This is a genomic window from Pseudoalteromonas sp. 19-MNA-CIBAN-0066 (genome assembly GCF_040308705.1).
GTDB lineage: Bacteria > Pseudomonadota > Gammaproteobacteria > Enterobacterales > Alteromonadaceae > Pseudoalteromonas > Pseudoalteromonas nigrifaciens.
This window is the reverse complement of record NZ_JBEONZ010000010.1, coordinates 1-57,671: the sequence shown is the minus strand read 5'-3', so window position 1 is coordinate 57,671 and position 57,671 is coordinate 1. Positions and strand designations below refer to the sequence as shown.

Genomic DNA, 57,671 nt, shown 5'->3' with positions numbered 1-57,671 from the left:
GGCTTTAAGCTTAATTACTTTATCATTTAGCTCAATCGATGCATCAACTCCCCTAAAGTCAAAGCGAGTTTCTAGTTCACGGTTTGCATTATCAACTGCGTTTTTAGCTTCGTTCATTTCTACTTCAGATACAATATCAAATGAAGGCATTGATTTCTCCTAACTATTTTATCTTAATTTTATACTTAATTTATTAAAGCGATTATAACGCTAAAACTATAAATCTTTACACTTTTATGCATCTTGTTCAGGTGCGATACTAAATTAGTTTGATATACTACGGTTTCTTTTTTAAGCGATTTTAGGATTTGTTGTGACAAGGCGTGTTTATCAAGCAATTTTTTTAATTAGTATTGTGGTGTTTACCTTTTTATTTGCGAAAGAAATAAAAGGGGTTGGCAACCTGTTTCCTCATGTTGATAAAGTAGCCCACTTTGGGATATTTTTCATCCTTGCCATAATAATGGATAAAGCGTTTAAACTCCCTTTATACGCACAAATACTTTTATTAGCCGGTTACGGTGCTGCAATAGAAATAATGCAAGACGCACTTCCATATAGGCAAGCATCAATCGCAGATTTTATTGCAGATTTTGCCGGCGCAGCAAGCTACTTTATAATCAAAGCAATTTTAACCCCACGTAAAAAGAACTCTCATGGCTAAAATTCTTATTATTGGCGACGGCGCAATAGGCTTATTATTAGCCCACTTTTTAAGTGCGCAGCATAGTGTAAGCGTGTTAACCCGAAAAAGTACGAGTAACACTCGCTTTTACAGTAGTGACAACAGTGCTTCACAAAAAATAAATGCCTCTTTTATTTCATTAAATGAGCTTAATAGTTTACCTAAATTTGATGTGTTTTTATTTACGGTAAAAGCCTTTCAAGTGCAAAGCGCATTTGCACAAATAAAACATTTTTTGCCTCAGCATTGCTCTGTTGTGCTTTCGCATAACGGTATGGGTAATGTAGAGCAGTTAAAATGTGAGCTTAATGAGCACCAAGCGCTTTATTTTTTAACAACGAGCATGGCAGGGTTTAAATCAAACCAATATATAGTACAGCACACTGGTAATGGGCAAAGTATAATTGGCGGATGTAACAACTTAGGTGTTAAAAATAGCAAAATTATGGCGGATCAATTAACCGCGATCCCCCTTTTAAATGCGTCTGAGAATATTGAGCAGCTACGTTTTAATAAGTTATTAGTTAACATAGCAATAAATCCGCTAAGTGCGCTACATAACATTAAAAATGGTCAGTTGCGCGAGCCTCAATATTGCTCAATTATAATTAACCTGCTAACCGAAGCATGTAATATTGCTAAGGCAAAAAACCTTGATGTAACGTTAATCAATGCACTGAGCAGTGCGTATGATGTGATGGCACGTACCGCAGAGAACTTCTCATCTATGCAACAAGATGTTGCTCACAATAGAGCAACTGAAATAATGGCAATTTGTGGGTACATTAGCGAGCAAGGCAAGCTTTATAATATAAAAACCCCTTTTAACGATGAACTTTTAGCTAAAATTGCAGCAAAAAAAAGCGCGGTATAAACCACGCTATTTAATATCGTTAACTTTTACGGGCGATATACCTTTACCGTAGTAAAGCCTTGTTCGTGTAGAATAAGCGCTTGTAACTGGCTCATTACACCCCTATCGCAATACAAGTAATAGTCTTGATCTTTTGGTAAATCACCAAACTTAGTTGCTAAGCGAAAAAACGGCAAATGCACCACTTCTATAGAATCAATTTCCAGTGGTGCTGCTTCTTCTTCCTCTGGAGAGCGAATATCAATTACCACTGCACCAGCTGGTAAATCGGCAACCGACTCAGCTTCTTTTAGTTCCTGCTTAGCTTCTACATCAATATCGCGCACATCCATTACTCGTGCGTTTTCTATTACGGTATTAAGAATATCAAAGTCGAACTTCTCTTCTTCTGCTTTTATTACTTCTATTTTAGCTTTAACAGTTGGCTTTTTAGAAATAACACCACAGTATTCTGGCATCGTTTCGGCCATTTCGGCCGTACCAATTTGACGTGCAATATTAATAATTTCTTGTTTATCGTGTTGAATTAACGGGCGCAAAATAAGGGTTTCGGTTACGCGGTCAATAACACTTAAATTTGCTAATGTTTGGCTAGAAACCTGACCAATACTTTCACCGGTTACCAAGGCTTGAATATTTAGTTTTTCGGCCACTTTACTGCCTGCGCGCATCATCATGCGTTTAAGCACCACACCCATTTGGCTGTTTTCAATATTCTCTAATATTTCTGCTACTACAGGTTCAAAATCAACGGTAATAAATTTAACTTTATGAGTTGAACTGTATTTATTCCACAAGTAGTAGCTCGCTTGTTTAACACCAATTTCGTGCGCCGCGCCGCCTAAATTGAAAAACAAAAAGTGCGTACGAGCGCCCTTGCGGATCATTTGATAACTGGCTACACCCGAATCAAAACCGCCAGACATAAGCGATAATACATCTTCTTGTGTTGGCAGCGGGAAGCCTGCCATGCCTAGGTGTGTATGCGATACTATGTAGGCTTTCTCGTCTTTTATTTCAAGGCGTATCGTTACTTCTGGGTGGCTTAGCTTTACGCTTGCACCGGCAACATGCTGATTTAGTCCACCGCCCACATAACGTTCTAACTCCGTTGAAGTAAAGTCATGCTTACCAATACGTTTGGCGCGTACACAAAACGTTTTACCTTCAATGGTGTGACCAACTAATTCAATGGTTTTTTTATAAATATCGTCAAGCGTTTCAAAGCTCGTTTCGGTTACTTCAATAAACTGCACAATACCCGGAATTCGCGCTAGGCTGTCAATAAAAGTGGCACGTGTTTGCTCACCTTCTAGTAGGGTAACTACTGAGATATTGTCCCAGTTATTTCTAACTTGTACTTTTTCGTCAATACGGCGCAGTACAATCTTAATGTTATTTTCTAACACTTTAGTAAAGCGTTTACGAACCGAGCGGCTTTTGATGGCAATTTCAGGATGTAGTTTGACGATAAATTTAAGCATAGTTCACTCTTAGACTGCGGGAATTCGCGCTCCCAGGCATTGGGCGCGCGATTATAGCAAAAAAATTAACGCCTAGGAACTAAGAGCAGCGGGAATACTTGGGGCTGAGTGAGCAAGTTGCGTGTATTTTTCGCGTAACTGGTTCATTTTATCGCTACTTTTATCTGTACTATAGGCTCTAAATAAAGTTAATACTTTTAAAATACCATGATAAATATCTTGCTCGGCAAGTGCACCGCTGAGCCTGCGGGCTTTAATATAAGGGGTCCAAAAACTAACTGTTAATTTAAGCGTGTGTGCAAGTTCGAGCGCATCTTGCTCGTTAATCGCAATCATTTCACTATCGCGTAAACCAAGTATTATTTTACGCACCTGTTCTAAAAGCTCTAGTTGAAAATCAATATAAGCCTGCTTTAGCTGCGTATCTCGCGCCAAAATATCGCCTAAATTGTCGTAAAAAAAGTGGTAGCGCCACATCAGTTCAAATAACGAATCTAGATATACCGTTAACTGACTAAATGCATCATCATTTTTATTTATAGGTTTAAAATGAGTGCTCAAGTGCTCACTATACAGCGCAAAAATATGGCGAATAATGTCTTCTTTATTTTTAAAATGGTAGTAAAGATTACCCGGGCTCATGTTTAAATGCGAGGCTATATGATTAGTTGATATCGCTCGCTCACCATGCTCATTAAACAATGAAATACTGGTGTGTATTATTTTATCCTTGGTATTCATATACTAACACTCTATTTTATTCAACAAGTTACAATTCGTACAATAAGTTGTCTAGTATAAACAAAAACAGCATAATTAAACACTCTGTGTAATAGCTTAGTCGTGACAATTAAAGCCACTTACTAGGCTGATTTGTATAAAAAACACTGTTACACTAATGCTAAAAATAATACATAGCGATACTTTATGAAAATCACTGCAATTTATCCAGGTACTTTTGATCCGCTAACTAACGGACACACAGATCTAATTCAACGTGCCTCAAAAATGTTTGATACTGTTATCCTTGCTATTGCCCACAACCCTAGTAAACAACCTTGTTTTAACCTTGATGAGCGTGTAGCTCTAGCTAATACTCTTTTAAGTCATATAGATAATGTAAAAGTAATAGGGTTTTCAGGATTACTTGCTGATTTGGCACGCGATCACAATGCTAATGTATTAATTAGAGGCATAAGAGCGGTTTCTGATTTTGATTATGAATTTCAGCTAGCGAATATGAATCGACGCCTAAACCCAGATTTAGAAAGTGTATTTTTAACTCCGTCAGAGCGAAATTCGTTTATTTCGTCAACCTTAGTAAAAGAAGTGGCACGCCATAATGGTGATGTAAGCGAATTTGTAGACCCTATTGTAATGGCTGCACTTAATAAAAAGCTAGGTTGCAGCTACAGTAAATAAGCTAACGAGCGCATTACTTAAGTGCGCTATTCAAACTATTAACTCGCATTTTTGTTTTATTATATATCCAGGCTAACCCTAATAAATCTTTATTAATAATCAGCACCAAAGCCATTAGTAAGTCAATCGAGATAGTACCTATAACATATACAGCCCAAAACCACCAATAATCAATATTACCAATAATAACAGTGTCATAATGCATACCTAAAAATAGCATCGCATTAATGCTCATTCCTGTGATTAAATATATAAGTGCCGTAGGGATCGTATACTTTGTTTTAATACCCCAAATTATTACTATTAATATGGTAACAATATCAAACATAAAATAATCTAAATAGGTAACTGTTTTTAAGCTTAGTACTGCACTAGAAAAGTAAGAAACCATCATAATAAGCGATAGCTGTACTCTACTTTTATCAGGTTTATTAATACTCGACGATAAATTAAATAAAAAGGCGATTAGAAATAGCCAAGTTACAAAGGCGCTTATGTTTTCACCTAAATCAACAATAAACCTTAAAAAATCAATCATTCGAGTTTATACCCACACAGCTATTATCATCTTTGCCTATAAACCTCAGAATACATGATTTTAGCTTTATCAGTCCCAAAAAGTCTTTATTTATAAAAAGCACTGTAATCATGAGTAAATCGATAACGTTAACGCCAATTGAATAAACACTCCAAAGCCACCATTCGTCAATGTTATTTAATACATACAAGTCGTAATAAATAGCGATTGTTAGGCAGGCATTAACAAATAATCCAAGAATAATATAATTACTGGCTGTAGAAGTTAATACATAAGAAGTGAATATAGCGGCTATTAATAGTGTAATTGTTAGTAAGTCGTAGAGAATCCAATCTAAGTAGATATTATTTAATATAGGCAGTAAATCACTAAAAATGTAGGAGCACATCATTATAGCGGCTATATAAATTAAAGACTTATCGGCCTTATTAATACCTGACACTAGCGAATATAAAAAGGCCATTAAAAAGCCCCATTGTATAAATGCGCTTACGTAATCAGCTAAAAGTAAGTCAAGTAGATACATTAATTATTGATTGTATTTTAATGTAGGTTTTTTAAAAAGAGATAGTACTTTGCTTTTTAGCTTATGTAAGCCGAGAAAGTCTCGATCAACAATTAACGCGACAATCATTATTAAATCAATTAGGTTAACTGAAAATGTATATATGTCCCAAAACAACCAAGGTTCTTGATTGTTAAATACATACATATCTATGTACATACATATAAAAAATAAAGAATTAATTGTTAAACCTGTAATTAAGTAGAAAAAAGATGAGGTTGTTTTTTTTATAAAAGCATAAGCGATAAGTAGTGCAACAATAGTCCCAAAATCATAGAGAGCCCAATCAAGTAGGAAGCCATTTTGAATAGATAGCCAAGTATAAAAATAGTCTGAAGACGAATATGAGACCATCATAATAAATGAACTGAGTAATAAAGTTGTATTTCTTTTAATATTTAGAGAATAAATAAAGGCATTAAAAAAAAATGCCATTAAAAAGCCCCACATCATATAAGCAGACAACGAAAATAAACCAAAAAACTCAGTTAAAAACATTTATTACCTTAATTACTTAGGTCGAATAGGTGGTACTACTCCACCGCCACGCTGCAGTTCTGCGCCACCAGCGGCCGCTAACGCCTCTTGAGAGAAGCTTACTGTATCAGATTGCAGGGTTTTAGGGCTAGCAGTTTGTTCCATTGCTGGCTTTAATTGTTGCGTTTTATTGTATGCTTGCATTTGTAGTTGGCTGTTAGCTGAAACTTGCATGTGATTATTCCTTGTAAGTGTTTTTGTATTGTTGGCGAAATCTTGTATTACACCTTTTAAAGAGGGTAATTAAATTTACCTTATATTTAGCAGCAACGTTTTTATCTAAGCTGTTACTGCATTTTACACTTATAACAAAAGCAACCACTGTGCCAACTTTTAATTAACACCTTGAAATAATAATAAAACTTTATATTTATAACTTAAATTAGTGTTTTTCACCCATAAAAAAACGCACGAGGGTAACCCGTACGTTTTTTACATCTAGGGAGTTTAAGCCACGAATTTACACGGGATCTCCGCTTTATTACTTAGCTTTAAAATATATTCCATTGCGACTTCATCGCAGTTTTCTTTACGTAAACAAAGCTCACAATCTTTCATTACTTTTTCTGGCAAGCTTTCTTTGGTACAAAAGCTAAAACGCTGTTTTTCAAAAAAATCTGGGACTCGGGTTAGCACTATTACTCTATTTAACGCCAATTTTTTGGCTTTCGCTAATAAATGTTCAACTAACTGCCGCCCTTGTCCTGACACTGCGCTTTGTGGGTCTATACCCAAAGAACGTATTTCCGCCAAACCTGTGTCGTAAATGTACAGTGAGGCACACCCCGATACTTTGCCGTTAATTTCGGTTACAGCAAATTCGTTAATCGAGTGCACCATATCACTTTTAGCCCGTGGTAGGTTTTCGCCTACCGTAGCCCAATGCTGAACTAGCTTAGCAATCGATTCAACATCGTCTAAATTGGCATCACGAACCGTTATTTGCTGTTTTTTTTTCGCAGCTTTAATAGCGCTGGTTACTTGCTCAATTGATGTTCCGCCAAGTGCTTGACGCGCTTTAATGCAGGCGTCAATTTCTAGTACCGGATAAACATCATCTGCAAATACGTCACTTACCGATTTATATTGCTCAAGCGATAAGTCTTCAAGCGTTTTACCTTCACTAATGGCCAATTGTACCAGTACACCCACAATATGGTGCCCTTCTCTAAAAGGTACGCCCTTAGCTACCAAGTAGTCTGCAAGCTCAGTTGCATTTGCATGGCCACCTTTTGCCGCTGCAAGTGTACGTTCGCCTTTTACTTTAATACCTTTAATACACGCTTGTGCCATATGAATACAGGCAAGCCACGTTGGCATAGCGTCAAATATGCCTTCTTTGTCTTCTTGCATATCTTTATTATAAGCAAGTGGCAGTGCTTTTAGGGTCATCATCATGGCGCTAAATGCACCAAAAACGCGTCCGGTTTTACCACGAATTAGTTCCAGTGCATCTGGATTCTTTTTTTGTGGCATCAGCGATGAGCCCGATGTCACATTATCCGCAAGCTCTATAAATCCGGCTTCGCCTGAGTTATAAAAAATAAGATCTTCTGACATACGCGATAAGTGAATCATCGAAATAGACGCACAACTTAATAGCTCTACTACAAAATCACGATCAGATACGCCATCAAGGCTATTTTTAGTCGCTCCTGTAAAGCCTAAACCCTGTGCTAATGCTTGACGATCAATTGGATAAGCCGTACCCGCTAATGCGCCACTGCCCAGTGGGCAAAAGTTCATCCGCGCTTTAGCATCTTGCAGGCGGCTTTCATCACGCTCTAGCATTTCTACGTAAGCCATACACCAGTGACTAAACAATACCGGTTGTGCACGTTGTAAATGCGTATAACCTGGTAAAATAGTCCCAAGCTCACGCTCTGCTAATGCAACAAACTCACCCTTTAACTGGGCAATGGCTTTTAAAATATGATCAGCAGTATCGCGACACCACAATCTAAAATCGGTGGCTACTTGGTCATTACGGCTGCGCCCTGTATGTAATTTTTTAGCTAAATCACCTACTTTTTCGATTAACGCAGCTTCAACATGAGAATGAATATCTTCTGCGCCTGAAGTTGCTACCGCTTGTGGATCTGCTTTTACTTCTTCAAGCAATTGGTACAATGCTGCAACTAACTCTTGGTGCTCGTCACTTGATAACACATTAACTTGCTCAAGTGCACCAGCCCATGCAACAGAGCCTATTATATCTTGCTCTGCTAATTGATAATCGAAAGGAAGAGAGTCGTTAAATTGCTTAAACGCCTCGTCTGGACCCGTAGAAAAACGCCCGCCCCATAATGCCATGAAATCTCTCCAAACCCGATATTGCCCCTTTTAACAAGGGGCGTAAAAATTACTTTTTAGCTAATGCTTTTATTCTGCTTGAAAGCGAGAATAAACGAATAAAGCCCTCTGCGTGTGATTGGTCGTACACATCATCTTCACCAAAGGTAGCAAACGCTTCGCTGTATAAACTGTGTGGCGACTGCTTTTGCACTGCTGTAACTTGGCCTTTATATAGCTTAAGCACAACTTCACCTGTTGCATCTTTAGAAAGTGCTTCAGCACCAGCTAAAATAGAGTCTTTAAGTGGTGTAAACCAACGACCGTCATACACTAAATGTGCAAATTCGCCGCCTAGTACTTCTTTCCACTTACGGCTTGCTTTATCAAGCACCAGTTCGTCAATGGCTTGCAGTGCCGCCATCATTACGGTGCCACCTGGGGTTTCGTAACAACCGCGCGATTTCATACCCACTAATCGGTTTTCTACAATATCAACACGACCAACACCATGAGGCGATGCAATATCGTTTAATTTAACTAAACAATCATAAGGTTTAAGCTGCTCACCATTTACTGCAACAACTTCACCTTCAACTACATTTAGTGTTACTAGTTCAGCTTTATCTGGCGCTTGCTCTGGAGAGTTTGTCCAGGTCCACACTTTTTCACTTGGTTGGCACCATGGATCTTCAAGTTCGCCGCCTTCGTGCGAAATATGCCATGCGTTTGCATCACGGCTATAAATTTTTGTAGCCGATGCCGAGCATGGAATATCGCGCTCAGCTAAGTAATCTAGCAATGACTCACGGCTTGATAAATCCCATTCACGCCATGGCGCAATTACTTGTAAATCAGGCGCAAGCGCTGCAAAACACGATTCAAAACGTACTTGGTCGTTACCTTTACCTGTACAACCATGAGAAAGTGCATCGGCACCCACTTTACGCGCAATTTCTACCTGTGCTTTAGCAATAATTGGGCGCGCCATAGACGTACCTAATAAATAAGTACCTTCGTAAATTGAGCCTGTTTTAAGCGTAGGATAAATGTAATCACTTACCATTTCGTCTTTTAAGTCAACTACATAACACTCAGAAGCACCCGATGCGATAGCTTTAGCTTCTACGCCTTCAAGCTCCTCTGCACCTTGACCAACATCGGCCACAAAGGCAATAACTTCACAGCCGTAATTTTCTTTTAACCATGGCACAATGGCCGACGTATCAAGACCACCTGAATAGGCTAAAACGACTTTTTTAAATGAACTCATAGGTGTTCCTTAACAAAATTTGGATTTAATAATGTAACTAGCAGAGCGTTTTGCGCATGCATACGATTCTCGGCTTGTTGTATAATTTTTGACGCTGGACCGTCCATTACCTCAGAGGTAATTTCGAACTCACGGTGTGCCGGTTGGCAATGTAACACTGTTGTTGCACCGGTTTGCTCTAATAATGCTTTATTTAATTGATAAGGCATGTATTTTTCTTTTACTAACTCAAGTGGTGTGGTGTCGCCCATTGATACCCAAGTGTCGGCGTATACTGCGTTTGCACCAACAGCAGCTTCTACTCTGTCGCTCACCATTACTGATGCACCATTCATTGCTGCTATTTGTTCCGCTTTTTTCAGAACTTGTGAATCTGGAGAACATCCTTTAGGCGTAACGGCAACAAAGTCTGTACCTAATGTTGCAGCAAGCAACATTAATGAATGCGTTACGTTGTTGCCCTCACCTAAATAAGCTAACTTTAATTGACTCACATCGCCATGCACTTCTTGTAGTGTTAAAAAATCAGCAAGTGCTTGGCAAGGATGATATAAATCACACAAGCTATTAACTACTGGCACCGATGAATACTGCGCTAATGTGGTTAATGTACTGTGCTGATTTACGCGCGCTACAATACCATCTGCCCAGGTAGAAATATTAAGAGCAAAATCTTTTACTGACTCACGTGCACCCATCGCGCCATTTTGTTGATCTAAATACACGGCATGGCCGCCTAAGCGATTTATACCAATATCAAACGATAAACGTGTACGTAAGCTTTGTTTTTCAAATAAAGTAACCACTGACTTACCAGCCAATACTTGGCTGTATTTTTTAGGGTTTGCTTTAATATCTTGCGCTAGCTTTAATAAGTTAAGTGCGCCTTGTTGGTCTAATTCTAAACCCGTTAAAAAATTCTCAAACATAATAAACCTATGGTGTAATTTTAGTTCCGACATGCTTGCCTTGCAGCAAAGCTGTTAAGTTTTCTGGCTTTTGCCAGCTGGAAATATACACACCGCGTCGTAAGTGTTGGGCAGCGTGAAGACTGGTCTTAACTTTGACCTCCATCCCGCCCACAATTACTCCTTCATTTATTAAAGTATCAATGTGTTTTGTATCTAGTTGATGTAAAGGCTGCTTATTTGCATCAAGCACTGCTTCAACATCGGTCATAAATATTAGTTCTGCGTTTAAGTTGTTGGCAATTGCAGCGGCGGCTTCGTCAGCATTAACGTTGTACCAAAGCCCTTGCAAGTCAAAACCAATTGAGCTGACAATTGGCATACGGCCAATTTTTAGTAAATCGTTAATAATCGAATCATCGTTACTGGTACATTTACCCACTAAACATAATGCTTTTAGTTTTTGCGTGGCAGTAACACCAGCTTCATACAAACTTAAACCAACTGGTTTATGGCCAGCATTAATTGCCGCACTCATTAATTGTTTATTAGCACAACCTGCAAGCGCTCCCACTATGTACGGCATTTGCTCTTTAGGGCTAATACGTAAACCTTGATGCTTTGCACTGGCAAAACCGGCGTCTTTAAGCCAAGTGTCTACAAGCGCGCCTCCGCCATGCACAATGACAAACTGCGCGTTGTGCTGCTCATTAAGTACTGAAAATAATGCTTTAGCCGCGTTTTCTGTATTAAGTACAGCGCCGCCAAGTTTAATTACCCAGGTTTTTTTACTCATTTAAAACGATCCTTTTAAGCCTGTGGTATGCGCCAATCCCATTGATAAATTAATACACTGCAATGCTTGTCCTGCAGCGCCTTTTAATAAATTATCAATGGCAGCTATAACAATTAACTGTGTGCCTTGTTGCTGCCAGCCAATATCTACATATGGCTGTTTAGCTACGCCTTTAATTGAGGGGATTTTATCGCCCAGTAAACGAATTAACGGCTCATCGGCAAGTACTTGGTACGCTTGTGTTACTTGCTCAATGGTGACATTAGGCTTTAATTGCACATAAATAGTTTCTAAAATACCACGCGGGAAATTACCTAAATGGGGGGTAAATAAAACATTGTGACCAAGGTGTTGCTCTATTTCAGGGCCATGACGATGATTAAATAAACCATAAGGGGCAAGCGACACTTCGCAAAAATGGGTACCAATACTAGCTTTACGCCCTGCGCCGGTTACACCCGATACCGCATTAATTATAATTGTTTGCTCTGTTAATAAATCGGCCTGCTGCAAAGGCTTAAGTGCATTAAGCGCAGCCGTAGGATAACAACCCGCTACGGCTACTAATTGCGCCGCGGCAATAGCATCGCTATTCCACTCAGCTAAACCATAAGCAGCTTGATTTAATAACTCTGGATGTTGGTGCTCAAAGCCATAATAAGTAACGTAGTCGTCATTGCTCGCAAGGCGATACCCACCAGATAAATCAAATACCTTTTTACCCATGGCTAAAAAACGCGGCGCTAAATCTACGCTTACTTTATGATCGGTACATAAACACACGTAATCGGCACTGTTTTCAATATCGCTAAAAGCAGATTCACTAAGAGGCAGTAAAGGCTGATCGAGTAGCCCTAAGTGTTCGGGGTATAAATCACTCAGCAATTTATTTTTATCTAAGCTACCTTGCGATACATAACAGCCAGTTAAAATTAGTTTAGGGTGCTTAGCAACTAAACTTGCTAGTTCTGCGCCGCTATAACCGCTTGCGCCAATAATCACTACATTCATTGTTTACTCGTTATTTAAAATTAGTTACTACTTATCCATGTTGTTCGCTTAAACTAGCTCTGGGCTAATTAAGACTTTAATTAATTAATGAATGTTGATTATCGTCGTATTATTTTCATTGCGCTACTTTTAAAATATTTATGCTTAAAAAGTGAATTGATATTCATCATAAATACTTTTATATTGTTATGCAATTAAATTGATTACTTATTTTGGATTTTTTATGTCTTTGCCTTCATTTATTTCTATGTACCAACAATTAATTGCAGCGCCTTCTATTAGTGCCATTGAAGATAGCCTGTGTATGAGTAATAAAAATGTTATTGAATTACTGGCACAATGGTGTGAAAGCTTAGGCTTTAGCTGTGAAATAATTGAATTAGAAGGCGGCAAAGGTCGCTATAATTTATTAGCTAAACGCGGTAAAGGCGATGGTGGATTAATGCTCGCTGGCCATACCGATACAGTGCCATTTGACGATAGCCGCTGGAATCATAATCCATTTAAATTGACCGAGCACAACAATAAACTATATGGCTTAGGCAGTATTGATATGAAAGGCTTTTTTGCTTTTGTACTGCAAGCTATTAGTGAACTTGATGAAAAGCAGCAAACTCAGCCCATTTTGATCTTAGCCACCGCCGATGAAGAAACAACAATGGCCGGTGCTCAACAAATTTGTAAACATCCAAATTTAAAACCGGATCGCTGTATAATTGGCGAACCCACTGATATGACTCCAGTATTTACACATAAAGGGCATATGAGTACCGCAATTAGAGTAGTCGGACGCTCAGGCCATAGCTCAGATCCCGAACGTGGTGTTAACGCCATCGAAGTAATGCACAAAGTGATTACAAAACTACTGATCTTAAAAGAACAGTTAAAGCATAAATATTCAATAGAACACTTTGAAATACCCTATCCAACCTTAAATTTTGGTAATATTCATGGCGGCGACAACGCGAACAGAATTTGTGGTTGCTGCGAAATGCATATAGATATGCGCCCATTACCGGGCTTAAGCGTGCAAGAGCTGCAAATGTTAGTACTTGATGCAACTCACGAAATAAACCAGCAATACCCTAATGCCGTAAGCGTAATTGATTTACACGAACCAATTCCTGCATTTACTGGTAGCACCGATAGCGCTTTGGTTAAACTAGCCGAAAAAATAGCGGGGCAAAAAGCGGTGGCAGTAAACTACTGTACAGAAGCGCCATTTATTCAACAGCTTGGTTGTGAAACCATAGTAATGGGCCCCGGCTCTATAAACCAAGCGCACCAACCTGATGAATTTTTAGCAATGGAAAAAATTAAGCCTTCACAGCAAATTATCACTAATATAATTAAAGCGAGTTGTTTTAGCTTTTCTTAATTGCGATTATAAAAATAAAAAAGACGCTAAATAGCGTCTTTTTTATTTAAGCTAATATTTTAATTACATATACTTGCTTAAATACTTTTTAAATACCGGATCTGTTTTAGCCAACTCTTTTTGTTCTGCTAAAATTTCTTTTAAAATAACGCCTGATGTAAGTGGGTTAGCAAGTACTACCCTAAATACCACGGTGGGCTGATTATCGTATTGAGTAGGCGTTAAACGCGTACGTGATACAAATGATCGCCCTGATTCACGTTGCCGTTTTTGCATACTTGCAGTAAAGCGATTAAGTGAGGCAAAAATATCAATCCGTGTTTGTGGATCAGCATCTGCAATTGCCTGCTTTATTTGCTTAGGCACATAACGATACGTTAATAAGCACAGCTCTGGCTCTGAGATCAGCTCAAAATCTTCATCTGCTTTAATTAAATTAGCAAAGTAATGGGCTTTTTTAATACTACGATCGATTAGCATTTCGTAGCCTTTACGGCCAATTACACGTAAGCAAGCATGTACTAACATTGCCATACCCGGGCGACTTCCCTCAAGTGTATGGCTACCTAAATCTTTTGAGCCTTTACGTAAAATATACTCTGCATGATGTTCAATTGCATCGGTAGCGGTTGGATCTTTAAACAACACCAGCCCAGCTCCCATAGGAACATACATTTGTTTGTGTGCATCAATGGTAATTGAGTCTGCGCGCTCAACACCTTTGAGTAAATGGCGATGGGTATTAGATAACAAAGTTGCCCCGCCCCATGCAGCGTCAACATGAAAGTGGCAATTAATGTCTTGTGCTAAATCTGCCATCACTTCAAGGGGATCGATATTACCAGTTTCTGTGGTACCCGCTACTCCAATAATGGCCATTACTTTAATACCTTGCGCTTCAAGCTCTAAGGCTTTTTCGCGCATGGCATTAACATCAACTTTATTGTTTTCGCATGTTTTAATACCCACTAAGTTTTCACGACCAATTCCTAATAAATCAGCCGCTTTACCTAACGAATAATGGCCTCGCTCAGAAATTAAAATAGCTAAGCCTTTATAGCCGTAATGCAGCATACCGGCAATTAAGCCTTGTGCGCCTATCCCCCTAAAATCGCCATCAGGTTTTAATAAGCGATTTCGCGCAATCCATAACGCCGTAATATTGGCTACAGTACCGCCTGAGCAAAATGCACCTAATGATGTTTTTGCACTGTGCATCCATTTAGCATAAAACTCGTGTTGTTGCCCGTACGCTAAATGATGCATCATTCCAAGCACTTGGCGCTCAAGTGGGGTAAAAGCTTTAGAGGTTTCTATTTTTACTAGGTTTTGATTTAGCCCTACCATTAGCTTTGACAGTGGTAGTAAAAAATGAGGTAAAGCAGAAGTCATATGGCCAATAAAGCTAGGCGCTGCGGTGTGCACAGAGTGTGCAACCAGCTGCTCCATTATATCTTGCGCATAAGCAGATACAAACGTTGGATCCTCTGGGATCATCGCCGACTGAAAGTCTTTTTCAATTTCGTGTAATGGTTTTTCAATTGCCGCAATGTTTTCGTTTAAAAAACCTGCTAAATTACTCGATATTTCAAGCTCTATTTTGCTTAAAGTTGAGTCTGGCGCTTCAGGTACAGTAAATATACGCTTAAGGCTTTCTTTAGAGGCGACGGCAAAACGCTTTTGATCCATCTTAATACCTAGTGTGTGGCTAAAACGCCTGCTACTCTATTAAACACACTAAATTAAGGTGCTATTTTAGTAACAGGGTTTTTAATAATTGCGCTAACTTTACTGCAATATTAAGAAAATGTCTCGCTTAAAGCCATAAAAACGCTAAATGACATGACAAATAATACTAATTTTGGCTGTTTTTTATCTTTTTAATTCAAAATCAATTAAGTCATTGGGCATTTGTTTTTTTTGCGTATAATTAATTTAACAATAAAAAGGGAATTATATGCTACAAGGAAAACTAAGAATAAATGGATTAATAAGCGCTTTTATGCTGTTTTTAATCAGTTTAATTATCTGTGTTTATTATACTTATAGCACCATTCGCAGTGATGTAATTAACACCCTCGATAATCGCCTTATTAATGCAGCCACCAGCGTTAAATATATTTTGGGCGATGACTATCACAGTAAAATAAATAAAACCCAAACTATTAGCTTTGCAACTTACGAAAGTAAAAGTAAGCAGCTTTCTGAGCTTGCACAAGCACTCGATATTGCTTATGTATATTCTATGGTGCTAATTAATGGCAAGGTTCATTTTAGCGCCTCTAGCTACACCCAAGAGGATCAAAATAGTGGTAAGGTAACCCAGTTTTTAGATTTATACCCAGAGGCAACTAAGGCTAATATTGGTGCCTTTTTATCTACTGAGCCTGTTTTTGAAATATCGAGTGATCAATGGGGCGACTTTAAAACTATTTTTATCCCGCATATTGATAAAAATGGCATTACATATTTAACTGCTGCCGATATAAGCCTTAAAACTATTAATAATAAGTTAGCGCAAAGCGCCTCAACATCGGCTGTTTTAGGCGGCTTTTTTTTAGTTGTTATTATATTGTTGCTAATTATGTATAACTTCGCGACTAAACGCGCCGCCATGAGAGACTCTGGTAGTGGTTTTGCTAATCATATTGCGCTTGAAAAACATTTTTTAAATACCCCTGTTCACCATATGCAAATGGCCATAATTTGGGTGAACGAAATTGAAAATATAAACCGCTTTTACGGTACTAAAGTGGGTGACAAAGTAATGAAAAAATTACTAATACACTTTAAAAAGCACAGCAATGTAAATTATCGTATTTATCGTGTAGCAACCAACAAACTGGTGTTACTAACCCCCAAAGAAACCCCATACGAAGAGCTAAGTAATTTAATCCAATCATATAATTTTAATACGCCATTTTTAACCAATCCCTTTATTTACATTACGTTATGTGCAGGTATTGCCCGAGGAAACAAGTCGTTACTGCTAAAAAATGCCCATATTGCGGCTTTACAGGCAAAACAAGGTAACCTTAGTGTTGTTAATTACTCTGAGGCTATAAATGACTCAAAGTCGCTGTATTTATATAATTTAGAAATAGCAAAAGAAGTACGTGAAGCGTTTGAGCAAAAGCGCGTTGTGCCCTATTTTCAGGCTGTTATTGATATAGAGTCTAAACAAACACTACACTACGAGTGCACGCCACGAATAGTGACTTCACAGGGCGAAATTTTAAAACCCGATGCATTTTCAAATACCGTAATACGCTTGCGTATGGATGGCTTATTAACCCGTACATTATTTTCACAGTGTCTTAGCCGCTTTCGTAAAACACAAATTAGCTGGAGTTTAAATATTACTATTGAAGATATATTAGACCCTAGCATAAATGAATACATTGCTTACGAGTTACAGCGCTATCCGCACCCTGAAAATATCACTTTAGTTTTATTTGAACCACAAGTTATCGCCAATTATTCAAGCGTAAGGGCATTTATAACTATGGTTAAAAGTAAGGGGATCAAGGTGATGATTAACAGTTTTGGCAATGACTTTGCAAATACACTCAATATTTTAAAATTGGAAATTGACGCAATAAAGTTAGATGGCATGCTAATAAAGCAAATAGTTAATGACGAGAACACGGCATTATTTGTTGATTACACAGCCAATTTTGCAAAGCAGCAAAATATTCAACTAATTGCCTCTATGGTAGAGAACAAAGCTATAGCTACGGCACTCAAAAAAGTAAATGTGACGCTAATGCAGGGTAATTTCATTGCCCATCCAGCGCCACATGTTAATCCATTATTTGAGCAGTAAAGTTAATCAACCCTGAGTTAAACTAATAATCAAGCGGTGGCTTTGTTGGCCACTAGCCCAGTACTTACGCTCAAATGGGGTAATTGCTTCATCTGCCCCATAAGCAGAAACCTGACAAACATTACCGGTTAGTTCAAGTGCTCTGGCAAATTCTTTAACGTAAATATCCCAGTTACTGCGTACTTCTAATTTACCGCCTAACTTTACAATAAACGGAAAAATAGCCGCGCCGTGCCAACGCCTACGAATATGTTTAGATTTAGGCCACGGATTGGGGTAAAGCAAATAATGGTGGCTAGGTTGCCAGTTTGCTGCCACGGCTAAACGCCAAAAGTCGTTTAAGTCTGCTTGCACCAAAATATACTGACCACTGTCGGTTTGTTTATACTCTACATCGTGTTTATCTAAGCGGTGCGACGATTTATCGATACCAATTACCAGCGCATCGGGATGGCGCTTAGCTAAATTAGCGGTGCTTTCTCCCACACCACAACACGAATCTAAAATGAGTGGGCCTTTAAACGCCTGTACTTTAGCATTCACCTCGTCAAACGCTTTTTGTGTATGCGCTGCTATTGGCTTTTTAAACTCTGCGTTTAAATGCTTGTTAACTATGTCATCCAGCTTTTCGTGAATACCCGCTTGGTTAGATACAATACTACGCGAATTTGCATCAGTCATTAGTGTCTTAGCCCCACACCTTTTTTAATTAATGTCAGCGCTAAGGTAAATAACGCGATAATAAATACTAAAATAACACCAACTGCCAAGCTTAAATCAACATCCGACACGCCTAAAAACCCATACCTAAACGCGTTAACCATATAAATAATAGGATTTACTTGTGATACGTTTTGCCAAAACTCAGGCAGTAATGTAATTGAATAAAACACCCCACCTAAATAAGTTAGCGGCGTTAAAATAAAGGTAGGAATAATACTAATATCGTCAAAGCTATTAGCATATATAGCATTTATTAAGCCGCCGAGTGCAAATACCGCAGAGGTTAAAATAACGGTAGCCATAATGATAAAAATATTATGAATTTGAATATCAACAAACAATAACGATACGCAGGTAACAATAAAGCCCACCATTATTCCGCGCGTCATGCCACCGCCCATATAGCCAAGCACAATAATGTAGTTTGGCACTGGGGCTACAAGTAGCTCTTCAATACTTTTTTGAAATTTAGTAGAGTAAAAACTTGAGGCTACATTAGAATAGGAGTTAGTAATAACCGACATCATTATCAGCCCAGGTACAATAAACTCCATATAACTAAAGCCACCCATATCACCAATACGTGAGCCTATTAAGTTACCAAAAATAACAAAATATAAACTCATGGTAATTGCTGGAGGCACTAAGGTTTGCACCCAAATACGTAAAAAACGAATACACTCTTTAATCCAAATACTTTTTAAAGCTACGCCATATTTAAACATTTATTTGCCCCGACCTTGTTCTAATAATCCAACAAATAACTCTTCTAATCTATTTGCTTTGTTACGCATACTCAACACGGTATTACCTTGCTCGGTTAGCGCACTAAATACAGCGTTTAAGCCTTGCGATTTAGCCACTTCAACTTCAATAGTATGCTCGTCGTCCATTGTAAATTTATAACCCTCTAGGGTAACTGGCTTAGCCGGTGTTTTTAAATCTAAAATAAAGGTTTCTTTATCAAGCTTAGATAACAGTGCTTTAATAGTGGTGTTTTCAACAATCAGGCCATTGTCTATTATGGCTATGTTTTTACACAATAACTCTGCTTCTTCTAAGTAATGAGTGGTTAAAATAATGGTGACGCCTTGCTCATTAATTTGGCGTAAAAAATCCCACATTGAGCGACGCAGCTCTATATCAACACCCGCTGTTGGCTCATCTAAAATCAGTAATTTAGGCTCATGCATAAGTGCGCGAGCAATCATTAAACGGCGTTTCATGCCACCTGAAAGCGTACGCGCTTGTTTATCTTTTTTATCCAGCAGCCCCAATTGGGTTAAATACTTTTCGGCGCGTTTATGTGCTTCGCCGCGTGGTACACCATAATAACCCGCTTGAGTTACTAATATTTGAGTTAGGGTTTCAAATTGGCTAAAGTTAAACTCTTGCGGCACTAAGCCTAAATGCGTTTTAGCGGCCTCTAGGTCGGTGTCTATGTCGCAACCAAACACCTCAACCTTACCTTTTGTTTTATTTACCAGTGATGAAATAACACCAATTGTGGTCGACTTACCCGCTCCATTAGGGCCAAGTAAGGCAAAAAAATCGCCCTCACGCACTTGTAAATCAATACCCTTTACAGCTTCAACCCCATTAGTATAAACCTTAGTAAGGCCTGCTATATTTAAAGCAATTTGTTGCTTACTCATGACTTGCCCTCACCATAACCCCAACGCTTTGTTAGGTTATGTTCAATGTTTAAATGATCTAAAATTCGCGCCACCATAAAATCAACTAAGTCGGCAATACTTTGCGGCTGATGATAAAAACCCGGCGACGCAGGCATAATAGTGACCCCTAAGCGTGAAAGCTTAAGCATGTTTTCCAGATGAATTTGATTAAACGGTGTTTCGCGTGGCACTAAAATAAGATGGCCACGCTCTTTAATTACCACATCGGCGGCGCGCTCTAGTAAGTTGTCAGATGCGCCAACAGCAATAGCCGAAACCGTGCCCGCGCTACAAGGGCACACTATCATTTTTTTAGGGGCAGCTGATCCTGAGGCTACCGGGCTAAACCAGTTGTCTTTACCATATACTTTTAGCTGTTCTGGCTTGGCGTTATATAGCGCACTTAATTGCTCACTGGCTTTGGTTTCATTACCTGAGAGCTTAATACCAGATTCAATATCAAATACCACTCGCGCTGCACTTGAAATAAGCACATACACCTGAAATTGCTGCTCTATTAATACCTCTAATAATCTCAAGCCATAAGGCGCACCCGACGCGCCACTAAATGCTAAGGTAATTGTGTCTTTAAATTGCAAATTATTCTCCGCTGTATTTATTAGCCAGTGCATCGACTAGTTGCTGATGCAGGCCATTAAAACTACCATTGCTCATTATTAAAATATGTTGATTAGCTGCTATATTATCAAGTACGGTATCAATAATTACCTGGGTACTGGTAAAACACTGCATACCGGCTGTAGCCGCTTGTTCGCTCAGCGACCAGCTTAGGTTTTCTGGCTCAAAAAGCAGTACCTCATCGGCATCACTCAACGAGGCAAGCAATGTATGTTGATGCACGCCCATTTTCATGGTGTTTGATCGCGGCTCTAAAATAGCAATTATTTTATCACTGCCTACTTTAGCGCGCAGCCCTGCTAATGTGGTTTGAATAGCCGTTGGATGATGTGCAAAATCGTCATACACTTTTATATTATTAATATCGGCTTTGAGCTCCATGCGTCGTTTAGGGCTAATAAACTCGCCAAGTGCCGCTATACTATGCTCAACGGCAATGCCCACATGACGCGCAGCTGCGATTGCCATAATAGCATTTTTAACGTTGTGCTCACCCATTGCCTGCCAATTAACGGTGCCTTGTTTTTCATTATTTAAAAACACTTTAAACTCACTGCCATCGGCTTTTATTAGTTCATAATTCCAATCAATACCCAAGGTTTCACTTTCGCTCCATAGTCCTTGAGTTATTACATCACTAAGTGCTTGATCATCCTTTGGCCAAATAACTTTGCCACTTTGTGGTACTGTACGTATTAAATGATGAAATTGTTTTTTAATCGCGTTTAAATCTTCAAAAATATCGGCATGATCAAACTCAAGATTATTTAAAATAAGTGTTCGCGGTAAATAATGCACAAACTTACTGCGCTTATCAAAAAATGCAGTGTCGTATTCGTCTGCTTCAATAACAAAAAAGGGGGTTTCGCCTACTTTGGCCGACACGCCAAAATTTTGTACTATGCCGCCAATTAAAAAGCCCGGTTTTAAACCCGCATACTCTAAAATCCATGCAAGCATACTCGCTGTGGTGGTTTTACCATGTGTACCAGCAACAGCAAGTACCCATGAATTTTGTAATAAGTTATGTTTTAGCCATTCAGGCCCAGATGTATAAGGCAGACCTTTATCAAGTACATATTCAACACATGGATTGCCTCGGCTCATAGCATTGCCAATAACCACCATGTCTGGCGCTGGCTCTAATTGGGTTACCTCGTAGCCTTGGGTTAACTCAATTCCGAGATCTTCAAGCTGCGTGCTCATAGGTGGATAAACGTTTTGATCAGACCCAGTTACTTTATGGCCAAGCGATTTAGCAATCGCAGCTATTCCACCCATAAAGGTGCCACAAATACCTAAAATATGAATATGCATCTACTTTCCTTTAATCGTGTGCTTACTTTGCACAACAGCAAAGTTTAATGGCGCTATAATGCCAAAATTCGTGCTTCGTTACCATTGCGCATGCGCATTTCACTGTTGCCAAAAACGCCTAAGTAACTTAATAATTAAGCCACTAACGTTAAAAGTATCACTGACAAAAAAGCCTTCCACACTAGGAAGGCTTTTAAACGCTTAAATTAAACGAGTTAAAATATTAATTACAGCGTTAAAAATACAATTAACCCGACCCCTAGCAATAATCGGTAAATAACAAATGGCAACATTCCCATGCGTTCTATTACTTTTAAAAACATATAAATACAGGCATAAGCCGATAAGAATGACAACACAACACCTAATAACAAGGTGTTCCAGTCAACTAGATGATCCCCTAGTGCAAGCTCAACGGTATAGTAAAGGCCCATCATAGAAATGATAGGTATTGCCAGTAAAAACGAAAAGCGTGCAGCACTTTGTTTATTCATGCCAAGCATTAAACCCGCAGTCATAGTAATACCTGAACGTGACGTGCCTGGGATCATCGCAACGGCCTGTGCTAGGCCTATAATAAGCGCGGTTTTCCAATTTAGCTGATAAATCGTTTTAGTTTGCTTACCTTTTGCATCCGCATACCAAAGCAATAAACCAAATATAATGGTGGTAACCGCGATCACCCATGCGCTACGCAAATAAAGCTCTATCATATCTTTTAAAAGCAAACCTAAAATAGCGGCTGGAATTGTGCCTAAAATTATCCACCAGCCTAATTTACTGTCATCGGTGCTACCTTGCGCACCAAACGACTTAAACCATGCACTAAGTATGCTGCTTACTTCTTTACGAAAATAAATCACTACTGCAATTAAAGTACCTACATGTACTGCAACATCAAATGCTAACCCTTGATCTTCCCAGCCCAATATTTGCGATGGTAAAATTAAGTGCGCAGAGCTAGAAATAGGCAAAAATTCAGTAAATCCCTGAATAAGAGCTAAAACAATAATTTCAATAATACTCATGGGTTAGAAAACTCCACTTTCCATAGTTTTTGTTGAGGGTTGTTGTACTCGCGCCAAAGCTCGGCAATGGTTTGCTGTGCAACAGGGTGATAAAAATGTGGAGCTACTTCAGCTAGAGGCTGTAATACAAAGGCGTTTTTTGTAATTTCGTCACGTGGTAACTGTGCGGGAGAGTCGCAAATTACATCATCATAAAATAGTAAATCTAAATCGAGGGTCCGCGGGCTAAACTTTTTATCGTTTGCAGTACGACCATTATTGCGCTCAATTTGCTTTAGTAAGCTACATACATTTGCTAATGGCATATCGGTTGTAGCACCAACCACCGAGTTATAAAAGTTATTACCAGCAAATCCAACCGCTTCACTTTCAAATACTGAAGAATGCACTAAGTCGTTAAAGTGCGGCTTAAGCGCTATGAGCGCGCAGCGCATATAATGCGCTTTATTAATATTTGACCCTAAACTAATATAAATTTGCGCCATTTAAATACTTGCCTTAGTACGCGTAATTTCAACACCCACAGTTTGCGCCTGAGCAACGGCTGCAGGTTTACTTACTCGAATAGTAACTTGTGGGGTATTAAACTCAGTCAAAATTATATGCGCTAATTGCTCAACTAAGGTTTCGAGCAGCTCTACCGGCTTTGCCGTACTGTGCTCAATAATCCGCTCACTTACTTTTGCATAATCGAGTGCTAAATTAATATCATCGTTTGCAGCTGCAGGTTTAATATCACTTAACATTTCAACGTCAAAGTAAAGGCTTTGTTTACTTTTTTTTTCAAAGTCGTACACTCCAATAATAGTGTCGACGTGTAATTGCGATATAAATACCTTGTCCATTAATGCTCCTAATGACAGTAACAAGCCACTGAGTTAACTGCATAATGTATCAATTAAATTAATACTGTATATACTTTAAGCAGTGTTTAAATACATATAAATTACTTCTACAATAACAAGGTAGCTATACTAGTTAGTAATTAAAGCAGTTTATAAATTTTGACGTCAATAATAGCCGAAAAAGTACAATTAAAAAATAAGGAAGCACGTGTTAGCCACTTTAATGTTTATTTTAGCCTATTTACTTGGGTCGATTTCGTCGGCCATACTCGTCTCGCGGTTATTTAAACTCCCCGATCCGCGTAGTAATGGCTCTAATAATCCAGGGGCAACTAATGTTTATCGGCTGGGGGGCGCACTACCCGCTTGTTTAGTACTGGTATTTGATATTTTAAAAGGCACTATTCCCGTTTGGGGGGCTTACTTTTTAGATCTTGAGCCGCTTGCGCTTGGTTTAGTCGCTGTGGCTGCCTGTTTAGGGCACATGTTCCCGTTATTTTTTGGTTTTAAAGGAGGTAAAGCGGTAGCCACTGCTTTTGGGTCTTTATTACCTATAGGGCTATCTCTGGCGGGTTTGTTAATTTGTACTTGGTTTATTATGGTAGCAATAACGCGCTATTCTTCTCTTGCTGCCTTAGTTGCGGTTTCGCTTGCACCTTTATACACTTGGTTAATAAAGCCACTTTATACGCTACCCGTTACCTTTATTACGGTACTAATTATTTTTAGGCATCGCTCTAATATCGCACGGTTATTTAGTGGTGACGAGCCAAAAGTGGGCGCTAAAAAAGCACCCACTGATGAAAAAAGCGATATTTAACTGCTATTAAATGGCTTCTAGACTGTCGATTGGCCAGCGTGGTTTAGTTTTCATATCAAGGGTAGCAAATTGCCCTGCTTTTAATCTTTGCATCCCTGCGTACGCAATCATAGCGCCATTGTCGGTACAAAATTCGGTACGCGGATAATACACTTGCCCTTTCATACCTTGCATCACACGCTCTAACTGCAAACGTAACTGCGTATTAGCACTTACACCACCAGCAATTACTAACCGTTTTATACCTGTTTGCTTAAGTGCACGTTTGCATTTTATTACCAAGGTATCGATAACCGCGGTTTGAAATGCATGCGCTATATCGGCTTTAGTTTGCTCGTCATCATTGTTTTCACGAATAGTGATAGACGCTGCTGTTTTTAAACCGCTAAAACTAAAATCTAGACCAGGCTTGTCTGTCATCGGACGTGGAAATATAAATCGCTTAGCCACCCCCTGCTCTGCCATTTTAGCTAAACGTGGGCCACCGGGGTAATCAAGTCCTAGTAATTTTGCTGTTTTATCAAATGCTTCGCCTGCTGCATCATCAACCGACTCACCCAGCACTTCATATTGGCCAATACCGGCTACTTTAACCATCATGGTGTGTCCGCCCGATACTAGCAAAGCAATAAACGGAAACTCAGGAACATTTTCCTCAAGCATCGGCGCTAATAAATGCCCTTCCATATGATGCACTGCTACTGCGGGAATATCCCAACCATAAGCAAGAGAGCGACCAATTGAGGTGCCAACTAGAAGTGCGCCAACTAAACCTGGGCCTGCTGTATACGCAACGCCATCTAAATCTTCAGGGCCGCAACCCGCTTGTGCAAATGCAGCGTCGATAAGGGGCAGTGTTTTACGTACATGATCCCGTGATGCCAGCTCTGGCACTACACCGCCATAATCTGCGTGTACTTTTACTTGGCTATATAATTGATGCGCCAATAAACCTTTTTCGTCATCGTATATAGCAATACCGGTTTCATCGCATGACGATTCAATGCCCAAAATTCGCACTGTTTTTCTCCTGCCACCTATTTAGGTGCTTTTTAAACTAAATTATTTACGTTTTATAATGTTAAACCAATATTGGTTTGCCCATCTGCAAGCACATGTTTTTTAAGTTCTTTAACATTATCAGAGGTCACACGGCCCATGGCTTCTACAAAGTCAATTAGCTCGCCTAATACATCCATTTCGTATTGCATTAGAGGGTGTTCGCGTATTGCTTTGTTATCGGCAACTTCACCTTCAACCGTCATTTGATATTCAATAAAGCGGGCAACCGTTGCTTGCGATATTTTACTTATATTTATGAGCTCTTGCTCATCTTGCGCCATTAAACCATGCATAAGGCTTAATAATGCGGTCGCGGCATCAATTGCCGGATACGTACCAAACATATCAAAGTCAGCTAGCTCAGGCACATTGGGTTCTATTTTTTCGATTTGCTTTTCAAGATCAATCTTACTTTTTGGTAGCAGTATTTTTTCCCAGCACACATTCAAAGCACTGCGTAAAACAGTTTCGTCACCAAACCCTGTTGCTTCACTAAATAGGCCATAGTTAGGTAGCATACGCTCAATTAAGGCACTGGCTAACACTGCTTTTTGTAAGTAGTTTAGCTCTCTAATACGCTGAAAGTTATTTGCTTTTGTCATTTTTTAACGTCTCGCATGACCAACAAAATTCAAATGTTGATCCATTATGCTCATTACAATTAGGACACACCCAATCTGGAGCTGATTGTTTTACTTGCTGGTAGTTTACCAATATTTGTCGCGCATGGCGCTCTTTTATCGCATAAACCTGCACACTGGCTTGAGCCTGATCAAACGGTATTTCTCCCAAAGCTCCTTGCAGCATTTCACCTTTAATTTGACACTCTATGCCATCATTTAAAATTAAGCCTTTAATTATATTCGCTTCTAAACTATTTTCAGCGCGATATATTGTGATCCATGCGAAAGGGTCAACGGTTAAGTTATCACTATTAGTATTTTGCAATTTTCACCTCATTTATTTGTGTTTACAATGCCTTTCATTAATGTGTTAATTCATAAACTAGCCAGCTTGCAGGAATAAATATGACACTTACAACTCCAGGATTACTTTTTCCGGCTATTTCATTGTTACTACTTGCCTATACAAACCGATTTTTAGTAATAGCGCAATTAATTAGAGGATTAAACGCCCGTGAAGGTGAATCAATTCGCCCGGTTGTTGTTGCGCAAATAACCAATTTAAGAAAGCGTATAAAACTTATAAGAACCATGCAGGTATATGGAGTTGTATCTTTTTTACTATGCACACTTTCCATGTTTGCGTTATTTATAGAGCTCAATACTACTGGAATTATTTTATTTGGCGTTAGTCTTACTTGCTTAAGTTTATCGTTATTAACTTCGTTATTTGAAATTCATATTTCTTGCGATGCAATTGAAATAGAACTGCAAAGCATTGAAAATAAACCATTGAGCAACCGGGTTAGTCGTAACTTTGTTGAATAAAAGCTTATAGTTTCAAATAATAATTTTTGCACAGTGGTTTATTAACCCTTAAGGCAAAGCTACTTTATATGTTACTTGCATAATAAAAGCTTAAAACACATAACAAACTATTAGTTATTAACCTAAAGGATAATACTATTTAACAATTTCACTCTTTAATTAATACTAAAAGAGGGATATGCTGATTGAAATTTATTATAAATTTACAATCGCATTTAAATATTACTTATTAATTTTAATAGATTAATAAGTAATATTACTATGTTCGCGTATATGCGACTTACTTATAAAAAGGGACTATAAAGTGAGATTTGAACAACTGGAACAATTCATAGCACTTGGCATGTTACGCCACTTCAGACAAGCCGCAGAACAAACTAAAATAAGCACGTCGGCGCTTACACGTAGCATTCAAACTCTTGAAGAAGAAATAGGCTACGAGTTAGTTAAACGCTCTACTCGCTCGGTACACCTTACCGATGCTGGTGAACTTTTTCTTGATTATGCTAAAAATACGCTTAGTGAGTTGGCATTAACTAAGCAGCGTATTTTTCAATCTATTAATGGCACTATTGAAAAAAAGCTAATTATTGGCTACACCAACAAAGCAAGTAGTGTTGTACCTATTTCGTGTGGGCAATTTTTAAATCAATATCCGCATATTAAAATTGAAATGCAACTCCAAGATAAACAAGAACTTTCGCGTAAACTGCAACAGGGCGAAATAGATATTAGTGTTTATTCGCAAGCCATTAATAGCATTGGTAGTGATATTCACTTACCTGATCAGCTAATTTTATTTGTTTCTAAAAACCACCCTCTTGCGCATAAAGCCGACATTAGCAAACAAGAGCTAGATCACTACCCTATGTTTGGTTGTTTTTCACAATCTAAACCCGTACAACTTATGCTTAATGAAGCCATTGATGGATTAAACAAATCATCTAGCATTAAAGTTGGCAGCATAGAGCAAGTAATGGCAGGTCTTGAAAAGTCAGATCATTTTGCAATAGCAGGCATTGAGCACACCAATGCTATTGCTGAAAATAGTAATCTTATTCAGTTAAAAACCAATAAAGACCTAAGCCGTGAGCAACTTATAGTACAAACGAGTCAAAAAATTGAAGTGGGTGAGCATATAGAGCACCTGTTATCACTGATAAAAAAAATGGCTATGACGGTAAATTAATAAATAAAATAAGTGCCTTTAAACATATAAATGATGGCTATTAAGTTGCTTTGCACTAGACTAGCTGCTCTTTATTTTAATAATTAGTATCAATGGGCAACTTTATTACCTCAGAAATATATTTAGATCATATTGAAGCTTATGGTTACGCTATTGTTGAAAACGCCATTGATGAAGGCTTAATGTCTGATTTAATGGCCGATTGTTACCGGATAAACCCGCACTTTAGCTTAGCTGGAATTGGCCGCTTAAATAATCAGCAAATTGATAGCACTATTCGCAAAGACAAAACATACTGGTTTGATGGCAGTTCGCAAGCCCAAAAAAATTATCAAACTGCGATGGAAGGCATTAGAACAACACTTAACCGGTGTTTTTTTATGGGGTTATTTGATTATGAATGCCACTACGCAAAATATACTTTAGGTGATTTTTATAAAAAGCATGTTGATGCTTTTAAAGGTCGTTCTAACCGTGTTTTTACCACCGTTTTATACTTAAACACGCCACAGCAAGGCGGCGAGTTAGTTATTTATAAACCTAAAAGTAAAGACATTGAAATTACTATTAGGCCAACAGCTGGCACCTTAGTATTATTTGAAAGCGAACGCTTTGTTCATGAAGTGCTACCTGCGGTTGATGAACGCTACTCGATTGCTGGTTGGTTCAGAAAAAACACGTCAATCAGTGGCATTATTGATCCACCCCGCTAACAATACTCTACCCTGTTATTAAAGTGCGACAGGGTAGGAAAACAATAAGCCGATAAAAAAGGCTAATCCTACATAATGATTGTTTAAAAACGCTTTAAAACAATCGGTGCGTGCGCGTTGTTGAATAAGCACTTGTTGGTAAACTAACAATACAATAGCAACACTAAGACCAAGCCAATAACTCAGCCCAATATTATTAAGTGCTCCTATAGCGAGCATTAACGCTATAAAGGCTAAATTAAGTAACCCTATAATGTGACGATCGTATTTACCAAATAAAATAGCGGTAGATTTAACCCCTATTTTTAAGTCATCATCTCTGTCGACCATGGCATACATAGTGTCGTAGGCTACCGTCCAGCAAATATTAGCAATAAATAACAGCCAAGCCTGTATAGGAAGTGCATTAATTGACGCCATAAAAGCCATAGGAATAGCCCAACCAAATGCTGCGCCTAACACCACTTGCGGTAATTGTGTATAACGCTTCATAAACGGGTAACAAAACGCTAAAGCAAGTGCACCAAAAGAGAGTAATATTGTATTTACACTAAGCATTAACACCAGTAAAAATGCGACTGTTATTAATAATATAAACAAACTAATCGCTTCACCACTACTAACCTGTCCTGAAACTAATGGCCGCTGCATTGTACGTTTAACCGAACCATCTATTTTTCTGTCGGCAAAATCATTAATAACGCATCCGGCGCTGCGCATTATCACAACACCCAGCGTAAATACTATAAAGTTAGTTAAACTTGGCATTCCTGCATTTGCTAACCACAGCGCCCAATATGTTGGCCAAAGTAATAGTAAAGTACCTATTGGTTTATCTATACGCATGAGCGCAATATAATAAGGAATATGGCTTGGGGTTAAACGCGCTAATTTCATGAGTACAAATACGCTCCTGGTAAAAACACTTCACACACTAAAAATTTATAGTCTTTAAGCGAAAATAGACTGCGACGGCCAAGTAAACTTTGCGATGGTAACTTTAATTGTGCAACAAGCTGTTGTAATGAATGCTGGGTATTAAAGCGCGCAATTTCTATATCTGTGCGGGTTAATTGTGGATCTTGAAAAATCACATCGCCTAATGGTCGCTCCCCCATATTATGTAATTTATTATTTGCGGCGTTAACACTTGCTGGCAACCAGCTTTGCGCATATACAACCGGTTTATTGTCGCAAAGTAAAAGTACCTCACGGTTAAGCGCAGTAGTTTGCGTACAGCCTAATAATTGTTGTTGCTCTGCACTAAGCTCAAACTCTTGCTCACTAAGTACTTTTACACTAAAACACTGTGAGCGACTTTTTAATTTGGCTGTTAATGAATGCGGTTCAAATAACCACTCTTGCTCTGCACTCGATAAATCACTAAACAGTGAGGCACATTGCCAATCGGCAGATAATGAAACAGGGAAAGTAATCACAATTGCTCTACTTAATAAAAATCAGTTGAATAATAACATTGCCAAAGCATTTGAAAAAGTACGATTTACTGCCACTAATAGTTGCTCTGCGCTGTATATTAGGCACTATAAGGTATAGACTATTTACAACACGTTTATAAAAAACAGCATTTAACATGAAAAAAACAGTATTCGCCGGCCTTTTTGTACTTATCGCAAGTTTAGTAAGCTTAACCGCACGAGCAGATTCGACTGTGGGTTACTTTGGTTTTGAGCCAGACATTATTACCAACTATATTGGCGCATCGAGTAAAAAAATGGGCTATGTGCGCATTACTATCGATTTAATGCTTAATAACGCATCAGATATTGCAACCGTAGAGCACCATACGCCATTGCTGCGCGACGCCTTAGTTGAAATTTTATCTAAAGAACCTGAAGATAAAATAAAATCGCTCAGTGGGCGTGAAGAAATAAGAGTAAAAAGTGCAGCAAAACTTAAAAGCTTATTAAAAGAAGAAACGGGACAAGAGATCATCCGTGAAGTCTTGTTCACCAAGTATTTATATCATTAATTGTGGCTTTTAGTTTTTAATATAGACGTGGTAACGGCGTAAGCCATACCGCTAATTAACCCGCCTAAATGCGCCCAATTAGCCATCCCTATAAACAACACATCCGCAAAACCGAGCACCAACCAAATTAGCATAAAACCAATAATTGCAGTGCTTACTAATGCAGGTTGTTTAGGGTTTAAGGCGCTGTGGATCCAGCAAAAGCCAAGTAGCGCGTATACCACGCCACTTAGGCCACCAAAGTTAGGGCCAACCATTAAATATTGTGCCCAATTGCTGATTAAGGCGCTTACCACAAACAGCCCGATTAAGCTGAGCTTGCCACATTGTTTTTCGATATTATCGCCAAGCGACACCCACCAAACTAAGTTAAATACAATATGCATGGCGCTAAAGTGCACTATAGCAGGGGTAATCCACGTTAATGGCTCGGCAGGATTAAACTGCAACGTGGTATATATTGTTTCAAATCCACCCAATAAAAATGCAATATAAATAACAACACTTAAAATGCTAACCGTTTGATTAAGCCAGCTAAGCGCTTTAAATCGCGCCACTAAATTCAGCGATTGCCCTTGATACTTAAGCGGTGATTGCGTGCTTCCAACTTCCCAAGATGCTTGCTGGTAGCGGGCATGATTAGGATTTTGCGTAAACTCAGCCCAAAGCGGTTGCACTTGATGAAAGTGCTCAGGTAAAACGCTAATAATTACTGTGCTACCATCTGTTGAGCGTAACTCGCCTTGCAAGCCTTGGCTTTTTAAATAGTCTATAAAGCCTTGTGCAGCACGCGGATTATTTAAACTGCCAAGCTCTATCATCGTTCAACTTTCTCGCTGTAGGCCGCTTCCCATGCTGTAAAACCACCATCCATACTGTACACATCTTCAAAACCTTGCTCCACTAAGTAGCTTGCTGCGCCTTGCGAGCTCATACCGTGATAACAAACAATAATTATTGGCTGATCAAACTCTTTTTCCATCATAAAATGTGCAATGTTAGCGTTCGAAAGCGCTTCAGAACCTGGAATATGCCCCGCTTGATATGAATTTGGATCGCGGATGTCTGCAATTACCACGTCTTCTTTATCTAATAATTCAAGAGTTTGTGCTATTGATATATGTTTAAATGCCATTGAAATCTCTTTTAAAAATAATTAAATCAATAAAAAAGGCGACTCAAGCCGCCCTTTTAATACCATTTATAAAACCGTATTAAACTAAATTAATCCCAGTTTAGTATCACTTTGCCTGATTGTCCTGAAATCATCATATCAAAACCAGCTTGAAAGTCGTCTATTGAATATTGATGAGTGATAATTGGGTTTAAGTCTAAACCTGATTGAATAAGACTTGCCATTTTATACCAGGTTTCGAACATTTCACGGCCATAAATACCTTTGATCACTAAGCCTTTAAAAATAACTTGGTTCCAGTCTACCGCCATATCTGATGGTGGAATACCTAGCATGGCAACTTTACCGCCATGGTTCATATTATTTAGCATAGAATTAAAAGCACTTGGTACACCCGACATTTCAAGACCAATATCGAAGCCTTCAGTCATACCTAGCTCTTTTATTACATCTTCAAGCTTTTCGTTGGCTACGTTAACAGCGCGTGTTGCACCCATTTTGCGTGCTAGCTCTAAGCGGTATTCGTTTACATCGCTAATAACTACGTGACGTGCGCCTACGTGCTTTGCCACTGCTGCTGCCATAATACCAATGGGGCCTGCACCAGTAATTAATACATCTTCGCCGACTAAATCAAACGACAGCGCGGTATGTACGGCATTACCAAAAGGATCAAAAATTGATGCTAATTCGTCTGAAATATTATCAGGAATTTTAAACGCATTAAACGCTGGTATAACTAAGTATTCAGCAAATGCACCTTCGCGATTTACGCCTACACCTGTGGTGTTACGACATAAATGTACGCGCCCTGCACGACAGTTACGACAATGGCCACACGTGATATGGCCTTCGCCAGATACTCGGTCGCCAACCTTAAAACCACGTACTTCTTGGCCCATATCGACCACTTCGCCAACATACTCATGGCCAACAACCATAGGTGTAGGAATAGTTTTTTGCGCCCACTCGTCCCACTTATAAATATGAACGTCGGTGCCACAAATTGCAGTTTTACGAATTTTAATTAGCAGGTCGTTATGGCCAACTTCTGGTTTTGGCGCATCTGTCATCCAAATACCCGGTTCTGCTTTTAATTTAGATAATGCTTTCATAATTCACACTCAACTAAAAAACCGCGGCTATAGCGCGGTTTACAATAAAATTAAATAACGCCCATTTCTTTACCAATACGGGTAAAGGCAGCAATGGCGGTATCAAGTTGTTCAATGCTATGTGCAGCTGAGATTTGGGTACGAATACGTGCCTGACCTTTAGGTACAACAGGGAATGAAAAACCGGTTACATAAATACCTTCAACTAATAACTTATCAGCCATTAATGATGCAACTTTAGCATCGCCTAGCATAACTGGAATAATGGCATGATCTTTACCACCACAGGTAAAGCCAGCTGCTTCCATTTGCTCGCGGAAGTATTTAGCGTTTGACCAAAGCTTAGCGCGAAGCTCGCCACCACTTTCTAGCATTTCAAGCACTTTAATCGATGCAGTCACAATTGCCGGAGCTAATGAATTTGAAAATAAGTAAGGACGCGAACGTTGACGCAACCACTCAACAATTTCTTTTTTACCTGATGTATAACCACCTGATGCACCGCCCAATGCTTTACCTAAGGTACCGGTAATAATATCTACGCGATCAAGCACGTTACAATACTCTGGTGTGCCTTTACCATTTTCGCCAACAAAGCCCACAGCATGCGAGTCGTCAACCATTACTAATGCATCGTATTTATCAGCTAAATCACACACTGTGGCTAAATCACAAATAACGCCATCCATAGAAAAAACGCCATCTGTGGCAATTAGCTTAGTTTTAGCACCTGCTTCAGTCGCGGCAATAAGCTGCTTTTCAAGGTCAGCCATATCGTTATTAGCATAACGAAAACGCTTAGCTTTACATAAACGTACGCCATCGATAATTGAAGCATGATTAAGTGAATCCGAAATAATCGCGTCTTCAGCGCCTAAAATAGTCTCAAACAGACCTGTATTAGCATCAAAGCACGATGAGTATAAAATAGTATCTTCGGTTTCTAAAAACTCACTGATTTTTTTCTCTAATGTTTTGTGAATATCTTGCGTACCACAAATAAAGCGTACTGAGGCCACACCAAAACCATGTGCGTCTAAGCCATCTTGCGCTGCTTTAATTAGCTCTGGGCTATTTGCTAAGCCTAGGTAATTATTAGCACAAAAGTTAATTACTTTGCCTGATGCAACTTCAATTTGAGCTTGCTGCTGCGATAAAATAATACGCTCGCTTTTATACAAACCTTCAGTTTTTACGTCTTCAATTTGCTGTTGTAGCTGGCTAAAAAAAGCAGATGCTCTCATCTTTAGTCTCCATTTGATTTAACAGGTTAAACAGCAAAACAAAGCTACTGTTTATTATGTGGGGTATTGTAAAAGTTTAACGAATAAAATGCACTGTTTGCAGTTCATCGCAAATTATAAATTTGGCAGCAATTCCTGCCAGTTTACAGTGCCTGAATTGGGGGGCGTATTTGAATTTATAAAAGTGCTGGTAAATCATTAATTGAATTGAAAATAAAATCTGCAGTTTGTTTGGCGCTGTCATCAAACTGCTGGCCAGAGTGCACCAATACGCGCGTGGCAATGCCAGCTTGTTCTGCAGCTTGCATATCACTTTTTTTATCGCCTACCATAATACTTTGCTGCGGATCGATATTATGCTCACTAATACCTTGTAGTAGCATACCAGGGGCTGGTTTTCTGCAAGCGCACTGTTTTAAATACTCAGGCAATGCATTTTTAGGATGATGAGGGCAAAAATAAACGTCGCTTATCAATATCTGATGTGCGCTAAACTGTGCTTTCATCCAGCTGGTCAGTGCTATAAAGTCAGCCTCGGTGTAATAACCACGGCCAATACCTGACTGATTAGTTACAATAATAATTTTATAACCGGCATCATAAAATGCCTTGCACGTGCTAAATACTCCTTCGATAAATTCAAACCGCTCACTTTGATACACATAGCCATGATCAACGTTTACTACGCCATCTCTATCTAAAAATAGCGCTTTATTTTTTTGTGATTGATTCATTATAACGACTCTTTTTGCACAACATGATCAAACATAGCTTTTACCGCATCAATGGTAATTTGGCTCATTAAATCGTCACCTTTAATACGTGTGCCCCAAGGCAGCTGCTGCGCTGTTTTACCCGTTTGTTTAAGTAAGTTTTGATGATATACCTCAACCACATAGTTTTGGTATAAATACGGCCCTGTGCGCGCTGGGTTTGAATGGGCATACAGCCCAATAACAGGAGTGCCTACCGTTACTGCCATATGGGCAGGGCCAGTATCTGGGGCTAGTACTACACTGGCGCGTTTTAACACGCACAACAATTCTTTAAGCTTAGTTTTACCAACTAGGTTTAAAATGCTGTGTTGGCTGTGTTTAATAATATTATTGGCAAGGTTTATTTCCAGCTCGGTAGGGCCGCCGGTCAAGGCCACTTTAAATCCCTGCTGATGGGCATAATCAGCAAGCGCGGCATAACGTTCGGGAAGCCAATTACGCTGTGCTTTACTTGCTGCTGGAGAGATAACAAACAGCTTATTAGATAAGTATTCTGCAGTGAGTAATTCATCGGCAGTGTTTTGATCTTGCTGTGTATAAGGCATTTCCCAACTTGGCTGATAATCATTCACGCCAATGGCTTTAGCAAAGCCTTTAAACCCTTCTAACACGTGCGCATGTGGCTGCGCTGCAATGCGTTTATTTATAAATAGGCTATGCAGCTCTTTTGAGCGCGCCCAATCAAAGCCTATTTTAACTTTTGCAGGAATACAACGTGCAACAAATCCGGCCCTTAATGCCACCTGCATATTAAGCAGTACATCAAAGTTTTGCCCTTTAAAAGTTTGCTTTAAATTTTTCAGTGCTACGCGGCCTTGTTTTTTATCAAACACCACCAGCTCAACACCGGGTAAGTTAGCCAATAACATAGCTTCTACTTTGCCAATAACCCAAGTGATTTTTGCATTAGGATGCGCTTTTTGAATCGCTTGTACTGCACTCACAGCATGGCATACATCGCCAATAGCAGAGAGTCGTAAAATACAAATAGAGGAGTAGTTAGGCACTGAAGTCACGCGTTTCCTTGGGCATTAAATAGTAAAACCCGATCTTAAATTATAATCGCGCTATTGCAAGTACTTATCCTCGGCTTTAAAACGCGCTAACATAGGCGCATATTTAAGTAATACCCGTGAGCTATGTTCAAACAACACGTCCAAGGTAAGCATACTCTGCTGAGCCACCCTAGTTATGAAAATCAGGTTAATTTAAACTGGTTTAATGCCGACTACTGGCAGCAACAAAATAAAATAGTGGGTGCTAAAAAAGGCCGCGCAATGGCGTGGTTTTTTAAAAATAATGAACTAACCGCTGTGCTAAGACATTATTGGCGCGGTGGCTTGGTCGGTAAATTACTCAGTGACCAATACTTGTATTTAGGCTTTGAGCAAACGCGAGTATATAAAGAGTTTGCTTTAATGGCGCAGTTAATTGAGCTTGGCTTAAATGTACCAACTCCCATTGCTGCAAAAGTGACTCGAAGCGGGTTAATTTACCGCGGTGATATTATTACCGAGGCGGTAACAGGTGCCAAAAGTGTACTGGATATACTCGTTGAGCGTGCTTTAACTGAATCTGAATTAACAAGTATAGCAACAACCATTGCGCTATTTCACCGTAAAGGCGTATACCACGCAGATTTAAACATTAATAATATTTTATTTAATGACACTGGCCAGATATATATTATTGACTTTGATCGCGGCGAAATTAAAACGCCCGCCTTACAATGGCAACAAAGTAATATGGAGCGCCTAAAGCGCTCATTTTTAAAAGAACAAGGCCGCAACCCTGTATTTAACTGGCAAGCCAGCGACTGGCAAGCCTTGTATGTTTGTTACACAAAGCTTAAGCGCTAATTTACTTTAGCTGCTAGTTAGCTAAAGCTAAGTACTTGGCAGCCACTTGCTCTGCGTTTACTTGTTGTAAAATAGCTGCATTTGTAACGTTTGGCTTATCTGCCAGCACTTGTTCAATTACACGTGCTAACTGCTCACTTTGCTGTATTGGCACTAAATACTTACTTAGCGCACCTGTTAGTATTTCGCTGGGGCCAAAAGTACAGTTAGTGCTCACCACTGGTGTACCGACTGCAAGTGCTTCTATTAATACCGTTGGCAAGCCTTCAAAATCTGAGCTTAATACTAGCGCTTTGGCATGTTTTATCCAATTATACGGATTTTGCTCAAACCCTGGCACAATCAGTTGCTCTGCAATTCCATATTGCTGTGCAAGTTTTAATACCTTTGTCGGTTTGTTACATAACAGTACTAGTTTGTACTTTTTATCTAACTTAGCAAACGCTGCGAATAAAATATCGTGACGTTTTTGCTTGGCTAATCGCCCAACATGAATAAGGTAAGGCACATTAGGAATGTTAGTGTTTAGCTCACTGGCTTGTTGATTGATTTTTTTTAAATCGAATGGGTTATAAATTGTAGTGATCGCACTTGGAGTAATTAAGTTACCTTGGGTAATTTCATTTTCAACCCCTTTGGATACACAAATGAGTGATTTACCATTTAAGTTTTGTTTACTTTTTTTAAGGTATAAATAAGAAAGAGGCCCTAATTTTTTTTGCCTTGTTAGCTCAGCATTTACTGAGTTATGCATAACAAAATGGACATTTTCTACATTACTACGCGCAAGCAGGTTATTACTACGATCTAAATTTGACAGTACTAAGTCAATGTACCCGACTTCACTTCTCTTTTTTTCAAACCACGACTCTAGTTTAGCGACACTTGCTTTGCGTAGCCAAAAACGGTCAACCTTCGACGCTCTATCCGTAAATAAGCTCTCAACTTGTAAGTTACTTGGGATATCGTATTCAACGCTATTAGCGAGTGATAAAATAGTCACATTGTGTTTAAGTGTCGCTATTTGCTCAGCCAAAGTAAGCATTACTTTTTCAGCACCACCGCCAACCAGTGAATCAATTACTATCACTATATTCATTATTTACTTCCAAATAATAATGCTTTTACACCTTGGTTAATTACATCAAAACTATGCACGTTTGCAAATAACGCGTAGTTACTGAGTATATTTTGATAATTAGGTTCAGTGATAATCTCATTTACTTTATTGGTTATGTCTAAAATATCGAGTTCGGCTTTTGTTACCACACCAGTAGTAACGCAGCGTGCAATACGGTTACTTTGATCTTTTGATATAGCGCAAGCAACTGTGGGAGTTTGTACCGCAATAGCTTGTAATAATGTATCGCCCGCACTCAATAGTGCTACTTTAGCTTGACTTAACAATGCCAAAAACTCACTACCCTGCTGACTTGGTATGCAAATTAATTCATCAGTTTGCGGTAACGGCTTGGTGTAATTGGGCCCAAAAACAACAACTCCCTTTAGCGAGGTACGTTGAGTGATGGCCAGTGCAGCTTGAAAATAAATATCAGCACAATTTTGACCGTTTAAAGTGTGTCCGCCTGAGCCTGCATTCACTATAAAATATTCATTTTTTGTTAAATCATAGTCGTTTAATGCTTGCTGCTTTTGTTGCTCAGAGGCAAACGCAGTATAGGGACCTACATTATGCGGAGATGCTAAAGCAAAGGTATTTAATTTAAGCTTTTCTAGCCATGTAAGTGGCTCGATGCAGTAATCTGGCTGTATTACCCAGTGCACGTCAATTAAACCAATACGATTAAGCTTTAATCCTTTGGCTCGTTTTTTCTCATGTTGCGAGATGAAAACAACTTTTGCGCCCACTTTTTTTGCCGCTTTCATATGCTCAGCACGACCAGCACAATCAAACACCACCACATCAGGCTTATATTGCTCAATAAATTGACAAACTGCTTTAGTTTCTTTGGTTGCCGACCTCTCTAAAAGTGTGGTTTCAAAAGGGCAACTTTTAGCATAAGCCGTATGTTTATTTAAAATAAAGTGGATATTTATATCCCCTGAGCATTCATTTTCTAGCGTTTGCGCTAGCAAAAGTGAACGCATATATTCACCAATACCCTCTGGTGATGATACAGGAATAAATAAAAGTCGTTTTTTGCTCATTACAATCTCAATTTCCGATTTGGCACTCAGTATATCAATCACATAGTTTTAGCGATAGATAGCGACCCTTTTTATCTTATTTTTAGCCTTACTGCGCCCATTTAGTTACTGCAATAAAGTGCTTTGATTGCTAAACTTAAGGTAATTTAAATCACAAGGATCTGAACTTTGCGAAACAAAATTTTTATATTGTCTTCACTTTTTTGCGCAATGAGCGCGCCGGTTAACGCAGAGCCATGGGTAAAACCAGATGATTATGGGTTAAGAGCTGATATTCAACTTTTAGCCGATGCTGGCGTTATTTTAGCCCCGGTAACCACTTACCCTCTAATGTGGAAGAGCTTTATAAGTGAAGTAGATAACACTCCCCTAGGCCAGTTATCGCCAAACTTGCAAGATGCTTTATTACGGGTAAAACATCGTTACAAGTCTGAAAATACGGGCTCTCATAGTGTACAACTGTCTGCTTTTGCAAGTTCAGATACTATTGTTGCCACCAGTTTTGGCGCAACTAATACCCAAGAGTCAGAAGCATCTGCTGCCTACGCCTATTTAGGCGACAGTTTTGCCGCTAAAGTAGCGGTTAATTATCGTAATGATGGCAAAAAGTGTTTTGTTACTGGGAAAACTGCAGACGATATAGTGCTAGATGAGCAAGCACTTACTGACTGTAATGACACCTCCTTTGATGGCAGTTATATAGCTTACCGTTTAGGTAACTGGATTTTTAGAGCCGGTGCCATAGAGCAGTTTTGGGGCCCGGGGGTTGATAATAGTTTAATAATGTCGGGCAACGCTAAACCATTGCCTGCAATGAGCGTGACTCGAGAGCAAAGCACTGCCTTTGAAACCCCTTGGCTAAGCTGGTTAGGCCAATGGGGATTTACCGCGCAAATGGCTCAGTTAGAATCTACTCGTGTAATTCCTGATGCTTTACTGTGGAGTACTCGCGTTAATTTCAGGCCATTACAGCAATTAGAAATTGCACTGAGCTGGTCAGCGCAATGGGCTGGCGATGGCCAACCTAGTTCAGCGAGTGACTTTATTGATATAGTGACAGGTGAAGCAGCTTGTATAGATGGCACTACTACTTGTGATGATGAATTAAAATCTAAGATTGGTAATCAACTTGCGGGTATAGATATTCGCTGGTCTGACACTTTATTTAGCCAACCGTACGCAATTTATGCAAGTACCATTGGTGAAGATGCCAGCTCAAAGTTTAAACCTGTCGACAGAGCCTATTTATTTGGTGTACAAACTACTCATCGTATTTATGATCAAAACGTATTAGTAAATGTAGAGTACATAGATACGGGCGTAACATGCTCTGCTGAATCAAGCAGTGAAAACTGCTATTACGAGCATTCAGATTACAAATCTGGTTACCGCTACCATGGCCGTACCATAGGTTCAACATTTGATAATGACGCGCAATCACTAGTACTAACTGTGCTAGGCCAGCTTTCAAATGGAAATGATTGGCAAGTTAAATTACGCGATGTTGATTACAACAATGATAACCGCGATCGTTACCCTAATAACCCTGATTTAGGCAATACCATTACTAAAACAGCTTATAACAGTAAACAGCTTGAAATACGTTACAGGCAACTTGCTATGGGTGGGCGCTTAACGCTAGGCGCTTTTGCATTAAATAACGATGCAGCAGAAAACGACACATCTGCATTTGCTAAATATGAATATAACTTTTAAATTCGGGATTTTTGGCTATCCTAAACTAGGATAATAAGTGCAAATAAAAAGGGATGAAAACACTGTTTTCATCCCTTTTTTAATTCATTAATAACCGTCGTAATTACTGCTTAATCTTACTAATCACTTTTGAAGTTGAGCAACCATCTAAAAACTCAAGCACCTCTACTTTTCCGCCGTGAAGCAGTACATGCTCAGCACCGGCTATTTGTTCAACCGTGTAGTCGCCACCTTTAACTAAAATATCTGGGCTAATTTGCTCAATTAATTTAGCCGGTGTGTCATTTTCATCCGCACTACCAAATGGAATAACCCAATCAACAGAGGAAAGTGCACTTAATACCATAGCTCTTTCATCTAGCGGATTAATTGGCCTATCGGCGCCTTTTAATCGTGATATAGACGCATCGTTATTTAGCCCCACCACTAATCTATCGCCACGCGCTTTTGCTTGTGCTAAATAGCGTACGTGCCCAGCATGCAAAATATCAAAGCAGCCATTGGTAAATACAATTGTTTCGCCATTTTGTTTTGCAAACTCTATATGCTGCAGCACATCGTCAAACGGAGTTTGATAATGCTCACCAGTGGCATGTAAATATTGGCCCAGCTTACGACTAAGTTCTTCTGGCGACACTGTGGCCGCACCTAATTTACTCACCGCAATGCCCGCTGCTAAGTTAGCAATTTCCACCGCATTTTTAGGTGTCATTCCCGCCCCTAGCATCACGGCTAGAGTTGCTATAACTGTATCGCCTGCGCCGGTTACATCACTGACTTCAAGCTCTTGCGCGGCAAAATCATATTTTTCAGTCGCACTAATTAACGACATTCCTTGCTCTGAACGCGTTAGCAACATTGCTTTTATGCCTGCGTCACTTATGAGCTTACGCGCACTTGTTGCCAAGCCCTCTTCTGAGTCTGTTTGCCCACCCGCTAATTTAAACTCATTTAAATTTGGTGTAATGTAGTCTGCACCTCTATATAAATGTAAATCAGACGACTTAGGATCAACGAGTACCGTTTTCCCTGCTTTTTTAGCTAGGCTTATCATGTTTTCAATCAGGCTCAATGAACCTTTATTGTAATCAGAAAATACTATAAAATCGTACTCATCAAGTACTAGCTCTAAACGGTTTAATAACAGCTGGCTGTGTTGCTCTGTAAACGTCTCTTCTAGATCTAACCGTACAACTTGCTGATGACGGCTAATCACTCGCATTTTAGAAATTGTCGGTAAGTCGCATACACTTACTAACTGTGAATTTATTTTTTCACCTTCTAAAATGCCTTCTAGTATCTGTCCACCTTCATCTTCGCCTATTAAGCCAAGTAGGCCTACTTTACCATCTAATCGGGCTATATTTTTAGCCACGTTTGCTGCGCCACCGGCTTTGTCTTCTAATTTACTTACTTTAACTACCGGCACCGGAGCTTCTGGGGAAATACGCCCTGAATCACCATACCAATAACGGTCAAGCATTACATCGCCAACCACCAAAATACGCGCAGCAGATAAATTTTTTAATAGCGATAAATCCATTACTGCTGCTCCGCAACTACCATATCAATAGCTTCACATAACCAATGGCCAATAAACATGTGTGCTTCTTGAATTCGCGCTGTTTCATCGTTTTTAATAATAATAGGTAATTTGGCAATATTTTTAACTTCACCGCCATCACGCCCCGTTAATGCTACGGTAAAGGCCCCTATTTTATTCGCTGCTGCTAACGCTAGATTAATATTGGCGCTTGTACCTGATGTGGTTAACCCTATAACTAAATCTTCTGGTTTACATAAGGCTTGTACTTGGCGTTCAAACACAGTGTCAAAATGATAGTCGTTACTGTGCGCAGTTAAAATTGACGTATCGGTTGTAAGTGCCATAGATGCAAGTGGACCACGCTCTAATTTATAACGCACTACAAATTCTGCCGCTAAATGCTGTGCATCGGCCGCACTACCACCGTTACCAAGCCAAACAACCTTACCGCCTGCTTGTAATGCACTATGGCACACTTCTAACAATTGCATAGACTCTTGATGATAAGCCTCCATCGTTTCAAATAATGCTAAATGACGATTTAAACTCTCAAGGTAACTCGTTGCTACTGAATCGATAATTGACATGGTAAATTCCTCTAGGAATTGAAATGGCAGGAAAAATTAATTTCATTATTCCATAAATCTATACCCAAATCACCTCAATATACATATTACTGAAACAGGTATTTTGAGCTAACTTGAATAGCGTTATTATTATTTTATCGGGTAGCAGCTGAACACAAACCATATTTTATCTTTTCTGTGTTTAGAATTGATCATTTTCACGTTAAACTAAGACGACTTACCCTTATAAAAGCTTAGTATGGCACGCATTTTTTATTCACTCGCATTAATGATTATTAGCCCACTAATCGTATTTTATTTATATGTATTACGCGGTAAAAAAAACCCAGGTTATAGAGCGCACTTTAAACAGCGCTTTGGTTTTGTGGACAAGTCTTTATTTGCCAATAACAATAAGCCGCTGCTAGTGCATTGTGCATCAGTAGGTGAAGTACTCGCCGCTACCCCCCTGATCAAAGCAGTGCAAAAAGCGCACCCTAAATTAAATATACTTATAACGTGCAACACCCCTACTGGTCGTGAGCAAATCATTACGCAGTTTAAAAACACGGTAGCCTGCTGCTACTTACCTATGGACTTTCCATTTGCAACCGCCCGATTTTTAAAACGAGTAAAGCCACAAGCCCTGTGTATTTTAGAAACTGAACTGTGGCCCAACCTTATGGCAAGTAGTCGCAATAGAAATATTCCGGTACTTGTTTTAAACGCTCGCTTGTCTGAAAAATCGCAACAGGGTTATCAAAAAGTAGCTAAGCTAACGCATATTATTATGCGCTCTATCACTGTATTAGCCAGCCATAATAAAACTGACGCCAAACGCTTTATAGAGCTTGGCCTTGAGCCACATAAAAGTAAAGTTACAGGTTCAATAAAATTTGATATTACACCTACCCAAGAGCAACTAACTAAGGTAACTGCACTCAAACAGCTTTATAATTTTGAGCAGCGCTTTATATGGGTTGCAGGCTCCACTCACCCTATCGAGCATGAGCAGGTAATTAGCGCTCATAAAAATCTATTAGAAAAACAACCCAATGCGTTACTCATAATAGCGCCGCGCCATCCTGAACAGTTCGATAAGGTTGCAGATTTACTAACGCAAAGTACACTGAGTTTTAGTCGTCGCAGCAATAATAATTATAATAACGAAAACGTCTTGTTAGCAGATACGCTTGGCGAGCTGCAATACTTATATGGCGCTGCTAATGTGAGCTTTATTGGCGGCAGTTTAATTCGCCGTGGTGGCCATAATCCACTTGAATCAGCTGCATTTTCAGTGGGCGTTATCAGCGGGGTGCATACCTATAACTTTGATCATATTTACCCTGAGCTTATAAAGCTCAAAGGCGCTATTGTGGTTGATAATGCTGATGAGCTAACACAACAACTTATAGCATTAAATCAAAACAGCAAAGCATGCCAAACTTTAGGTAAAAAAGCAGCGCAATGCGTGGGCAATAACCAAGGTGCTATACAAAAAACACTTAACATTATTAATCAATATTTAGAGCCAAAACCGTGACCAACATAGCCATAAGCCAAACCCGCGAATGGGTTTCAAATGTTATTGTAAAATATAACTTTTGTCCCTTTGCCCGCAAAGAAGTAGAAAATAACTGTATTCATTATTTTGTAAGCCCTGCAAGCAGCATAGACGATGCAGTAATGGACATGCTTGAGCAATGTATTGAGCTTGACCGAGAGGCTGCACGCGAAACCACACTTATTATGTTTGATAACGGCTTTTGCGACTTTGAAGACTTTTTAGACTTGGTTGACTTAGCCAACGCGCTGTTAGTAGCCCAAGGTTTTGAAGGTAAGTATCAAATTGCTAATTTTCATCCCGATTATGTATTTGCCGATAGCGATGCAAGCGATGCGGCAAACTATACTAATCGCTCCCCTTTTCCTACTTTGCATTTAATTCGCGAAGCAAGTATGAGTGCAGCACTTGAGAGTTATAACGAACCCGAATCTATACCTGAGCATAATATAAATTTAGCAAGGCGCAAGGGTATCGATTTTTGGCAACAGTTACTCGAAGGGTGTAAAAAACCGAGCGCTTAAAGCGCTCGGTTATATATAACAGTAAATAGCATATAACAGTAAATAACTCGTTATTTTTTAACCCAATTACCATTTACTTCAACAAAATGACCTCTTTGGGTTTTTTCGATTGTTTTTGCCGCCGCTAACGCCTCTACTTGCGACAGTGACAAGTTATTTTTTTGCGCTAATTTTAAATACTGTGCTTTACGCTTAGCATTAATGGTATCAACGACCACTTTAGCCTCTGCATTTTGTACCACTAAGCCCAAATAGCCTGAGCTATCTTCGCCTACTAAACCTTGGCTTTTAGCATCATCTAAACTAATAGCCCATGCCGAAAAAGACATACATACAGCACTAACTAATGTAATTATGCTTAATTTGTTGTTAACTTTCATATCCTAGCTCCTTAAAATAACTCACTGTCGTCACTAAATAAATTATCGAGTTCTTTATCTACTTTTACACGAATTTCGTGATCAACCTTCACATTTAAATTAATTGTAATAGGCTCTTTAGCAGCTACCTCTACTCGGTGCGTACACGCACCAAGGGCACTTATTGCTGCAAATACAATAAGTACTTTTATGCTTAACGACTGTTTCATCATTAGTTTCCTTTTTGTGAGTATTGTTGCTCAACTTTTTGTGTAATTTCATCACTTAAGCGCAATGCACGTAATAAAGTAAATATATTTTCTTCATGATTATAATTAAAGTTAACTTGCTGCTCTGCTTGCTTATTATAACCTTGCAAATTTACGCCAAGCTTTAGCCAACCATCACTTTTAAGTGCCACACTGCTATTAAGCTTTTGTATATCAAGATTTTTAAGTAATCCCAATACAGGCTGTAACTCTTGTTGCTGCTGCATAACTGAATCAAATGCGGCGTTATTAGTAATCATTAACTTACCCGTTCCTTGATTACTTAAACTGCCATTTACTACCTCAATACCCGTGTTATTAAAGTGCACTGGCAAAGTGCCGGCAAAACGCCCTGAAAGCGTAATCCCCGACTGTTCATCAAGTGTAATAAGTTTACTGGCATCAATGTTTTTAAATTTAACATTAGCAACTTGCTGCAGGTCATTAAGTGAGTATTTATCAAGGCTAAACTCACCATCAAATAACGCTCCTGCAATGTCAAACATACGCGCATTATTGTTTTTAACCTGCCAGTTCCCTTTAATGTTTTTAATAACAACACCAGCCCTTAGTTCATTTAAGTTAAAGGTAGTGGGTTTTACATTAAGCTGCCCTGAATTATATTCGCCAACAAATTGGCTACTTAAATCGCTAGCAAGGTAATCGTTATAAAGCGCACTTACGTTGTTTAACTCCATTGCAAACGAGGCATGTTGTAAATTCACATCCCCGCTGATTCGGCCATTAAACGTTCCCTGTGTAAGCTGCGCTAATGGCTCAAGCTGATGAATAAAGGTATTTAATAACACTATACTTTGTGTAGGTACTACTATTTCAAATGGATGTTCCACTGCCGATATATGATGGTTTACCGCTAATTCAATATCGTTTACAAATACGTGATGTGATGCTTTTAGAGCGCGACTTTGCAATCCTGTAGAAGCAACTTTTATATTATTGAGTTTTATAACAGGGCTATTAAATTTATTTATTACTGTATTAGCACTAAGGTCTGCAAATAATTCACCATGACTTAAATTTGCTTTAGCAGTTATGGTATTGCTTATATCTGTTAATTTAAATTCGTTATATTTTAACGTTTTAAATAGGGTTTTTAGTGTTATTTGTGCGTTTAAAGCATCATCTAGCTGTGCCGTTAAGCGACCTTCGTATTGCTCTACACTCAGTTGTGCAAAATCAACCTTTGCGGCTGTTAATCTACTTGTAGCATTACCACTTGGTTTTCCATCGACTATATTTATTAAATTAAATTGCCCTGAGGCGTTAACTTTATTAGCGCTAATTTTATTACTACTAGTACTGGCAATAAAATCGGGAAGTGAATTAAGCGCAACAGTATAATTACCTTTAAGTGTGTTATTTTTAAATTCTGCATTAAGCTCAATGTTTTTAATATCTGGCGTACTTATACTAACCGCTAACATGCTTTTAAAATCCGCCCAAAGGTTGGTAAAATTAAGCTCTGACTCCATTAGAGTTATTTCAAATTGATTATCTCCTTCGCTAATTATATTTAGCATTGGCAAAGTAAGGTGGTTATTAGTAATACTAATCACTTTAGGAAGTTTAATCTGCCAATTTAAAGGGGTTTGCTCAGCTATAAAATCAGCATAATCACTCGGCGGAACGAGTGAGCTACACGTAGGCGTTAAATTTAATTTATTGTTTAACAAACTCGAATCTAGCTCAACTAATTTACTATTTAAATTAAAACCAATAATTAACCTACCATTAGCCAATGCTTCAAGCCGGCACTGCTCCATAGCATATTCAAACTGTGCGTTTACATCGCCATTTAACTGCAGTTCAATACCATCAAAGCTAAATACTTGCTGAGTACTAAAGCTAATACCTGCAACGGCTGTATTTTCGGTATTTATAAGCTGCTTTAACAGATAGTCATCAACAGAAAACTGCCCTGTTAGTTTATTATTAGCTAAAATTGCTTTAGCGTTTATATCGCCTGTTATATTAAATTGATTTAAAATCGGCTCTGCTAAATTTATTTTTAGTGGCTTGTTAAAGTCATTACTCTTTATTACCAGCTGTTTTATAGCAATTAATGGACGTTTTTCTGGCAGCGCGAGAGCAAGTTTTTTTGCCGCGGAGCTACTTTGATTACTTTTGGGAAGTGGATTTATACTTAATACTGCATGCTCAACAATCACTTGCTTTGTATTTACAGTAATATCGATTAGCTCTAATTGTTGATTTTGATAAGTTAAGCATACTTTGTCGGCATGAACATTTAATTGAGCTGTAACCGAAAAATCTAAGCAACTGAGTGTAATACCCGCTTTTTCTAATTGCGGTGTTATAGCCCACTGGACTAATGGCAAACGAAATATATAACCAAGCAAAATTATGCTTAGTAATAAACTGCTAATAATTAAACTCACACGCTTAAACATATTATCCTTAATATTAGTGCTAGGTTCTAGGTTCTAGGTTCTAGGTTCTAGGTTCTAGGTAATCATAAACAAAAAAGGCTGCACAAGGCAGCCTTTTTATTATACTCAACTTAAATGAACCTAAATTGATCAGTTAGGTTATTAACCTACATTTTTACGCGCGTTGCGGAACATACGCATCCACGGACTATCTTCTCGCCACTCATCTGGGTGCCAAGAGTTAGCAACAGCACGGAATACGCGCTCAGGATGCGGCATCATTACTGTTGCACGTCCATCGGTTGAGGTAATACCTGTAATCCCTTCTGGTGAGCCATTTGGATTTGCTGGGTATTGCGTTGTAGGATTACCGTAGTTATCTACAAACTTAACCGCTACAGTACCCGAGTCTAATGCTGCTTTAACTGCGTTATCGTTTGCAAATTCAGCATGACCTTCACCGTGCGATACTGCAATTGGCATACGCGAACCAGCCATACCATTAAAGAATACCGATGGATTTTCTTGTATTTCTACTAAGCTAAAACGTGCTTCAAAACGCTCTGACTTATTCGTTACAAAACGTGGCCAATGCTCAGTACCTGGGATCAACTCTTTTAAAGTAGATAACATTTGGCAACCGTTACACACACCTAGACTAAAGGTATCTTCACGGTGGAAAAAGCTTTGGAACTGTTCACGCGCCATGTCGTTAAACAATATCGACTTAGCCCAACCTTCGCCTGCACCTAATACGTCACCGTAAGAGAAACCACCACATGCCACTAAGCCTTTAAACTGCTCAAGCGATAAACGCCCTTCTAGAATATCGCTCATGTGTACATCAATGGCAGCAAAACCAGCACGATTAAATGCGGCAGCCATTTCTAGATGAGAGTTAACTCCTTGCTCACGTAAAATAGCCATTGGTGGTTTAGCGCCCGTTGCAATATACGGTGCTGCTATATCTTCGTTTAAGTCAAAGTTTAACTTAACGTTTAAGCCAGGATCTTTAACATCAAATTTGGCATCAAACTCTTGCTTAGCGCACTCAGGGTTATCGCGACGCGCCTGCATTTGATACGTTGTTTCTGCCCACATAGTACGCAGCTCTGTACGCGTGTTACTCAGCACGGTATTTTTACCACGGTTAAATACAATCGCATCGTCGCTATTAAGCGTGCCTATAATATGGCTGATTGTCGCTAAGCCATGATCTTTAAGTACCGCATTAACTGCATCTAAATCACTATTAGCCACTTGAATAACAGCGCCAAGCTCTTCGTTGTAAAGCGCTTCAATGTCGTTGCCTGTTAAGCCATTAATATCAACAGTTACACCTGTGTGGCCAGCAAATGCCATTTCGGCAACTGTGGTAAATAAACCACCGTCTGAACGGTCATGATAAGCAAGTAACTTACTATCAGCTACCAATACTTGCATGGCGTTATAAAAGCCTTTTAATAACTCTGGGCTATCAACATCAGGCGTTATATCACCTAATTGCTTATAAACCTGCGCTAAGCTTGATGCGCCCATGCGGTTTTTACCCGCACCTAAGTCAACTAAAATAAGTGATGTTTCGCCTTTGTCGGTACGTAGCTGCGGTGTCACTGTTTTACGTACATCGTCAACACGGCCAAAGGCAGTGATAATTAACGATAGCGGTGATGTTACTGATTTCTCTTGTGAATCACCTTCATCTTTCCATGTCGTTTTCATCGACATAGAATCTTTACCTACTGGAATTGTTAAACCAAGCGCTGGGCAAAGTTCTTCACCTATGGCTTTTACTGCTTCATATAAACCAGCATCTTCACCAGGGTGACCCGCAGCTGCCATCCAGTTAGCCGAAAGCTTAATATTTTCAAGGCTACCAATATTTGCACAGGCAATATTTGTTAACGACTCTGCCACAGCTAAACGCGCCGATGCAGCGTAATTTAATAGCGCTGCAGGAGTGCGCTCGCCCAACGACATAGCTTCACCATGGTAAGTATCGTATGTAGCAGCAGTTACAGCACAGTTAGCCACAGGTACTTGCCAAGGGCCAACCATTTGGTCGCGCGCTACTAAGCCTGTTACCGAGCGATCGCCAATTGTAATAAGGAAGGTTTTTTCTGCAATGGTTGGTAAGCGCAATAAACGCTGCGCCGCATCTGCTACATTAATATTTGTAACATCAAGTGCTTTACCTACAACCTGCTTTGAGGTTACATCGCGATGCATTTTAGGTGCTTTACCTAATAATACGTCTAGTGGTAAATCAACTGGGTTATTATCAAAGTGGCTATCGGCAACCGTTAGGTGTGGCTCAGCAGTCGCTTCGCCTATTACCGCGTACTGTGCTCGTTCGCGCTTACAAATAGCTTCAAAACGGTCAAAATCTTCAACACCTACGGCAAGTACATAACGCTCTTGCGATTCGTTACACCAAATTTCGTGTGGTGCCATACCTGGCTCATCATTTGGAATATCGCGAAGTTGAAACTTACCACCACGGCCACCGTCATTTACTAGTTCAGGAAATGCGTTTGATAAACCACCGGCGCCCACATCGTGAATAAACGCAATTGGGTTTTCATCACCTAGCTGCCAACATTTGTCGATAACTTCTTGGCAACGACGTTCCATTTCTGGGTTTTCGCGTTGTACTGAAGCAAAATCTAAATCTTCATTTGATTGCCCAGACGCCATGCTTGATGCTGCACCGCCGCCTAAACCTATGTTCATTGCTGGGCCACCTAAAGCAATGAGCTTAGCACCAACAGGGATTTCACCTTTTTGTACATGGTCTGTGCGAATATTACCTAAACCACCGGCAAGCATAATTGGTTTGTGGTAACCACGTACCTCAAGGCCATTATGGCTTGTCACTTGCTCTTCATAGGTACGAAAGTAACCTAACAAGTTAGGACGGCCAAACTCATTATTAAATGCAGCGCCGCCAAGCGGCCCTTCAGTCATAATATCCAAAGCGGTAACAATACGCCCAGGTTTACCAAAATCACTTTCCCACGGTTGCTCGTAACCAGGAATACGTAAGTTAGAAACAGTAAAGCCAACTAAACCAGCTTTAGGCTTAGAACCACGGCCAGTAGCACCTTCATCACGTATTTCACCACCTGAGCCTGTAGCAGCACCTGAAAATGGCGCTATGGCGGTTGGGTGATTATGAGTTTCAACTTTCATTAGTATTTCGATGTCTTCTTGATGATACGCATATTCACCTTGCGTATTGGGGAAGAAGCGCCCCGCTTTTGAGCCTTTCATTACCGCGGCATTGTCTTTATATGCCGACAATACATTTTCAGGGTTTTTCTCAAAAGTATTTTTAATCATCTTGAACAGCGACTTTGGCTGCTCTTCACCATCGATTGTCCAGTCAGCATTAAATATTTTATGACGACAATGCTCTGAGTTTGCTTGGGCAAACATAAACAATTCGATATCGTTAGGATTACGGCCTAACTTTATAAAGTTTTCTACTAGGTAATCTATTTCGTCATCTGCAAGGGCAAAACCTTGTTCAACGTTAGCAATTGCAAGCGCTTCTCGCCCACCACTTAAAATGTCTACAGATGACATTTGACGCGGTGCATCACTGCGAAATAGTTGCGCAGCATCCTCAAACTGGCTATGGGTTGCTTCGGTCATACGGTCATGTAATAACGCCGTTACTTGTAAAAGTTGCTCTGCGTTTAGCTCACCTTCAACATAATAAGCAATACCGCGTTCAACACGATGAACCTGCTTTAAGCCACAGTTATGGGCTATGTCGGTTGCTTTAGAAGCCCAAGGCGAAATAGTGCCAGGGCGAGGTGTTACTAATACAAGTTTACCTGCTGGGGTATGCTCAGCAATAGTTGGACCGTAGGTTAATAGTTTTTCAAGCTTGGTTTGCTCAGCGCTACTCAATGGCGATGTTAAGTCGGCAAAGTGCGCATATTCAGCATATACGTTGGTGACAGGAAGTTGCGATTGTTGGCAACGCGCTAAAATTTTATTAACTCTGAACTCTGAAAGTGCTGGTGCACCACGAAGGATCAACATAGATAATTTCATCCGGGGTTAGGGATTGAACGATATTTTAGGGCAACATTATAGTCTAAGTAGCACTTAGATTTAACTCATAATTTCGCTTTTCATAAAATTAACTTTTTTTCTTTATTTACAGCCACTCGAAACGAATAAAACTAAACGCTAAGTGACGTAATGGCTAAGTTTTGTTATAACGGGGATTAGGGCGTTAAAGAGGCAAACAATGTTGAAAGAAAAACTAATCATAATTATTACTTTAGTTATGCTGTTGTGTGCATGCGATATACAAGAGCAGTCGACTCAACTTGCCCAAATAAAAGCGCAAAACAAAATTAGAGTGGGTACATTAGCCAGTGCCAGTAACTATTATCAGGCAGTACAAGGTGAGCAAGGCTTTGAATACGAGCTTTCTCAGGCCTTTGCAGACTATTTAGGTGTAGAGCTTGAAATAGTCCCATTTTTTAATTTATCAGACATGTTTGCACGCCTGCAAAGCGGTGATCTTGATTTAATTGCCTCAGGCCTTACCTATAATAAAACACGTGCACAACAATATCGTTTTGGCCCTACCTACCGAACCATTAGTCAAAAACTAGTGTATAAACAAGGTATAGAGCGACCACGCGACTATGATGATTTAACTGGTAATCTCATGGTTATAGCTAAAAGTAGTCACTCACTTACTTTACAAAAAGTAAAAAAAAGCAATCCAGAACTTAACTGGAGCGAAACCGAAGAATTTGACGAAGAAGAGTTACTACAAGCCGTTATTGATGGCGAAATAGATTACACTTTAGCCGACACCCATACGTTATCGTTATTTCGTCGTTATCACCCTAATTTAAGTATTGGTTTTTCAATTACGCATAACGACCCGATCGCGTGGATGCTGCGTAAATCAAATGACGATTCGCTTTATGCTTTATTAGTCCCTTTTTTTGGTGAAGCAAAACAAAATAATCAACTTTATGTACTTGAAGAAAAATACTTTGGTCACGTTCGTCAATTTAACTACGTAAATACACTTGCCTATATTGAAGCAATAAAAGAAACACTGCCTAAATACCAACCATGGTTTGAACAATATGCAGGAACACTTGATTGGCGTTTACTCGCAGCATTAAGCTATCAGGAATCTATGTGGAACCCGCGAGCAAAATCCCCAACTGGGGTGCGAGGAATTATGATGCTAACCCGTAATACAGCAAAGCAGGTTGGGGTTACTAATAGGTTAGAGCCAGAGCAAAATATTCGCGGTGGCGCAAAATACTTAAGTAAACTAATTAAACGTATCCCTGATCGTATTCCACAACCAGACAGAACCTGGCTCGCACTTGCTGCGTATAATGTAGGCTGGGGACATGTAAACGACGCACGAATAATTACTAAACAACAAGGCGCAAGCCCTGATAAGTGGGCCGATGTTAAAAAGCGCTTACCATTACTAATTAAAAAACGTTACTACCGAAAAACGCGTTATGGCTATTCTCGTGGTGATGTTGCGGTGAGCTATGTTGATAATATTCGCCGTTATTACGATGCCCTAGTTTGGCTTGATGAAAATAACGCAATAGAAGAAAAACCAGAAGCACCTGTAGTTGCCCCTAAAATTGGGGATGAGGTTGAAGCAAAATAGTAAACTAACAAACGATAATAATAACAACTAATTCATTACTCTAAGTAAATACGCCCTGGGTAATTAAAAAACTGTTTACTTGTCATCAAATGTTCAATAATGTGTGTTAATTATATATTCACATTAATTAATGATAAACATCTGAGTAATTTGGATATAATTTGTGCATTTCTCATTATTGCATTAGGAGAAAACATGCTAAAACGTAAACGCACGCAAAGATTCAAACGAAAAACAATTAACTCAACAGCAACTCGACGCCGCGTTATGCTGCGTAATTTACATAAAAAAATAATTTGGCGCCGCCGCATGTTTGCAATGCAAAAAATGGCAGAGCTAGATGCTTTAATGGCAGCAAGTTAAAGTTCATTGCTATTACGAGCAGCCTTTTTGGCTGCCTTAATTTGCGCTCTTCTGCGCTTAAAAAAGCCAGATATAATAGTAGCGCACTGCCCCTCTAGTACACCACCTAATACCTCCACCTGATGATTTAGCTTAGGCTCTTGCAACAAATTCATAATCGAGCCAGCAGATCCTGTTTTAGCATCGGCAGCACCAAACACTAAACGCTTAATTCTACTGTGCACTAATAACCCCGCGCACATAGAGCATGGCTCTAAGGTCACATAAAGCGTGCAATCAATTAAACGATAATTATTAAGTGCTTTACCGCCTTTACGTACAGCCATCATTTCAGCATGAGCTGATGGGTCATTATCAGTAATAGAACGGTTATACCCTGCAGCAACAAGCTGATTGTCTTTAACAAGAATGGCACCAACAGGGATCTCATCTAGTTGTTCTGCTTGCTTTGCGTACGTTAACGCTTGTTGCATCCAATAGTTGTCATCAAATGGTTCGTTCATTGAAGCTACTTTAATTATTTTTTATGCATGAATTATATCAAGTTAGCTAATTAAAGTGCGTAATTACGGCATTTATTGCAAAAATAAAACAAATTAAAACGGTTTATCGTGGCTCCTAAGGGGGGATTCGCGCTATAATCTCACGCTTTTTTTATTTAGCTCACAATACGGGTAGCAAATGAAATTTCCTGGACGTCGCAGGCATAAACATTATTTTCCAGTGGAAGCCAAAGATCCACTAACTAATCAACTTAACGCCACAGAAAGATTACACAGTAGCTATATTACCGGAATCGATCAGATTGTTGTCGATATCGAAGCCAAGGTCGATCAAGCTTTCCTTGATGAATTTAAGCTGCAACGAGGCATGTCACAAGTTATAGATAGTGACGTCACTAACGCCTTATATGAGCGTTTAAAGCTACATGAAATGGTTGACTACGAGTATGCTGGCGGAACCGTTGGTAATACTATGCACAACTATTCAGTACTTGCCGATGACAGATCTGTGCTATTGGGCGTAATGAGTGAAAACATAAATATAGGCAGTTATGCTTATCGTTTTTTATGTAATACCTCAAGCCGCGTAGATTTAGATTATTTACAACCAGTAGATGGGCCAATTGGTCGCTGCTTTACACTAATTGATGAAACTGGTGAGCGAACCTTTGCTATAAGTGCAGGGTTAATGAACCACTTACGCCCTGAATCTATCGATAAAAGCCTTATTGAAAATTCTTCCGCGTTGGTGATCAGTGCTTATTTAATGCGCACTCAAGGCGCAGAAACCATGACAGAAGCCACCATACAAGCGGTTAAATACGCTAATGATGCTGGTGTGCCTGTGGTACTTACACTTGGAACTAAATTCTTAATTGAACAAGATCCAACCTGGTGGGCTAACTTTGTTGAAAAGCATGTCGATATTCTTGCAATGAACGAAGAGGAAGGCTTGGCAATTACTGGTTTTGAAGATCCCCTTTTAGCAGCTGATAAAGCGCTTGATTGGGTCGACTTAGTAATTTGTACTGCCGGTGAAAAAGGCTTATTCATGGCAGGTTACGTTGACGAGCAATTAAAACGCGAAACCGAGTACACATTATTACCTGGTGCAATTCCAGATTTTAATCGTTATGAGTTCTCACGTGCTATGCGCAAAGCTGACTGTGATGATCCAATTAGAGCCTATAGCCACACAGCCCCATTTATGGGTGGCCCTGATTCAATCAAAAACACCAATGGTGCTGGTGATTGTGCGCTTGCGGCGGTTTTACATGATTTATCTGCCAATGTTTATCATAAAATAAACGTCAGTAACTCAGCAAAACACCAGCAAAAAGCAATTACCTACTCGTCATTATCACAAATAAGTAAATACGCTAACAGAGCAAGCTTTGAAGTATTAGTGCAGCACTCTCCTCGCTTATCTCGTGGTTTACCAGAGCGCGAAGATTGCCTCGAACTAGTCTACTGGGATAAATAAGATTTTAAGGAGCAATAGCTCCTTAAAATATTGAAATGTCGAGTTTTTTTGATAGCAGCTCTAATGCTGCTATTCCCGCCACCGAGTTGCCAAAAGAGTTTAACCCTGGTGACCATACCGCAACAGTAAATTTATTAGGTAATACCGCTAAAACCGTACCAGACACCCCAGATTTCCCCGGCATACCTACCCTATAACCAAAGTCACCTGCTGCATCATATAAACCACTGGTAAAGAGTAAAGAGTTAAGCTGCTTAGTTTGACGGCTCGGTAACACCCGTTTACCTGAAGTGTTATCAATCCCATTATTAGCTAAAAAATTATACGCTTTTGCCAGTTCAATACAATTTAGTTCAATAGCACAAAAGTTAAAGTAAGCCCAAAGCACATCATCCACTTCATTTTCAAAGTTACCAAATGACTTCATTAAATGCCCCATAGCCGCATTTCTATGCCTAAACTCATATTCTGAGTTTGCTACCTTTTTATCTATTGCTATACACCTATTCCCCGATAAAGCCCGAAATGTTTCAAGCATAGTATGCATAGGAGCCGATAAGCGACTGTATAAAGCATCGCAGGTTACAATCGCACCTGCATTAATAAATGGGTTACGAGGTATGCCTTTTTCAAATTCCAACTGAGTAAGCGAATTAAATGCAGTTCCTGATGGCTCTTTCCCCACGCGATGCCACAGCTCATCACCATAACGTTGTAATGCTAACGTTAATGTCATTACTTTTGATACAGATTGAATAGTAAATTGTTGCGTACAATCACCCGCACAAAATGTTTCGCCTGAGGTAGTGTAAATAGCAATAGAAAATTGTTCGGGATCAACCTCTGCCAATGCCGGAATATAATCGGCCACTTTACCTTGTGATAATAAGGGAGCTACCTCTTGGGTTATGTCATTCAATACTTGTTGATAATCAGTAGTAGGCAATAGAAACCTCAATTACACGGTTATATAAAGCAGAATTTTAGCATGCAAGCAGTAAGTACGCTTTCACTTTTTAAATAGCTTGTGCTTACTTTATAAATTCTAAAAAGCAAAAAACCCGTTACATTACTGTAACGGGTTTCTTTAATTTAAATCCTGGCAATGTCCTACTTTCACATAGCAAATGCTACACTATCATCGGCGCTGTTTCGTTTCACTACTGAGTTCGGCATGGGGTCAGGTGGGTCCAAAACGCTATTGTTACCAAGCAAATTCGTTTCAATTTTCTTATTTTTATAATTTATTCAATTTAAAGTCTCTCGACTAAATTTGGAGCCTGGCAATGTCCTACTTTCACATAGCAAATGCTACACTATCATCGGCGCTGTTTCGTTTCACTACTG

59 protein-coding genes and 1 rRNA gene (1 of these 60 running past the window's edge) are annotated in these 57,671 nt (G+C 39.3%); 17 read left to right on the top strand and 43 right to left on the bottom strand.

The window, feature by feature from the left end; genetic code table 11:
- Positions 1-150, bottom strand: the 5' end (the start) of a protein-coding gene (locus AAEZ18_RS08310) for a YajQ family cyclic di-GMP-binding protein (protein ID WP_011328934.1). 333 nt of this gene lie to the left of the window's left edge; only the first 150 of its 483 coding nucleotides appear in the window; the start codon lies at positions 148-150; the stop codon falls past the left edge of the window.
- 163 nt (positions 151-313) lie between these two features.
- Between AAEZ18_RS08310 and AAEZ18_RS08305 the strand changes: the two genes are divergently transcribed.
- Together AAEZ18_RS08305 and AAEZ18_RS08300 are read left to right on the top strand one after the other, a co-directional pair.
- Positions 314-664, top strand: coding sequence for a VanZ family protein (locus AAEZ18_RS08305; protein WP_011328935.1), 351 nt, complete (start codon positions 314-316; stop codon positions 662-664).
- A complete protein-coding gene (locus AAEZ18_RS08300; protein WP_350594402.1) occupies positions 657-1,559 on the top strand; it encodes a ketopantoate reductase family protein in 903 nt (300 codons plus the stop codon). The genes AAEZ18_RS08305 and AAEZ18_RS08300 overlap by 8 nt, the downstream gene beginning before the upstream one ends.
- A gap of 26 nt (positions 1,560-1,585) precedes the next feature.
- Here AAEZ18_RS08300 and thiI read toward each other — a convergent pair whose 3' ends face one another.
- Together thiI and AAEZ18_RS08290 are read right to left on the bottom strand one after the other, a co-directional pair.
- Positions 1,586-3,043: a tRNA uracil 4-sulfurtransferase ThiI gene (gene thiI / locus AAEZ18_RS08295; RefSeq protein ID WP_011328937.1), complete on the bottom strand. Its 1,458-nt coding sequence runs from the start codon at positions 3,041-3,043 to the stop codon at positions 1,586-1,588.
- Between the two features lie 72 nt (positions 3,044-3,115).
- Positions 3,116-3,784, bottom strand: coding sequence for a TetR/AcrR family transcriptional regulator (locus AAEZ18_RS08290; protein WP_058373949.1), 669 nt, complete (start codon positions 3,782-3,784; stop codon positions 3,116-3,118).
- Between the two features lie 186 nt (positions 3,785-3,970).
- Here AAEZ18_RS08290 and coaD point away from each other — a divergent pair, with 186 nt between their 5' ends.
- Positions 3,971-4,465, top strand: coding sequence for a pantetheine-phosphate adenylyltransferase (coaD, locus tag AAEZ18_RS08285; RefSeq protein ID WP_058373950.1), 495 nt, complete (start codon positions 3,971-3,973; stop codon positions 4,463-4,465).
- A gap of 13 nt (positions 4,466-4,478) precedes the next feature.
- Here the strand turns inward: coaD and AAEZ18_RS08280 are convergent, their stop codons facing one another.
- The 9 genes from AAEZ18_RS08280 to argC all read right to left on the bottom strand — a co-directional run bounded on the left by AAEZ18_RS08280 (position 4,479) and on the right by argC (position 12,385).
- Positions 4,479-5,003: a hypothetical protein gene (locus AAEZ18_RS08280; protein WP_182677846.1), complete on the bottom strand. Its 525-nt coding sequence runs from the start codon at positions 5,001-5,003 to the stop codon at positions 4,479-4,481.
- Positions 4,996-5,466, bottom strand: a complete 471-nt coding sequence (locus AAEZ18_RS08275; protein ID WP_350594398.1) for a hypothetical protein — start codon at positions 5,464-5,466, stop codon at positions 4,996-4,998. Before AAEZ18_RS08275 ends, AAEZ18_RS08280 begins: the two co-directional genes overlap by 8 nt.
- Before the next feature lie 66 nt (positions 5,467-5,532).
- Entirely contained in the window at positions 5,533-6,066 is a 534-nt protein-coding gene (locus tag AAEZ18_RS08270; RefSeq protein WP_352255259.1) for a G protein-coupled receptor family protein, read from the bottom strand.
- Between the two features lie 12 nt (positions 6,067-6,078).
- Positions 6,079-6,279, bottom strand: coding sequence for a hypothetical protein (locus AAEZ18_RS08265; protein ID WP_309216405.1), 201 nt, complete (start codon positions 6,277-6,279; stop codon positions 6,079-6,081).
- A gap of 273 nt (positions 6,280-6,552) precedes the next feature.
- Positions 6,553-8,418 carry an argininosuccinate lyase gene (gene argH, locus AAEZ18_RS08260; protein WP_011328944.1) on the bottom strand — a complete coding sequence of 622 codons (1,866 nt, stop codon included), beginning with the start codon at positions 8,416-8,418 and terminating at the stop codon, positions 6,553-6,555.
- Positions 8,419-8,467: 49 nt separating this feature from the next.
- The gene (locus AAEZ18_RS08255; RefSeq protein WP_011328945.1) at positions 8,468-9,670 is read right to left on the bottom strand and encodes an argininosuccinate synthase; all 1,203 of its coding nucleotides are present in this window, start codon (positions 9,668-9,670) and stop codon (positions 8,468-8,470) included.
- Entirely contained in the window at positions 9,667-10,599 is a 933-nt protein-coding gene (locus tag AAEZ18_RS08250; protein WP_011328946.1) for an ornithine carbamoyltransferase, read from the bottom strand. The genes AAEZ18_RS08255 and AAEZ18_RS08250 overlap by 4 nt, the downstream gene beginning before the upstream one ends.
- Positions 10,600-10,606: 7 nt before the next feature.
- Complete coding sequence (argB, locus tag AAEZ18_RS08245; protein WP_011328947.1) at positions 10,607-11,374, bottom strand: acetylglutamate kinase; 768 nt, start codon at positions 11,372-11,374, stop codon at positions 10,607-10,609.
- Positions 11,375-12,385 carry an N-acetyl-gamma-glutamyl-phosphate reductase gene (argC, locus tag AAEZ18_RS08240; protein ID WP_011328948.1) on the bottom strand — a complete coding sequence of 337 codons (1,011 nt, stop codon included), beginning with the start codon at positions 12,383-12,385 and terminating at the stop codon, positions 11,375-11,377. It lies immediately after the preceding gene.
- A 223-nt stretch (positions 12,386-12,608) separates the two neighbouring features.
- Here argC and argE point away from each other — a divergent pair, with 223 nt between their 5' ends.
- On the top strand, positions 12,609-13,763 hold the full coding sequence (argE, locus tag AAEZ18_RS08235; protein ID WP_086993975.1) for an acetylornithine deacetylase: 1,155 nt from the start codon (positions 12,609-12,611) through the stop codon (positions 13,761-13,763).
- A 63-nt stretch (positions 13,764-13,826) separates the two neighbouring features.
- Here the strand turns inward: argE and panP are convergent, their stop codons facing one another.
- The gene (gene panP / locus AAEZ18_RS08230) at positions 13,827-15,452 is read right to left on the bottom strand and encodes a pyridoxal-dependent aspartate 1-decarboxylase PanP (RefSeq protein ID WP_350549744.1); all 1,626 of its coding nucleotides are present in this window, start codon (positions 15,450-15,452) and stop codon (positions 13,827-13,829) included.
- A gap of 268 nt (positions 15,453-15,720) precedes the next feature.
- Between panP and AAEZ18_RS08225 the strand changes: the two genes are divergently transcribed.
- Positions 15,721-17,589 (top strand): GGDEF domain-containing protein, encoded by a 1,869-nt coding sequence (locus tag AAEZ18_RS08225; RefSeq protein WP_350549747.1) that lies wholly within the window; start codon positions 15,721-15,723, stop codon positions 17,587-17,589.
- Between the two features lie 6 nt (positions 17,590-17,595).
- Here the strand turns inward: AAEZ18_RS08225 and trmB are convergent, their stop codons facing one another.
- The 8 genes from trmB to folB all read right to left on the bottom strand — a co-directional run bounded on the left by trmB (position 17,596) and on the right by folB (position 23,817).
- Positions 17,596-18,270, bottom strand: coding sequence for a tRNA (guanine(46)-N(7))-methyltransferase TrmB (gene trmB / locus AAEZ18_RS08220; RefSeq protein ID WP_350549750.1), 675 nt, complete (start codon positions 18,268-18,270; stop codon positions 17,596-17,598).
- Positions 18,270-19,037: an ABC transporter permease gene (locus AAEZ18_RS08215; RefSeq protein ID WP_350549753.1), complete on the bottom strand. Its 768-nt coding sequence runs from the start codon at positions 19,035-19,037 to the stop codon at positions 18,270-18,272. The genes trmB and AAEZ18_RS08215 overlap by 1 nt, the downstream gene beginning before the upstream one ends.
- Positions 19,038-19,967 carry an ABC transporter ATP-binding protein gene (locus AAEZ18_RS08210; protein ID WP_208834297.1) on the bottom strand — a complete coding sequence of 310 codons (930 nt, stop codon included), beginning with the start codon at positions 19,965-19,967 and terminating at the stop codon, positions 19,038-19,040. It abuts the gene before it with no gap.
- Positions 19,964-20,587, bottom strand: coding sequence for a flavin prenyltransferase UbiX (locus tag AAEZ18_RS08205; RefSeq protein ID WP_041454762.1), 624 nt, complete (start codon positions 20,585-20,587; stop codon positions 19,964-19,966). Before AAEZ18_RS08205 ends, AAEZ18_RS08210 begins: the two co-directional genes overlap by 4 nt.
- 1 nt (position 20,588) lies before the next feature.
- On the bottom strand, positions 20,589-21,944 hold the full coding sequence (gene mpl / locus AAEZ18_RS08200; RefSeq protein ID WP_086993990.1) for a UDP-N-acetylmuramate:L-alanyl-gamma-D-glutamyl-meso-diaminopimelate ligase: 1,356 nt from the start codon (positions 21,942-21,944) through the stop codon (positions 20,589-20,591).
- A gap of 227 nt (positions 21,945-22,171) precedes the next feature.
- Positions 22,172-22,972, bottom strand: coding sequence for an undecaprenyl-diphosphate phosphatase (locus tag AAEZ18_RS08195; RefSeq protein WP_350549757.1), 801 nt, complete (start codon positions 22,970-22,972; stop codon positions 22,172-22,174).
- The gene (gene folK / locus AAEZ18_RS08190) at positions 22,969-23,457 is read right to left on the bottom strand and encodes a 2-amino-4-hydroxy-6-hydroxymethyldihydropteridine diphosphokinase (protein ID WP_182677866.1); all 489 of its coding nucleotides are present in this window, start codon (positions 23,455-23,457) and stop codon (positions 22,969-22,971) included. The genes AAEZ18_RS08195 and folK overlap by 4 nt, the downstream gene beginning before the upstream one ends.
- Positions 23,458-23,817 (bottom strand): dihydroneopterin aldolase, encoded by a 360-nt coding sequence (gene folB, locus AAEZ18_RS08185; RefSeq protein WP_350549760.1) that lies wholly within the window; start codon positions 23,815-23,817, stop codon positions 23,458-23,460.
- A gap of 208 nt (positions 23,818-24,025) precedes the next feature.
- On the opposite strand from folB, the gene plsY reads away from it, so the two are divergent.
- Positions 24,026-24,637, top strand: a complete 612-nt coding sequence (plsY, locus tag AAEZ18_RS08180; RefSeq protein ID WP_058373966.1) for a glycerol-3-phosphate 1-O-acyltransferase PlsY — start codon at positions 24,026-24,028, stop codon at positions 24,635-24,637.
- 6 nt (positions 24,638-24,643) lie between these two features.
- Here the strand turns inward: plsY and tsaD are convergent, their stop codons facing one another.
- The 3 genes from tsaD to AAEZ18_RS08165 are packed head-to-tail and all read right to left on the bottom strand — an operon-like array spanning position 24,644 to position 26,647.
- The gene (tsaD, locus tag AAEZ18_RS08175) at positions 24,644-25,657 is read right to left on the bottom strand and encodes a tRNA (adenosine(37)-N6)-threonylcarbamoyltransferase complex transferase subunit TsaD (protein ID WP_011328961.1); all 1,014 of its coding nucleotides are present in this window, start codon (positions 25,655-25,657) and stop codon (positions 24,644-24,646) included.
- A gap of 53 nt (positions 25,658-25,710) precedes the next feature.
- Positions 25,711-26,301: a YjaG family protein gene (locus tag AAEZ18_RS08170; RefSeq protein ID WP_011328962.1), complete on the bottom strand. Its 591-nt coding sequence runs from the start codon at positions 26,299-26,301 to the stop codon at positions 25,711-25,713.
- Positions 26,285-26,647: a putative signal transducing protein gene (locus AAEZ18_RS08165; RefSeq protein ID WP_208834294.1), complete on the bottom strand. Its 363-nt coding sequence runs from the start codon at positions 26,645-26,647 to the stop codon at positions 26,285-26,287. The genes AAEZ18_RS08170 and AAEZ18_RS08165 overlap by 17 nt, the downstream gene beginning before the upstream one ends.
- An 80-nt stretch (positions 26,648-26,727) precedes the next feature.
- Here AAEZ18_RS08165 and AAEZ18_RS08160 point away from each other — a divergent pair, with 80 nt between their 5' ends.
- The 3 genes from AAEZ18_RS08160 (at position 26,728) to AAEZ18_RS08150 (ending at position 29,052) form a co-directional block, all read left to right on the top strand.
- On the top strand, positions 26,728-27,150 hold the full coding sequence (locus AAEZ18_RS08160) for a DUF2721 domain-containing protein (RefSeq protein WP_011328964.1): 423 nt from the start codon (positions 26,728-26,730) through the stop codon (positions 27,148-27,150).
- Between the two features lie 304 nt (positions 27,151-27,454).
- On the top strand, positions 27,455-28,339 hold the full coding sequence (locus AAEZ18_RS08155; RefSeq protein WP_041454528.1) for a LysR family transcriptional regulator: 885 nt from the start codon (positions 27,455-27,457) through the stop codon (positions 28,337-28,339).
- Between the two features lie 92 nt (positions 28,340-28,431).
- Complete coding sequence (locus AAEZ18_RS08150; RefSeq protein WP_041454529.1) at positions 28,432-29,052, top strand: 2OG-Fe(II) oxygenase; 621 nt, start codon at positions 28,432-28,434, stop codon at positions 29,050-29,052.
- Positions 29,053-29,070: 18 nt separating this feature from the next.
- On the opposite strand, the gene ubiA is transcribed toward AAEZ18_RS08150, so the two are convergent.
- Positions 29,071-29,949, bottom strand: a complete 879-nt coding sequence (ubiA, locus tag AAEZ18_RS08145; RefSeq protein WP_350594395.1) for a 4-hydroxybenzoate octaprenyltransferase — start codon at positions 29,947-29,949, stop codon at positions 29,071-29,073.
- On the bottom strand, positions 29,946-30,491 hold the full coding sequence (locus AAEZ18_RS08140) for a chorismate--pyruvate lyase family protein (RefSeq protein WP_011328968.1): 546 nt from the start codon (positions 30,489-30,491) through the stop codon (positions 29,946-29,948). The genes ubiA and AAEZ18_RS08140 overlap by 4 nt, the downstream gene beginning before the upstream one ends.
- Before the next feature lie 155 nt (positions 30,492-30,646).
- On the opposite strand from AAEZ18_RS08140, the gene AAEZ18_RS08135 reads away from it, so the two are divergent.
- Positions 30,647-31,045 carry a flagellar basal body-associated protein FliL gene (locus AAEZ18_RS08135; protein ID WP_011328969.1) on the top strand — a complete coding sequence of 133 codons (399 nt, stop codon included), beginning with the start codon at positions 30,647-30,649 and terminating at the stop codon, positions 31,043-31,045.
- On the opposite strand, the gene glpG is transcribed toward AAEZ18_RS08135, so the two are convergent.
- The 6 genes from glpG to AAEZ18_RS08105 all read right to left on the bottom strand — a co-directional run bounded on the left by glpG (position 31,042) and on the right by AAEZ18_RS08105 (position 36,331).
- On the bottom strand, positions 31,042-31,866 hold the full coding sequence (gene glpG / locus AAEZ18_RS08130) for a rhomboid family intramembrane serine protease GlpG (protein ID WP_350594392.1): 825 nt from the start codon (positions 31,864-31,866) through the stop codon (positions 31,042-31,044). The genes AAEZ18_RS08135 and glpG overlap by 4 nt on opposite strands.
- Entirely contained in the window at positions 31,863-32,180 is a 318-nt protein-coding gene (glpE, locus tag AAEZ18_RS08125) for a thiosulfate sulfurtransferase GlpE (protein WP_011328971.1), read from the bottom strand. The genes glpG and glpE overlap by 4 nt, the downstream gene beginning before the upstream one ends.
- A gap of 89 nt (positions 32,181-32,269) precedes the next feature.
- On the bottom strand, positions 32,270-33,295 hold the full coding sequence (gene tdh / locus AAEZ18_RS08120) for an L-threonine 3-dehydrogenase (RefSeq protein WP_011328972.1): 1,026 nt from the start codon (positions 33,293-33,295) through the stop codon (positions 32,270-32,272).
- A gap of 50 nt (positions 33,296-33,345) precedes the next feature.
- Positions 33,346-34,539 carry a glycine C-acetyltransferase gene (locus AAEZ18_RS08115; RefSeq protein WP_011328973.1) on the bottom strand — a complete coding sequence of 398 codons (1,194 nt, stop codon included), beginning with the start codon at positions 34,537-34,539 and terminating at the stop codon, positions 33,346-33,348.
- Positions 34,540-34,715: 176 nt separating this feature from the next.
- Entirely contained in the window at positions 34,716-35,273 is a 558-nt protein-coding gene (gmhB, locus tag AAEZ18_RS08110) for a D-glycero-beta-D-manno-heptose 1,7-bisphosphate 7-phosphatase (RefSeq protein WP_011328974.1), read from the bottom strand.
- A complete protein-coding gene (locus AAEZ18_RS08105; protein ID WP_011328975.1) occupies positions 35,273-36,331 on the bottom strand; it encodes a glycosyltransferase family 9 protein in 1,059 nt (352 codons plus the stop codon). Before AAEZ18_RS08105 ends, gmhB begins: the two co-directional genes overlap by 1 nt.
- Before the next feature lie 123 nt (positions 36,332-36,454).
- Between AAEZ18_RS08105 and AAEZ18_RS08100 the strand changes: the two genes are divergently transcribed.
- Positions 36,455-37,174 carry a 3-deoxy-D-manno-octulosonic acid kinase gene (locus AAEZ18_RS08100; protein ID WP_011328976.1) on the top strand — a complete coding sequence of 240 codons (720 nt, stop codon included), beginning with the start codon at positions 36,455-36,457 and terminating at the stop codon, positions 37,172-37,174.
- Between the two features lie 13 nt (positions 37,175-37,187).
- On the opposite strand, the gene AAEZ18_RS08095 is transcribed toward AAEZ18_RS08100, so the two are convergent.
- Positions 37,188-38,273, bottom strand: coding sequence for a glycosyltransferase (locus AAEZ18_RS08095; protein ID WP_011328977.1), 1,086 nt, complete (start codon positions 38,271-38,273; stop codon positions 37,188-37,190).
- Positions 38,273-39,343, bottom strand: a complete 1,071-nt coding sequence (locus AAEZ18_RS08090; protein WP_011328978.1) for a hypothetical protein — start codon at positions 39,341-39,343, stop codon at positions 38,273-38,275. Before AAEZ18_RS08090 ends, AAEZ18_RS08095 begins: the two co-directional genes overlap by 1 nt.
- Positions 39,344-39,553: 210 nt before the next feature.
- Here AAEZ18_RS08090 and AAEZ18_RS08085 point away from each other — a divergent pair, with 210 nt between their 5' ends.
- Positions 39,554-41,059: a capsule assembly Wzi family protein gene (locus AAEZ18_RS08085; protein WP_350594417.1), complete on the top strand. Its 1,506-nt coding sequence runs from the start codon at positions 39,554-39,556 to the stop codon at positions 41,057-41,059.
- 103 nt (positions 41,060-41,162) lie between these two features.
- Here the strand turns inward: AAEZ18_RS08085 and hldE are convergent, their stop codons facing one another.
- Complete coding sequence (gene hldE / locus AAEZ18_RS08080) at positions 41,163-42,602, bottom strand: bifunctional D-glycero-beta-D-manno-heptose-7-phosphate kinase/D-glycero-beta-D-manno-heptose 1-phosphate adenylyltransferase HldE (RefSeq protein WP_011328980.1); 1,440 nt, start codon at positions 42,600-42,602, stop codon at positions 41,163-41,165.
- Complete coding sequence (locus tag AAEZ18_RS08075) at positions 42,602-43,192, bottom strand: SIS domain-containing protein (RefSeq protein WP_011328981.1); 591 nt, start codon at positions 43,190-43,192, stop codon at positions 42,602-42,604. Before AAEZ18_RS08075 ends, hldE begins: the two co-directional genes overlap by 1 nt.
- Before the next feature lie 238 nt (positions 43,193-43,430).
- Here AAEZ18_RS08075 and waaA point away from each other — a divergent pair, with 238 nt between their 5' ends.
- The gene (gene waaA, locus AAEZ18_RS08070) at positions 43,431-44,714 is read left to right on the top strand and encodes a lipid IV(A) 3-deoxy-D-manno-octulosonic acid transferase (RefSeq protein ID WP_011328982.1); all 1,284 of its coding nucleotides are present in this window, start codon (positions 43,431-43,433) and stop codon (positions 44,712-44,714) included.
- Complete coding sequence (locus AAEZ18_RS08065; protein ID WP_011328983.1) at positions 44,711-45,259, top strand: DUF1415 domain-containing protein; 549 nt, start codon at positions 44,711-44,713, stop codon at positions 45,257-45,259. Before waaA ends, AAEZ18_RS08065 begins: the two co-directional genes overlap by 4 nt.
- Positions 45,260-45,309: 50 nt before the next feature.
- On the opposite strand, the gene AAEZ18_RS08060 is transcribed toward AAEZ18_RS08065, so the two are convergent.
- The 4 genes from AAEZ18_RS08060 to purL form a co-directional block, all read right to left on the bottom strand.
- The gene (locus AAEZ18_RS08060) at positions 45,310-45,639 is read right to left on the bottom strand and encodes a YdbL family probable chaperone protein (protein ID WP_011328984.1); all 330 of its coding nucleotides are present in this window, start codon (positions 45,637-45,639) and stop codon (positions 45,310-45,312) included.
- 11 nt (positions 45,640-45,650) lie between these two features.
- Positions 45,651-45,848, bottom strand: coding sequence for a YnbE family lipoprotein (locus AAEZ18_RS08055; RefSeq protein ID WP_011328985.1), 198 nt, complete (start codon positions 45,846-45,848; stop codon positions 45,651-45,653).
- A gap of 2 nt (positions 45,849-45,850) precedes the next feature.
- Positions 45,851-48,319 (bottom strand): intermembrane phospholipid transport YdbH family protein, encoded by a 2,469-nt coding sequence (locus tag AAEZ18_RS08050; RefSeq protein ID WP_011328986.1) that lies wholly within the window; start codon positions 48,317-48,319, stop codon positions 45,851-45,853.
- Positions 48,320-48,460: 141 nt separating this feature from the next.
- Positions 48,461-52,351: a phosphoribosylformylglycinamidine synthase gene (gene purL / locus AAEZ18_RS08045; protein ID WP_011328987.1), complete on the bottom strand. Its 3,891-nt coding sequence runs from the start codon at positions 52,349-52,351 to the stop codon at positions 48,461-48,463.
- A 211-nt stretch (positions 52,352-52,562) separates the two neighbouring features.
- On the opposite strand from purL, the gene mltF reads away from it, so the two are divergent.
- Both mltF and AAEZ18_RS08035 read left to right on the top strand, forming a co-directional pair.
- Positions 52,563-53,975: a membrane-bound lytic murein transglycosylase MltF gene (gene mltF / locus AAEZ18_RS08040; protein ID WP_011328988.1), complete on the top strand. Its 1,413-nt coding sequence runs from the start codon at positions 52,563-52,565 to the stop codon at positions 53,973-53,975.
- 195 nt (positions 53,976-54,170) lie between these two features.
- Positions 54,171-54,338, top strand: a complete 168-nt coding sequence (locus AAEZ18_RS08035; protein WP_167376939.1) for a hypothetical protein — start codon at positions 54,171-54,173, stop codon at positions 54,336-54,338.
- Here the strand turns inward: AAEZ18_RS08035 and tadA are convergent.
- A complete protein-coding gene (gene tadA, locus AAEZ18_RS08030; protein WP_011328990.1) occupies positions 54,335-54,841 on the bottom strand; it encodes a tRNA adenosine(34) deaminase TadA in 507 nt (168 codons plus the stop codon). The genes AAEZ18_RS08035 and tadA overlap by 4 nt on opposite strands.
- Before the next feature lie 178 nt (positions 54,842-55,019).
- Here tadA and AAEZ18_RS08025 point away from each other — a divergent pair, with 178 nt between their 5' ends.
- Positions 55,020-56,324, top strand: a complete 1,305-nt coding sequence (locus AAEZ18_RS08025; protein WP_011328991.1) for an inosine/guanosine kinase — start codon at positions 55,020-55,022, stop codon at positions 56,322-56,324.
- 22 nt (positions 56,325-56,346) lie between these two features.
- On the opposite strand, the gene glsB is transcribed toward AAEZ18_RS08025, so the two are convergent.
- Positions 56,347-57,270: a glutaminase B gene (gene glsB, locus AAEZ18_RS08020; RefSeq protein WP_011328992.1), complete on the bottom strand. Its 924-nt coding sequence runs from the start codon at positions 57,268-57,270 to the stop codon at positions 56,347-56,349.
- Between the two features lie 151 nt (positions 57,271-57,421).
- A 5S ribosomal RNA gene (gene rrf, locus AAEZ18_RS08015) occupies positions 57,422-57,536 on the bottom strand.
- Between the last annotated feature and the right edge of the window lie 135 nt (positions 57,537-57,671).

Excerpts from the sequence above, each read along its gene's own strand:
- AAEZ18_RS08300 (WP_350594402.1), top strand. The coding sequence starts at position 657 with ATGGCTAAAATTCTTATTATTGGCGACGGCGCAATAGGCTTATTATTA.
- thiI (WP_011328937.1), bottom strand. The coding sequence starts at position 3,043 with ATGCTTAAATTTATCGTCAAACTACATCCTGAAATTGCCATCAAAAGC.
- AAEZ18_RS08290 (WP_058373949.1), bottom strand. The coding sequence starts at position 3,784 with ATGAATACCAAGGATAAAATAATACACACCAGTATTTCATTGTTTAAT.
- coaD (WP_058373950.1), top strand. The coding sequence starts at position 3,971 with ATGAAAATCACTGCAATTTATCCAGGTACTTTTGATCCGCTAACTAAC.
- AAEZ18_RS08280 (WP_182677846.1), bottom strand. The coding sequence starts at position 5,003 with ATGATTGATTTTTTAAGGTTTATTGTTGATTTAGGTGAAAACATAAGC.
- AAEZ18_RS08275 (WP_350594398.1), bottom strand. The coding sequence starts at position 5,466 with ATGGCCTTTTTATATTCGCTAGTGTCAGGTATTAATAAGGCCGATAAG.
- AAEZ18_RS08270 (WP_352255259.1), bottom strand. The coding sequence starts at position 6,066 with ATGTTTTTAACTGAGTTTTTTGGTTTATTTTCGTTGTCTGCTTATATG.
- AAEZ18_RS08265 (WP_309216405.1), bottom strand. The coding sequence starts at position 6,279 with ATGCAAGTTTCAGCTAACAGCCAACTACAAATGCAAGCATACAATAAA.
- argH (WP_011328944.1), bottom strand. The coding sequence starts at position 8,418 with ATGGCATTATGGGGCGGGCGTTTTTCTACGGGTCCAGACGAGGCGTTT.
- AAEZ18_RS08255 (WP_011328945.1), bottom strand. The coding sequence starts at position 9,670 with ATGAGTTCATTTAAAAAAGTCGTTTTAGCCTATTCAGGTGGTCTTGAT.
- AAEZ18_RS08250 (WP_011328946.1), bottom strand. The coding sequence starts at position 10,599 with ATGTTTGAGAATTTTTTAACGGGTTTAGAATTAGACCAACAAGGCGCA.
- argB (WP_011328947.1), bottom strand. The coding sequence starts at position 11,374 with ATGAGTAAAAAAACCTGGGTAATTAAACTTGGCGGCGCTGTACTTAAT.
- argC (WP_011328948.1), bottom strand. The coding sequence starts at position 12,385 with ATGAATGTAGTGATTATTGGCGCAAGCGGTTATAGCGGCGCAGAACTA.
- argE (WP_086993975.1), top strand. The coding sequence starts at position 12,609 with ATGTCTTTGCCTTCATTTATTTCTATGTACCAACAATTAATTGCAGCG.
- panP (WP_350549744.1), bottom strand. The coding sequence starts at position 15,452 with ATGGATCAAAAGCGTTTTGCCGTCGCCTCTAAAGAAAGCCTTAAGCGT.
- AAEZ18_RS08225 (WP_350549747.1), top strand. The coding sequence starts at position 15,721 with ATGCTACAAGGAAAACTAAGAATAAATGGATTAATAAGCGCTTTTATG.
- trmB (WP_350549750.1), bottom strand. The coding sequence starts at position 18,270 with ATGACTGATGCAAATTCGCGTAGTATTGTATCTAACCAAGCGGGTATT.
- AAEZ18_RS08215 (WP_350549753.1), bottom strand. The coding sequence starts at position 19,037 with ATGTTTAAATATGGCGTAGCTTTAAAAAGTATTTGGATTAAAGAGTGT.
- AAEZ18_RS08210 (WP_208834297.1), bottom strand. The coding sequence starts at position 19,967 with ATGAGTAAGCAACAAATTGCTTTAAATATAGCAGGCCTTACTAAGGTT.
- mpl (WP_086993990.1), bottom strand. The coding sequence starts at position 21,944 with ATGCATATTCATATTTTAGGTATTTGTGGCACCTTTATGGGTGGAATA.
- AAEZ18_RS08195 (WP_350549757.1), bottom strand. The coding sequence starts at position 22,972 with ATGAGTATTATTGAAATTATTGTTTTAGCTCTTATTCAGGGATTTACT.
- folK (WP_182677866.1), bottom strand. The coding sequence starts at position 23,457 with ATGGCGCAAATTTATATTAGTTTAGGGTCAAATATTAATAAAGCGCAT.
- folB (WP_350549760.1), bottom strand. The coding sequence starts at position 23,817 with ATGGACAAGGTATTTATATCGCAATTACACGTCGACACTATTATTGGA.
- AAEZ18_RS08170 (WP_011328962.1), bottom strand. The coding sequence starts at position 26,301 with ATGACAAAAGCAAATAACTTTCAGCGTATTAGAGAGCTAAACTACTTA.
- AAEZ18_RS08160 (WP_011328964.1), top strand. The coding sequence starts at position 26,728 with ATGACACTTACAACTCCAGGATTACTTTTTCCGGCTATTTCATTGTTA.
- AAEZ18_RS08150 (WP_041454529.1), top strand. The coding sequence starts at position 28,432 with ATGGGCAACTTTATTACCTCAGAAATATATTTAGATCATATTGAAGCT.
- ubiA (WP_350594395.1), bottom strand. The coding sequence starts at position 29,949 with ATGAAATTAGCGCGTTTAACCCCAAGCCATATTCCTTATTATATTGCG.
- AAEZ18_RS08135 (WP_011328969.1), top strand. The coding sequence starts at position 30,647 with ATGAAAAAAACAGTATTCGCCGGCCTTTTTGTACTTATCGCAAGTTTA.
- glpG (WP_350594392.1), bottom strand. The coding sequence starts at position 31,866 with ATGATAGAGCTTGGCAGTTTAAATAATCCGCGTGCTGCACAAGGCTTT.
- glpE (WP_011328971.1), bottom strand. The coding sequence starts at position 32,180 with ATGGCATTTAAACATATATCAATAGCACAAACTCTTGAATTATTAGAT.
- tdh (WP_011328972.1), bottom strand. The coding sequence starts at position 33,295 with ATGAAAGCATTATCTAAATTAAAAGCAGAACCGGGTATTTGGATGACA.
- AAEZ18_RS08115 (WP_011328973.1), bottom strand. The coding sequence starts at position 34,539 with ATGAGAGCATCTGCTTTTTTTAGCCAGCTACAACAGCAAATTGAAGAC.
- gmhB (WP_011328974.1), bottom strand. The coding sequence starts at position 35,273 with ATGAATCAATCACAAAAAAATAAAGCGCTATTTTTAGATAGAGATGGC.
- AAEZ18_RS08100 (WP_011328976.1), top strand. The coding sequence starts at position 36,455 with ATGTTCAAACAACACGTCCAAGGTAAGCATACTCTGCTGAGCCACCCT.
- AAEZ18_RS08095 (WP_011328977.1), bottom strand. The coding sequence starts at position 38,273 with ATGAATATAGTGATAGTAATTGATTCACTGGTTGGCGGTGGTGCTGAA.
- AAEZ18_RS08090 (WP_011328978.1), bottom strand. The coding sequence starts at position 39,343 with ATGAGCAAAAAACGACTTTTATTTATTCCTGTATCATCACCAGAGGGT.
- AAEZ18_RS08085 (WP_350594417.1), top strand. The coding sequence starts at position 39,554 with ATGAGCGCGCCGGTTAACGCAGAGCCATGGGTAAAACCAGATGATTAT.
- hldE (WP_011328980.1), bottom strand. The coding sequence starts at position 42,602 with ATGGATTTATCGCTATTAAAAAATTTATCTGCTGCGCGTATTTTGGTG.
- AAEZ18_RS08075 (WP_011328981.1), bottom strand. The coding sequence starts at position 43,192 with ATGTCAATTATCGATTCAGTAGCAACGAGTTACCTTGAGAGTTTAAAT.
- waaA (WP_011328982.1), top strand. The coding sequence starts at position 43,431 with ATGGCACGCATTTTTTATTCACTCGCATTAATGATTATTAGCCCACTA.
- AAEZ18_RS08060 (WP_011328984.1), bottom strand. The coding sequence starts at position 45,639 with ATGAAAGTTAACAACAAATTAAGCATAATTACATTAGTTAGTGCTGTA.
- AAEZ18_RS08055 (WP_011328985.1), bottom strand. The coding sequence starts at position 45,848 with ATGAAACAGTCGTTAAGCATAAAAGTACTTATTGTATTTGCAGCAATA.
- AAEZ18_RS08050 (WP_011328986.1), bottom strand. The coding sequence starts at position 48,319 with ATGTTTAAGCGTGTGAGTTTAATTATTAGCAGTTTATTACTAAGCATA.
- purL (WP_011328987.1), bottom strand. The coding sequence starts at position 52,351 with ATGTTGATCCTTCGTGGTGCACCAGCACTTTCAGAGTTCAGAGTTAAT.
- mltF (WP_011328988.1), top strand. The coding sequence starts at position 52,563 with ATGTTGAAAGAAAAACTAATCATAATTATTACTTTAGTTATGCTGTTG.
- AAEZ18_RS08035 (WP_167376939.1), top strand. The coding sequence starts at position 54,171 with ATGCTAAAACGTAAACGCACGCAAAGATTCAAACGAAAAACAATTAAC.
- tadA (WP_011328990.1), bottom strand. The coding sequence starts at position 54,841 with ATGAACGAACCATTTGATGACAACTATTGGATGCAACAAGCGTTAACG.
- AAEZ18_RS08025 (WP_011328991.1), top strand. The coding sequence starts at position 55,020 with ATGAAATTTCCTGGACGTCGCAGGCATAAACATTATTTTCCAGTGGAA.